The sequence below is a fragment of the Arthrobacter bambusae genome (assembly GCF_030812595.1).
GTDB classification, from domain to species: domain Bacteria; phylum Actinomycetota; class Actinomycetes; order Actinomycetales; family Micrococcaceae; genus Arthrobacter; species Arthrobacter bambusae_B.
The window spans coordinates 1-57671 of record NZ_JAUSSZ010000015.1; the positions used below are offsets into that span (position 1 = coordinate 1).

Below are 57671 nucleotides of genomic sequence, written 5' to 3' on the forward strand. Positions count from 1 at the left end.
TCAGGCCTCCTGGTCCTGCCAATCCGCCGCGCCCGCTAAACACCACCCACCGCTCCGGCCGTCACCCCCAACCCTGACGGCCGGAGCACAAGCACTTTTGCCCAATTACGCGTCCGCTACGTACCCCTCCCACCCGTAGAACGCCCACCCGGCTCTCCTTCGGACGGAGGCATGTCATCTCCCATCATCACCAGAAAGACCAGCATCATGCCGACCAGCCAGACCGATAGCTTCCACAAAACAACCAATAGCTTCTACGAAGCGGTCAACATCATTCGGCAAGGAGCTGACCTGGACGCGGCCACAGAGCAGCTTCTCGGCCAGCTCACACAGGATGAAAAGCTGTGGCTGCTCGATGGTGACTCGGATTTTTGGGTCGGGATCGCAGAGATGAGCGCCGGCTACAACCTGAAACCCATCGTGATGGGCGAGATCAAGCGACTTGGGATTCCCGGCCTCCGTTTCAGTGATGGTCCCCGTGGAGTAGTGATGGGCGCGTCCACAGCGTTTCCAGTGTCCATGGCGCGTGGCGCGACCTGGGATGTTGAGATGGAAGAGCGCATCGGCGTCGCCATTGGCCGTGAACTGAGAGTCCAGGGAGGGAACTTCTTCGGTGGCGTATGCATCAATCTTCCGAGGCACCCCGCATGGGGCCGGGCACAGGAAACCTACGGCGAAGACCCCATTCTCCTGGGCGAGTTCGGCGCAGCGCTCGTCCGTGGCGTCCAACGCAACGCCATGGCCGTCGCAAAGCACTACGCCCTTAACTCCATGGAAAATGCACGCTTCAAAGTCGACGTGCTGGCCGACGAACAGACGCTCCACGAAGCCTTCCTCCCGCACTTCCGCCGGGTCGTCGAGGAAGGTGTGGACGGCATCATGACGTCCTATAACTCCGTCAACGGCGAATGGGCCGGCCAGAACGAAACCCTCCTGGAAGGCACCCTCCGCAGTGAATGGGGTTTCGAGGGCGTCACCATCACCGATTTTGTGTCCGGCTTCCGGGACGCCGGCCTGTCGCTGCGCGCAGGTCTCGACGTTGAAGCGCCCATGCGTCAGCAGCGCGCCCAGCAACTACCCGAAGACCTTGAATCCGGCCGGGTCACTTGGGAGCACGTCGACCGGGCAGCAAAGCGGGTCCTGCGCACCCAGCTTCGACACTATGCCTCCGCACGTGAGGAAGAGCCCGCAAAGGAAGTCATTTTCTGCAGCGAACACCGGAATCTGGCGCGGGAAGCAGCGGCCACGTCCATGGTCCTGCTGAAAAACGATGCAGTTGACGGCACACCGGTACTGCCTCTCGGTCCGGAGAAGACGAATTCGGTCGCGCTGATCGGCAGGCTGGCCAATCTACCCAATACGGGCGACCACGGATCGTCATCAGTCCGCTCCCCGGAGGTAGTTACTGCACTCGAAGGACTCCGGAACAACGTTCCAGAAGCACAGCTCTTCACCTCATTCGAAGACGACCCCAAAGCAGCCGCCGCCACAGCGAAAAAGGCGGAGGTAGCCATCGTCGTCGTTGGCTACACCGCAGAAGATGAAGGCGAATACATCGGCGGGGACAGCATGCTGGAACCGGACATTCTTGCCCTGTTCCCTCCTTTCCCCGAAGGCATGGACCCAAGCAACCTCATGGGAGCCGCAGGCGCCATGGGCAGCACCGTTGGCGGCGACCGGGCCAGCCTGCGGCTAAGGCCTGTCGACGAGGAAATCATCCGGGCAACCGCGGCTGCCAACCCCAAAACCGTGGTCGTTGTGGTCACCGCAGGAGCCGTCATCACAGAATCCTGGCGCGACTCCGTCCCGGCGATGCTCGTGGGATGGTATTCAGGATCCGAGGGGGGAAATGCCCTTACAGACGTCCTTTACGGGAAAGCCGATGCCAGCGGGCGGCTTCCCTACTCCATCCCAACAACAGAGGAACACTTACCCTACTTCGACCGGGACGCCACCAGCATCACGTACGACCGCTGGTTCGGGCAGCGCCTCTTGGACCGCGACGGCCACAACCCTGCCTTCCCACTCGGATACGGCCTCTCCTACACCACCTTCGACATCAGCGACCTGACTGTCACGCAGATCGCCGCAGATAGCGTGACGGTGACAACACGAGTCACCAATACAGGAGAACGCGCAGGCCGTCACGTCGTACAGCTTTACGGTTCGATCGAGGCAGAGGACTTTCCCCGACGGGTTTTGTTGGGTTTCAAGCCCGTGAACCTGGCGCCAGGGGAGACCAAGACGATGGAGGTGGCCGGTTCTCTTCGCCCACTTCAGCGCCGCACCAACGGGCGGTTCGAGTGGGCTGCGGCGGACGTGGTCTTGGAAGCGGGCGCCTACTCCGGTGATCCAAAAGCGTCAGAAACAAGCCTTCGCTTGCTTTAGAACCGGAACGGACCACCGCATGCACTCATGATTCTCGAATGACAAGCATGTGCGAAGCTCCTCTCGCTCCGCTCGAACTCGTACACGCCGAGAACCAATAGAAGCACAGAGCCGGAACAACGACGTGCTCGCCCAAATATAGAAGCCAGCCTTGCCTTTTTCCCCAGACGGGAATAATCTTTGGCGAACGCTTCAGTTCAAGGGCCCAGGTCATTGGGCCCGGGATTAAGTAAGCGGCAAGGTGAGGAATAGTGACCATCCTTGAGACTGCGCGCTTCAATATTGTTAGCGCTAACCAAGATCTGAAGCCTAGGGCTCCTTTGGTTGTCCCCTCACATGTCGAAAAATTACCTGGCCTGAGCCAGCAAGAGAAGGATTGTTGTGAATCTTCCCGGCACGTCATCTGCAGCCGATGCCATACGTTCCGGACGCGCTCGTCTGGGGATTGAACTAGGCTCAACCCGCATCAAGGCGTGCCTTATCGGGGATGATCCCCGGCACGTGCTCGCATTGGGGAGCTTTAGCTGGGAAAGCAGCTTTCAAAACGCGGTGTGGACCTACTCGCTGACAGACGTCTGGACCGGTATTCAGGCAGCCTATGCAGATCTCGTTGCGAACTGCGAAGAGCGCTATGGGGTGCAACCACGCATTCTTCAAGCGATTGGTGTTTCCGCCATGATGCACGGCTATCTGGTCTTCGATTGCGATGACCAACAACTCGTGCCATTCAGGACCTGGCGGAACACCACTACGGGCGCGGCGTCTGCCGAGCTTACAAAGGCATTCGACCTGAACATCCCCCTCCGCTGGTCGATTGCCCACCTACACCAGGCGGTGAGCGACGGCGAAGACCACGTTCCACGCATTAATTTCATGACCACCCTTGCCGGTTATGTTCATTGGCGTCTGACTGGAAGGAAAGTAATTGGAATCGGTGATGCTTCCGGCATGTTCCCGATCGATTCTGCGAGCCACACCTACGACTCGGACCTTTTGGCACGTTACAAAGCACTTGTTGCTCATGCCGCTCCCGCGCTCGACCTCAGCCAGGTGCTCCCCGAAGTGCTGGTGGCGGGTGAGTACGCCGGCACACTCACGGATGCCGGCGCAGCGTTGCTTGACTCGTCAGGTGCCCTGCAGCCCGGGGCAGTTTTCTGCCCGCCGGAAGGTGACGCCGGTACTGGAATGGTCGCCACATGCTCCATAGCCCCCCGGACGGGCAACGTCAGTGTCGGCACGAGCATCTTCGCCATGGTCGTCCTTGAAAGGCCGCTGGCTCAGGTCCGCCACGAGCTCGATCTCGTAACGACTCCGGCGGGCGCTCCGGTAGCAATGGTCCACTGCAATAACGGCGCAAGTGAACTTGCAGCTTGGGTACAGGTCTTCACCCAATTCGCGCGTAAAGCAGACTGCCCTATCGACCAGGACACCGTATTCACTGCCCTCCTTCAGGAAGCGCTCGAAGGCGACCCAGATGCCGGCGGATTAATCGCGTACAACTACGTCGCCGGTGAACCTCTTGCTGGCGTGCGCGATGGCCGGCCACTCCTTGTACGAGCACCCGACAGCACGTTCACCCTTGCAAACTTCGTGCGCTCCCAGGTGTACGGCGTGTTCGCAACGCTGATACTTGGCATGCGCGTCCTTGCCGACGAAGGGGTTGCGGTCGACCGGATGTTCGCGCACGGCGGCATGTTTCGAACCGCAGGAATCGCTCAACGCTTTCTTGCCGGCGCTCTAAACGCGCCCGTTTCCGTCGCAGAATCCGCTTCCGAAGGTGGGGCTTGGGGTATCGCCGTGCTTGCGGCCTTCGCCACCCACCCCTCAGGAGACCTCAATGAATTTCTCCGCAACAGCGTCTTTGGTGGCGCGGCCTTTGAAACGACTAATCCTGACCCTGCCGACGTAACGGGGTTCTCGACGTACTTGGACCGATATGCCGCTGGGCTTGCGGTCCAGCGCGCAGCCGTTGACTCAATCTCTCCGAAAGGAAGCCAGCCATGAGATCTAGCACGACCAGCCAGCCATCAAGCCAAGTGCCAACCGAGATAGCCGAGGCTATTAGAACAGTCCGAAGCAACGTCGCCAAGCTGCATGCGGAACTTGTGCGGTACAACCTTGTTGTATGGACCGGCGGCAATGTCTCCGGGCGCGTTCCAGGGACTGATTACTTCGTGATCAAACCCAGCGGCGTCCTGTACGACGAACTGACCGCCGACAACATGATTCTCTGCACTCTCGATGGCCGGGTCGTCCCTGACGTGCCCGGTTCAGAAAGGACACCTTCAAGCGACACGGCTGCACACGCGTACGTTTACCGCCATATGCCCGAGGTCGGGGGAGTGGTTCACACCCATTCTCCGTATGCCGTAGCCTGGGCCGCGCACGGCGAACCCATACCCTGCGTGACAACAGCGATGGCAGACGAGTTCGGCGGCGAGATTCCTATCGGCCCCTTCGCAATCATCGGCGATGATTCCATTGGGCGTGGAATCGTCGATACCCTCAGTGGCCACCGCTCCCGTGCCGTACTGATGAAGAATCACGGCCCGTTCACCATCGGCAAAGATGCCCGTGACGCTGTCAAGGCAGCCGTCATGGTTGAAGATGTAGCCAGGTCAGTGCTGTTCTCGCGACAGTTAGGAGAACCGCACTCAATTGCACCAGCAGCGGTTGATGCCCTGTTCAACCGCTATCAAAACGTTTACGGGCAAGAACCCACAGGGGCCATAAATTGAGGGAGCCCGTCCGCCACGGGCGTGACGGCGAGTCAAACATGCGGCCGGTATCCATACACGACACAGTGGCTCGGTGAACCATGGGCAGGACCTCTGATGGCAAGGCACCAAGGCTGAAGGACGTCGCTGCCGTCGCCGGTGTTTCACATCAGACGGTGTCAAGGGTCGTCAACGGTCACCCGAACGTCCGCACCGGCACAAGAGAAAAGGTCAAGGCTGCGATCGCCGAGCTCGGGTACCGGCCCAACACTGCAGCCAGGAGCTTGGTCACCCGCCGTTCGCGGAGGATCGGGGTACTGGCGAGCGAGTTGTCCCAGTACGGTCCAGCCAACACGCTGATGGGCATAGAACAGGCAGCCAGGGACGCTGGCTATTCCGTCAGCATCGCTGCGCTGCGTGAAGTGAACAGGGCGAGCATATGCGAGGCCATCAACCATTTTATGGACCAGTCCGTTGACGGCATTGCCGTGGTAGTACCCCACGAGGAAGCTCTTGCAGCTTTGGATGACATGGAGCTGTCCGTTCCTGTTGTAACTGTCGGATCGCCAACCAACAGCAATGTCAGCGGGACAATAGTGGACCAGGGACAGGGCGCACGTGCCGCAGTGCAACATCTTCTCCAGCAGGGCCACCGCGCGATAGCTCACCTTTCGGGTCCGCCGGGGTGGCCCGACAGCTCCGAACGTAAAGCGGGCTGGCGGGAAGCTCTGCGCGGAGCCGGCCTCCCCGATGAACACCTGTTTATAGGTGACTGGGGCGCCGGCAGTGGATACACCATCGGCAGAAAAATTGCCCAGGACCCTCGGATAACTGCTGTGTTCGTCGCCAACGACCAAATGGCCTTGGGAGTCCTGAGAGCCTTTGCTGAAGCAGAGGTGCGGGTACCGGAAGACGTCAGCGTTGTCGGCTTCGACGATCAGCCGGAGAGCGCCTACTTCATCCCGCCACTGACAACAGTGAGACAGGACTTCGAAGAACTGGGCCGCCATGCCGTTGACTCGATGCTTCAGGAGCTCGACTCCGGAATGCCCGCGGGCACAACGGTGATCACCCCAGCACTTCACATCCGCGCAAGCACGGCACACTACCAACCGGCACCCCACTTATCGAGCTCACACTCCCCGAACCCCAGACCATCGACGGTCCGGACGCTCCCCGAATAGCACGCAGCGCAACCGAACGTCCGTTGGGTTAGTCATTGGTCCGCAGCCGACCCCACTATCCACTATCGAATCTCAATTGGAGAACCTAATGAGTACCGCAGCAAACACCTCCCTTGACGGCTACGAGGTCTGGTTCCTTACCGGCAGCCAGCACCTTTATGGTGAGGAGGTCCTGAAGCAGGTGGCCGCGCAGTCCCAGGAGATCGCGAACCAGCTGAACGCCTCCTCCGCCGTGCCCGTGCGGATTGTGTGGAAGCCGGTCCTGACCGACTCCGATGCCATCCGCCGGACCGCGCTGGAGGCGAACTCGGATGACTCGGTCATCGGAGTGACGGCCTGGATGCACACCTTCAGCCCGGCCAAGATGTGGATCCAGGGCCTGGACCTGCTGCGCAAGCCGCTGCTGCACCTGCACACGCAGGCCAACCGCGACCTGCCGTGGGCGGACATCGACTTCGACTTCATGAACCTGAACCAGGCCGCGCACGGAGACCGCGAGTTCGGGTACATCCAGTCCCGGTTGGGCATCGCCCGGAAGACCGTCGTCGGGCACGTCTCCAACCCCGGGGTGGCACGCCAGGTGGGGTCCTGGCAGCGCGCCGCCGCCGGCTGGGCCGCCGTCCGGAGCCTGAAGCTGACCCGTTTCGGGGACAACATGCGCAACGTCGCCGTCACCGAAGGCGACAAGACCGAGGCCGAGCTGCGCTTCGGCGTCGCGGTGAACACCTGGTCCGTCAACGAGCTCGCCGACGCCGTGCACGGCGCCGCGGAGTCCGACGTCGACGCCCTGGTGGCCGAGTACCAGGACCTTTATGACGTGGTGCCGGAGCTCCGCGCGGGCGCGGCGCGGCACGATTCGCTGCGGTACGGCGCCCGGATCGAACTGGGGCTGCGGAGCTTCCTGGAGGCCAACGGCTCCGCCGCGTTCACCACGTCCTTCGAGGACCTGGGCGCGCTCCGGCAGCTTCCGGGCCTGGCGGTGCAGCGGCTCATGGCCGCCGGGTACGGGTTCGGCGCCGAGGGCGACTGGAAGACCGCCATCCTGGTCCGCGCCGCGAAGGTGATGGGCGCGGGCCTGCCCGGCGGCGCGTCCCTGATGGAGGACTACACGTACCACCTGGAACCGGGCTCCGAAAAGATCCTTGGCGCGCATATGCTCGAGGTCTGCCCGTCCCTGACGGCGGCGAAGCCGCGGCTGGAGATCCACCCGCTGGGTATCGGCGGCAAGGAAGATCCGGTCCGGTTGGTGTTCGACGCCGATGCCTCCCCGGGCGTCGTCGTCGCCCTGTCCGACATGCGGGACCGTTTCCGCCTGGTGGCCAACGCCGTCGACGTCGTCCCCCTGGACCAGCCGCTGCCCAACCTGCCCGTGGCCCGCGCGCTGTGGGAGCCGAAGCCGGACTTCGCCACCTCCGCCGCCGCCTGGCTGACCGCCGGCGCCGCCCACCACACCGTGCTCTCCACCCAGGTGGGCATGGACGTCTTCGAGGACTTCGCCGAGATCGCCAAAACCGAACTGCTCACCATCGACGAAGACACCACCATCCGCCAGTTCAAGAAAGACCTGAACTGGAACGCCGCCTACTACAAACTCGCCGGCGGCATCTGACGGTTCCCTTCAGCCGGCCGGACGCAGGGCTGCGCCATGGGCCCGGCCGGCTTCCGCCTACCTTTACCCAGCACTTAGATCACATGCATAAGAACGGAAAATTCAATGTCCACGGACACGCAACTCTGCCCCCGGGTCCATATAGCCACTGACCACGCCGGGCTTGACCTTAGCGCTGATCTCGTAAGGCGCCTGGCAGCAAAAGGGTATGAAGTTGTTGACCACGGGCCAAAGACGTACGACCCGCAAGACGACTACCCCGCTTTTTGCATTCGTGCAGCCCAGGCTGTTATCACCGACCAACAGTCGGGGAGGCATGCGTTGGGCATTGTTCTTGGCGGTTCCGGCAACGGTGAACAAATCGCGGCAAACAAAGTGAGGGGCATCCGTGCGGCACTAGTGTGGAACCACTCAACGGCCGTTCTCGCCAGGGAACATAACAACGCCAACGTTGTTGCCTTGGGAGCAAGGCAACACTCAGCTCAGGAAACGTTCGACCTCGTGGAAGCCTTTCTTCAGACTCCTTTCAGCAATGACGAAAGGCACGCCCGACGTATCGGCCAAATTGCCCACTTCGAGAACGCCGGCAGCGCTATGGAGTAGCAGCGGTTGGCAATACCGCCCATGGCGGCGTTGGTTTTAGTCGGTGCCGCTGAAACCGCCACTTAGTTGCAAGACCATCAGCTCGCATCCAAACGGCGCTCACTCAGTTCCGGCTGCTTTCTGTCAGTTCAATCACCATAACGAGGGATTATGAAACGCACACCGTTCAATACAGACTGGCTTGTTTCCGGCATTGCCGGGTCTGCGAAGCCCACGGCTGTGACACTCCCGCACGATGCCATGCTCTACGAAGAACGCGACCCGGCAACGGCAAATGGCTACCACACAGGCTTCTACCCAGGTGGCGTGTACAGATACAGCAAGACCTTCGTTGCGCCCGAAGCGTGGCGCGGGCAACACGTTGTCATTGAGTTTGAAGGTATCTATATGCGCTCGGAGGTTTACCTCAACGGCGTACTCATCGGGGGACGCCCCTCGGGCTACGCAGAGTTCCGAGTGGTGCTTGATGACCACCTGAAGTACGGGGAAGATAACCTCCTTGAGGTAGTTGCCAATAACCCGTCAGGCCCAAATTCGCGGTGGTACTCAGGAAGCGGAATCTATCGCCCGGTCAGCCTCCTGATCGGTCCTCTTCTGCATATCGATCCGACCGGCCTGCAGTTGCGGACAGTTAGCCTGGAGGGCACCAACGCTACGCTTCATGCCCGTGCCACTGTCACTAACGACGACATCAAAGCCCGCACCTCCACATTGACAGTCACACTCACGGGGCCGGACGGCAAAGAGATTTCGGCAACCTCCCAAGAGGTAGTGACCCCGCCGGGAACAAACTCCGTCCATGCCCTCGAATTTACTATCGACGGCGCACATCTTTGGTCGCCGGAGCATCCGCACATGTATAGCGTCTACGCAGAGCTCGCCGACAAGAACGACGGCCTCGATACAGTCGAGGATACGTTTGGGATCCGGCTTGTTACTGTCAACGCGCACCAAGGCCTCCAAATCAACGGCGCCACAACTAAATTGCGCGGGGGCTGCATCCACCACGACAACGGAATCATTGGCGCCCACACACTGGAGGCTGCCGAAGAACGCCGGATCCGCATCCTCCGTGATGCCGGCTACAACGCGATCCGAAGCGCTCACAACGCCCTCTCACGGGCGACTCTTCGAGCATGCGACAAACTCGGGATGCTCGTCATGGATGAACTCGGCGATGAATGGTGGAGGCCCAAGTCCCGCGATGGGTTCTCTCGGCACTTCCTGGAGTGGTGGCAACGTGACCTCGACGCGCTGATCGCCAAGGACTACAACCACCCTTCAGTGATCATGTATTCGATCGGCAATGAGATTGGCGAGATCTCCACTGACCAAGGCAAGGCGCTCGGCTACGACATAGCCGCTCACGCCCGATCAGCGGACCCCGACCGCTTCATCACCAATGGGGTGAACGTCTTCCTGAGCTTCATTGCCCCTAAGGACGACCCCAAAGTGGAGTCCGAAAAGGTCGAGAACAAAGAGAAGGCGGACAATCCTGAAAAGACGATCGCGATGCTCAACTTTCTGATGGGCGCCTTCGAGAAGCTCACTCCGCTGCTGCTCAGGCTCCCCCAAGCCGAGAATAGGACGAGGGAAGCACAGTTCGCCCTCGATGTTGCGGGTTACAACTACGGGCACGACCGGTGGGTCAGGGACACCAAGCGGTACCCGGACCGCGTTATCGTTGGCACGGAAACGACCCCCAGCACAACCGCTACACTATGGCGGCTGATCAACGCCATGCCCAACGTCATCGGCGAATTCGTGTGGACAGCCTGGGACTACGTAGGGGAAGCCGGCATCGCCACTCAGCAGTATGACAGTCCCCGCAAACTGTTCCAGCCCTACCCGGCACTCCTGGCTGGGGCACCGATCATCGATATCACCGGTTACCGGCAACCCTGGTCGTACTACAACGAGATTGTGTGGGGCCGAACACGAGGCCCGTTCTTGTCCGTGCGTCCCTTGAACCATGCCGGTAAAAAACGCACCAAGAACAATTGGCGGCCGACCGACACGGTTCACAGTTGGAGCTGGAGCGGATACGAAGGCGTCAAAGCCGAAGTGGAAGTATACGCTGACGCTCACCGTGTTGACCTGCACCTGAACGATAAGCTCATCGCTTCCCGAAAAGTCAGGGAGAAGAAACAATTTCGCACTGTTTTCACCACGCCATATGCGCCGGGGAAACTCACTGCCACGGCATACGACAAATCCGGCAACGTCGTCGGTTCAGAGACCCTAGCCTCGGCCGGCCCCGAAACGGTACTTCGAGCCACTGCTGAAAGCAGCGAGGCAACGGCAGACGGCGCTGACCTGGTCTTCATCGATGTCGAGCTCACTGACAACACAGGCGTGCTCAAACCACTCGATGACAGGCCCGTGACAGTCAATGTAGAAGGCGAAGGAACGCTACTAGGCTTCGGAAGCGCCAACCCTGCGACCGCTGAACAACTGAGCTCTCCAACGCACAGCACCTACCAGGGACGGGCTCAAGCAATTATCCGCACTACAACACGTCCCGGAGAGATCACGTTCACGGCCAGCGCGGACGGCTTGACCCAAGCAATCGTCAAGATTACGACCAGCGACAACTCCGGCAAATCAGCAAGGTGACGCGGTGACATCTTGCAAGCGTGAGAGATGCCTTTTCGAGAACGCCGGTAGCAAGACCGGCATAGGCCGACGGGCCTCACCAGCCATCGATTGCCACCGCCGCTCCTTTCATACAGAGACCTACAACTGCCGGCGCCGACCCGCAATCCTCGAGGAGAAATAAGTGAACAGCAGTCCCGCAGAGGCTTCCGGCCAGACCAGGCACGAAATCACGCACCTAAGTGCTTTGGGAAGTTCGTTTGCCGCTGGTCCAGGCATCCGGCCTATAGAGAGTCGACGCGCTCAACGATCTACCCTCAACTACCCGCACCTTCTGGCTGAGAAGCTAGGTTGCCGGCTCACAGACCTATCCATATCGGGTGCAACCACGGAAACAATTCTTACCCGTTCACAGCGGGTCGGCCTCCTAAAATTCCAGCCTCAAATCCGGGGCCTGTCTCACGACAGCGATCTCGTCACCGTGACAGCGGGTGGCAATGACGTCGGATACATCGGTTCGATGTATGCAGCCGCATTGAAGGGCTGGTTGTTAACGCAGCCTGTCCTTTCGCGAATTAAACTCCCACAGATAAGCGAGAAGCCGGGAATACTAATTGACCGTGCCACTGCGGGACTAGTGAGCGTCGCGGAGGAAATTCACCGTCGGGCCCCAAAGGCACGCGTCGTCTTTGTCGACTACCTCACGATAATCGGGCATCGAACAACACCGGGGCCCTCAGCACCTTTCGACAGTGAAACCATGTCCACACTGCGGGTGCTTGGCGAGCAGGTTGCACAAATGTTCCAAGACGCTGCAGCTCGTTCCGGATCTGAGCTAGTTAAACTCTCGCAGTTCAGCGAGAACCATGCCCTTGGAAGTCCAGAACCTTGGGTCAACGGTTTCCGGCCCAAGCCCGGAAACGGAGTTTCGTTCCACCCTAACCGAGAAGGAATGCGGGCTGCCGCCGGGCTAATCAGCGATCATTTGGCATGCTAACTCGGATCACTTAGGGTGCCGCTTGGGTTTTCCCCCGCCCGGGAATAAACTATGAATCGTGCTTGCCCTTCGTAAAGAATCAATGAACCCCATCGCTCGTTTGATCCTTGGATTCGTTTCGCGGAGCATCACCATGCGCCGTTCCCAGTTTAAAGAGCTGCCCCTCCCACCTCAGAGAGTCCTGTTCCTAGGGGACAGCATTACCGAAGGGGGGCAGTGGGACGAATGGTTCCCCCAGCTGCAAACCCTTAACCGCGGCATCGGTGGCGACGACGTACAGGGAGTCCTCACCAGACTGGACACTGCGATCCATGACCCCGTGGCTATATCTCTGTTGATCGGGACGAATGACCTGGGCGGGGCAAAACGAAAAGCAGAAGACATCGCAGCGTCTATCCAAGAACTGGTCAAGGAGATCAGGAAACGCGCTCCCAAAGCTCCTTTCCTGATTAATAGTGTTATGCCGCGGCGCCGCAAGTACCGCGAAAATATCACGTTCTTGAATTCACTACTCCGCAATATTGCTGCTCGTGAAAACGCGGTTTTCGTAGACTTGTGGCCTGCGCTGGCCGATGACAACGGCGCACTGCGGGAGGAATTTACCGCTGACGCCCTACACCTTAACGGCCTGGGCTACGCCGCGTGGGCCAAGGTCCTCCGTAGCGAATTTTCAACACTAGGCCTCGTGCCAGCGACGAACCCACAACTGGAATCCGCAGGCCCGGCAAAGCAAGAGAAATCCTCTCCTGCAATCTGATAAGGATGGACTGCCAAACCATCCCGAATACCGACCCGCGTACTCTCCAGTGGACGGTTCTCCACTAACGACGGAATGAACGCCGATAATGAAGATTATGTTAAGTTGTTAGTATGATAGGACAAAGTTGCCTTTCCTCAACTTTAGCATTTACACCCCTTGCCCGAATCGCTCGAAGACGGATTGCAGGGGTAAAAAAGGGGTGGCCGCCCTCATGAACAGGAACTTCTGATGCCCTAACGCAGCGGCCCGGGCTAGACCGAGAGCTGACCAAAGAATCCGGAAGCATTTCAAGATTTGAAATTATCCGCGATTATTCGGATATGCTGGGTCCATGGAACCTGCACTGAATCCGTTCTCGCCCGGCTCGGGCGTCAAACCCCCGGCCCTTGTCGGTAGGCAGACTGAGATTGATGCCTTTGATCTCTTGGTGGCGCGGGCGAAAGCGAACGCTGCCGGTGACCGGGGAATCCTCCTGACGGGCCTCCGGGGCGTTGGTAAGACGGTTCTCCTGAACGAGTTTTCGGAGATGGCACGCCGTAATGGGTGGCTGGTGGTGCAGTTCGAGGCGCAGCCCGGTGACAGCGGCCCCGAAGCCGTACGTAAGAAGCTGGCCCGTGAACTGCAACTTGGCGCGCGGCGACTTCGCCAGACTCCCGCCTGGTCGCATCTTCGGAGCCAGGGCCTTGGGAGCATCTCCAACATCTCGGTGTCCCTTGGCCTGCAGGGCCTGACAGCAGACCTGAAATTTGATGCGGGCCGCGCCGACTCACGCAACCTGGAAATCGACCTGGAAGAGATGGTTGAGGACGTCGCGGTCTCGATGAGGAAAGCCAGGGCAGGTTTTGCGCTGGTCATCGACGAAATGCAGGATCTCGAGGCCGATCTGCTCGGTGCACTGCTGACTGTGCAGCATGCCGCTGGCCAGCGGGGCTGGCCCTTCTACATTGTCGGTGGAGGCCTGCCGTCGCTCCCCGGCCGGCTCAGCGAGAGCCGCTCCTACGCCGAACGGCTCTTCCACTACCGCATGGTCGGCAAGCTCAGCGCGGACGCCGCTGCGGAAGCTCTCACCGTCCCGATTGGCCGGCTCGGAGCCGTGCTTGAGGGACCTGCCCTGGACACCGTGCTGGAAGCAGCGGGCGGCTATGCCTATTTTCTTCAGGCCTATGGGCGCACGCTGTGGGAAACGGCGTCTGAGAAGGTGATTACCATCGGCGACGCGCGCCTTGCTGTCGAGCTCGGCACAGCAGATTTGGACCACGGATTCTTCGTGGCACGCTGGCAACGGGCAACACCTGCCGAACGGAACTATCTGCGCGCGATGAGCCAGGACGGCGAAGGGCCTTCCGCAACAGCAGACATGAGCGGGCGTCTGGGCAAAGACCACAGCTCCCTGACCAGCCAGCGCGGCCGTCTCATCGAGAAGGGAATCATCTTCGCGCCGGAGCACGGGCAGGTACAGTTCACGGTCCCCGGAATGGGTGCCTTCATTGCCCGGCAAAAAGACTAGCCCCACCCGGCGCTCCGCCCCGCACGAGCCGTGGGTGGAGATGTACCGGCGCGGTATAGCCCCGTCCAGGATCGCGGCGCTGCACGCGGCCCCGGTCACGACCGTGCGCTTCCACCTGCAAGCCGCGAAGAAGATCGCACCAGGACTGGAAGCTGAGCACAAGAAGGCGCTGCCGAAGCCTGCGCGATTCTCAGCAGCGTCTCTGCAGACGATGCAGAACGTTGTTGCCTTTTACGAGGCCGTGGGCCGGATTCCGTCGGCCCGTGCGAAGTCACCCGACGAGTCGGCGCTGGGCCGCTGGCTCTACCGTCGGCGTAGGGAAGCGCTGGCAGGAACCCTCTCCCCCGCCGTCCGTGACGGGCTGGACGTGATTCCCGGCTGGGACCTGACATCACGGCGGAAAGCCGACGACGAGGCCCGGTGGCAGAAGCGTCTCCAGCAGGTCAGGGCCCTCCGCGACGCCGGCGGAGACTGGCCACGCCATCAGAAGACCACGGACGCTGACGAACGAATCCTGGGTGTGTGGCTGCATGGCCAGCGGATCAACTACCGCCAGCGGAAGCTGGTACCTGAGAAAGAGGCTCTACTGAACAAGGTCCTCCCGGGCTGGCGCGAGGGCAGGCGCCGGACCGGTGGGCGCCCACGGACACCGGAAAGTCCCGGCACCATCTAAAGCTGCGCGCTTTTGCAGCCTCGGGCACGCCTTCGGCTTTACGCGAAACGGCTATCTGCCGGGCTGCCCGGGCCGCCATGACGTGTCCACTTCGTAGCCGCCGTCCTCGTGTACCCGGATGGGCGCGATCCGCCCAGGCATTTCGGCGCGGAGTTTCATGAACAGAGGGCCTGACATCTCGTTCAGTGAGCTGTTGTAGAAGTGGACGTGCGCGTAGTGGTCCAGCAGGGCCCGGACCATGTCGGCAGCCCAGCCCTGCCGGTGGTACTCGTCAGGGACACCGATGCCTTGGAATTTGCCGATTCGTCCCCTGATGATCGTGAAGTCGAGGTAGGCGCTGGTCTCTCCGACGCCAAACATCCCTGCACGTGTCCCATGCAGCTGCGGGCGCGGGTGCAGCTGGCCACTGAAAACGTTGCCGTTCTGCGCCCTGGGCACGGTGAGTACAAAGGACCTGCTGCCGTGATGCAGGATGATGCGGCGCTGGTGGCGCAGCCGCCACCACCCGTGGCTGAGGTTGCCGAGGGGCATCAGGGCTTTCACCGGCCAATCCCTGGGCCGCGGTCCTGGCGTGGCGTGGGGTCGTCATGTCCGCGCCGGGTTTCCTCACGTCGCGCCTGTTCCTGGGCGCGGCGGGCCTTGATCTGGTCCAGGGCCTCTTTGACTGCTTCCGGGTTCCTGGAGTCTTCGTCGGCACGTTGATTCTTCGCGCGGTTCTCCCGGACCTTGCGTGCAAGCGCAGCCATTCGTTCGGCGCGTTCCTGGGCCGGGCTCAGCTGCGTTTCCGTGCCGCGGGTTTCGCGCAGGTGGTCCACCACGTGTTCGGCCGGGGTCGGGGTCTCCTTCACGACAGCTTCAACCTGGGCGGCTTCTGCCATGAGTGCTGCGTCTGCAGGTGCCAGCGGTTCCTTGGCCGTTTGAGCGCTGTACTTGTGCATGGCGGTGATCCTTGCCGACAGGTCTGCTCCGACCCCTTGTCCCCGGTGGGTTTCGGGCAGGGGCTTAGTTTCGGTGGCGGGGATCCGGTAGGTATCGCGGTATGTGGCGATCTCGACGGCGAGTAGGCGCCACTGTTCCTGTCGTGACGGGGCGGAGGGGACAGGGCCAAGGGCAGCTGCCCAGGCGGGCGGCTCGGCCACGAGCTGGGCGCCCAGGCGTGTGACTTCTGTGGCCATGAGGTCGCGGCGGGTGTGCAGCTCCTGCTGCCACAGTGCCGGGGTATCCGGATGGGTTAGGACGTCGGCGGGTGCCATCCATGCCGGCAGCTGGTCATCGGCCGGTGTCGCGGCCGCCGGCTGCGGCAGCTGGCGGCGCAGTTCTATTTCAGCGCGGATTCGCCGATGGAGCTGGGCTGCGGTGCGGGTCCTGGAAGCGTTCGCCTCCCGGCGGTAGTTGGTGCCAGCTCCGCGTTCGTAAGCTTCATCCGCGCGCGCCTCGGGATGCATCTGCTCCCGCAGCTGCAGTTCCTTTTGCAGCGATGATTCGAGCCACCGGGCTTTTCGGCTGGCAGCGGGATCGTTGATGGTGGAGTCCGTGCGGGCGTCCTGCTTGACAGCGGCGAGCCGGGAGGCCAGGTCGTCGTCACTGAGGTGTCCGTGCAGGCGCCGCTGCCACGGGGTGTCCTTGTTCTCGGCCTTCCATCCCCGAAGCAGAGTTGCCCTGTCGATAGCGTCGGTAGAAGGGGTGCGGGCTGCTTCCTGGGCGCGCCGCAGCTCGACGGCCGAACGGTGTTCAAGCCGGGCAAGTGCCTCGTCGCTCAGTGACTGGAGCGGGCGGTGCCCGGGGTCAACGGACTGCGCGCGCCAGCGCTGCAACCGGTCTTCCACCCGCCAGGCCAGCACGGCCCCTGGGCTGTCGGAAGCCTCGAAGGCTCCTTCTCCTACGCTGTCTTTGAGTAGGTGCGCGATGTTGAAGCCATCGTTTTCCGCGGCGCGGAGATGGGTAGCGATCGCGCCCCACGCATCGGACTTAATGAACGGTGCCGCGGTTCCCTCCCCGAGTTCGCGGCGCGCCACGTTGGCCATACGGAGCTCGTTGGCCTGGTGGTCGATGTCCCGGTAGGCCTCGGACATCTCCGGAAGGCTGCGGGTCTGGGCGCGCGCGGCGTCCATCTGCTCGTGCGCTGTGAGGTTGCCGTCATGGTTAGCGGCAACAGATTCCAGAACGCCTTCCAGCGTTTCGCCTTCGCTTACAACGCCGTAGAGGTTGTTCGCCTGCCGGCCGCGCGAGGCCGCGACGTAGGCCAGGGAGCGGGAAAGCCCGGAGCTGATCAGGGCATGGGTGGTGTCACACGTGATGCCCTGGGTGCGGTGGATCGTGGCCGCGTATCCGAGCATGGTCTTGGCCCGCACGTAGTCGGCGGGAAGGGTGATGGTTCCGCCGTGCTTGTCGTGGCGGACCGTCATGGCACCGTCCTCGTGGACCTCGCGGACGGTCCAGACGTCGTTGTTCTTCACGAAGTCCTTACCGCGGTTGGTGGCCAGACGGCGGTTGTTCTCGCGGGTCACGATGATGTCCCCTGCCCGTGCGGTCAGGCCGTCGCGCAGGGTTGCCGCCGGACCGTCTTTGAGGCTGCCGTTGCCCAGCCGGTATGCCTGTGCCCGGGCGTTCAGTTCGGTGACGGTGGCGTTGTCGTAGGCCATCATGACCGAGTGTTTGCCGTCGTCGGTGTCGCGCTGCCAGGCGGTGAAGACCTGTGACGTCATGGTTTCGGCGTCGCCGCCAACGACGCGTCGGTTCTCCCGGTAGAACGTCCATGGGTCGTCCTGCCCGGCAGTGGGAGGCTCGCGCAGGGCGAGTGTGGCGGTGGATTCGGCGTCGTTGGCGGTGCCGTCAGCGTTGCGGAAACGGTGGAGGTCTTCGAGGTGCACGGCTCCGACAGTGTTCTTCAGTAGGCGCAGGGCACCGCCGGAGCCGACGGCGGACAGCTGTTGGTCATCGCCCAGGGCCCGTATCACTGCCCCGTACTGGTCGGCGATCGTGACGGCGGCGGCAAACATTTGTGTTCCCACCATGCCGGCTTCATCGATGATGATCATGTCGCCCGGTTTGGGAACCACCTTCTGGGGCGAGTCCGTCTGATGGCCCAGGACGAAGGAGTCAATGGTGGTGGCTTTCGCTCCCAGTTCAGTGCCCATCACGGCGGCGGCCACTGCCGTCGGGGCCAGTCCGATGACTCTCCCGCCGGCTTCCCTGACCGTGTCCGCGGCGAGCTTGAGCGCGGTGGTCTTGCCGGCTCCTGCAGGGCCGACGCCGACTATGAGCAGCCGGTCGCCGCAGGAGAATTCCTTGGCCATGCGCAGTTGGCCGGCGTCGAATGTTTTGTCCTGTTTGGCCAGGGCCTCGTTGAAAGAGTCGGTGGTTGCGGCGGGGATGACGACACGTTGGGCAGCGGTCAGCAGGCGGTCCTCGCTGTGGAGGATCCCTGACGAGGTGTAGAGGGTGGAGTGGGCCTTGCCGTATTTGCTGGCACCGTTTTTCAGGCGCAGAGCAGCGATTTCAGGTGTCGGTGTTTCCGGTGTGATCCGCAGTGAGAACTGGTCGATGGCGCGGGCTTTGACCTGCTCCAGGAGGGCCGGCGGGATTGGCAGTTCCCCGAGCCGTGAGCCGAGCCGGCGTCGGACCTCGGCATCAATGTGGTGTTCACCCCAGACGCCACGGCTGCGTTCCAGGGTGTGGATGACACCCTCTGCTTCCTGTGCCGGGTCGATCTCATCGGCGTGCGCGACCATCCATTGGGGGTTGTCCTGGTCGGCGTTTTCGCGGGCATCGTGGCGGTGGGCGCGGGCTTTCTCCACGGCTGCGGGCCCGACCTCTACGCCGGGGATGCTGCCCAGTTCCTCGGTCCATTCCGCGACCAATGTTGCAAGTTGGCGCGCTTCCTTCTTGGCCGCGCGGGTATCCAAGGTCGCCTGCTGCGCGAGGGCGATCAGCTGCTTGGAATTGGGGGCGTACCCATGGTCCTCTGTGAAGTCCGCGACCAGCTGGTCCAGTACCGGTTTGATTCCCTCACGGCGGGAGGAGGCTGCCTCGATGGCGGCGACATCCACACCTGCAATCTCCACCACCGGCCGGTCGCCACCGACTTTCCGTTCCACCAGTCCAACGCCAAGACGGGCGCAGATCTTCTCCATGACGGTGCGGTTGTAGTGCTCCGATGCGGCGACGTTGAACTGGTACAGGAGACGCCCGTCCAGGGATGACCATTTGCCGTCCGCGCCCAAGACTTTGTTCGAAACCACCACATGGTCGTGCAGCTGCGGGTCGCCATTACGTGAATCGTAGTGGCGGAATCTGGTGTAAATCAGGCCACCTTCAATGTCCTCCTGGCGCACGCCGTTTCGGCCGCGGCGGGTGAAGGTGGCTTCCCTCTCCAGATACTGCATGGTCTCTTCGATCGCCTCGTGATGGGCGGCCTCGATCTCTTTCCGGGCTTCTTCTCCACCGATTGCCCACAGAACCGAGGCCGATTTTGCCGGGGCAAAAACGAGGTCATAGCCGGCAACCGCCTGCGACCCGGGCTTCGTCTGAGCCGTCACGAAACGTCCAAGCTCCTCCTTGTCGGAAGGATTCCGGCCGTTGAGTTCGCGGAAGTATTGGGCCCCCTCTTTCATCCGGATCTGGCGCCGGGTGTCCGCGTCAGGCTCCCGGTGGTTCATCCTCTGGTAGTCACCCAGGGCACGGTCGACGCGGGCGCGCAGCTCGTTGTCTTTCTGTCTGTAGCGGGGGTAACGGGCGCCCAAACGGACGTCCGCCTTCGGGTCATCGGCAAGCATCTTCTCGGCGTCAGGGTGCAACCCCTCGCCAAACAGAGCGGCCATCTGACTCTCGGTAACCTCACCGGAAACACCCAAATGCGATAGGCCGGCCCCGCCCCACTGCCCGGGAGGGTTGCCGTCCACCGTGTAGTAATCGCCCAGTGAACGGTCGGCCGCGCGCAGCTCGTCCGCGCTGGCGACTTCACGTGTGTAGTACGTGTATCCATCGCCGGCACTGAGCTTGTGCACGGTCATCATGGACCCAGCTTACCCGGCTAGGCACCTCACTTGTCGATGATGCATGAGGTGTGACAGATATTGGCGTTTCTTGTTTTGCAGCGCGGTGGACACGACGGAGGAGGTAGCCGGGCAGCAGAACAAGAAACGGTAAGATCGGGCCATCAAGGTTTTGATGCGGTTCTGCACATGAGAATGGGCGGTGGGTAACACGCTTTTCCGTTATCCACGGTCCGTTCGATTGTGTAGAACCGTCGCCCCGTTTGTCCCCGGGTGGGCGGAGGAGAGACCGAGTCCATCTCGGAGCCGTCCACGTGGGGTCACGGCGGGGCAAGGCCAGCCCGAGCGTAAGCGAGGACCGTTGCGGCGAACGCCGCCGGTCGTGGACCCGAACCGGCGCTAGCCGTTAGGTCCACAACGAACCTGGAGGGGGATCCATCGATGGCAGCGCAACGAAAATCCGCACAGCAAATAGCAGCTCGTGAGAAGGCCAGGGCGAAGGCCCGGGAACTGACTGAACGTCATGAAAAGTTGATCGAACTGGCGGCAGAGTTCTTCGAGCAACAGGCTCAGGCTGAATCCATTCTAGAAGATGCCAGGAAGAAGGCCGCCGAACTTTTGGCGAAGGCGGAAGCAGATGCGCGGGACGCTATCCGAAGTGCCGCGGTGACGGTCCAGGCGATGCTGGATTCCGGAGAATCACGGTCCGCAGTCGCTGCGCGCTTGGGCGTGAGCTCCGCTGAGCTAAAGCGAATTACTTCGGAGGCCCCCACTGACGATAAGGGTGCGGACAACAAGTCTTTTAATCCGGTTCGTGACGACGACTCCGATCAGTCCGAACAGATGGAAGCTCCTGCGGCCTAGCCGCCAGCAGCGCACGAAAGCAGCGAAGCCCCCGGCCAGCAGGCCGGGGGTTTCTGCGTGTGTCTAGAAAAGGGTTGGGGCGTCCGGATCCGCGCCGGCCAGGATCGCGCGCACCCTCTCTTCCCGGCTCCATCCGTGCGCGCGCACCTCGTCACGCAGGGCCCGGGACTGCTGTGCGAAATGCCTGCGTGCTAAACCGCGCCAACGGAAGTTTGATCCGTTGGTATCCCGGTTTTTGGCAAGGCGATCGAGCATGTTCATACGGGCATCGCCGACCCGGAGATGTGTATCCCGGTCGGCGGTTGCGCGCACACAAATGGGTACGTCGCAGTCGTGCATCAATGCACCAAATCCGTCGAGGTCAACGCCATAGGCGAGATGGAAGGCAAAGCGGTGGGGGCGCACGGCTTGGGTTTTCCCGTCCTGGTTTAGCGTGAATCGACCGTAGCCGTCATCGGAGACCGCGCCTGTCCAAAGCCAGCAGTCTCCTGGGGCCGGACCCTTGGCGACTTTTGTCCAAAATCGCTCGGCCACGTCCACGACTTATTCGATTCTCTTTTGGAAAGAAACCATCAGTAGGGCTGAAGCGACATAGCGGGTTCCCTGGTCATCACGTCGACCGAACAGGGGGGTCCATCTATGCGGTGCCGAAGGTACAGGCGTCACCGTGTGGGATGCCGGCTCAACTGTCCAAAGCTGCTCGCCGGCCTGTTCAAAGATCGTCACCAGGTCATTCAGGCTCTTATCGAGCCGTTGGGCGAGCTGGCGGACAGAAGCATCTACCGAAGGCTGCGGGTCGCTGACCGCATACACGGTTTCGATTCGGCTCATTGCTTCCTTCTGCCTAGAAATTTCGGTCCCGGGATGCCGAAAAGGGTGCTCAAGAAAATGAGAACCAGCCAGCTGACTGCGCCGAGGCCCAGCATGGCAGCGGCATTGCCAGCAGACGAAGGATCAGCGTGCGAGACGGCATGGCCGATGGCCTGGGCAGCCAGGATCACGTAGATGCCGGCGCACACCCATCCTGCTGCTGCCAGGCTAAACCCGATAATCAGGCGTCTCACACACTCGCCCCGGCTCCCACTACTGCTCCTCCTCGACTTCAGCTGCGGGCAGTTGCCCGGCGGCGATATGTGCGGCAGTGTTCTCGTAGACGGCATCGATGTACGCGCTCAGGTCATCCTGGCGGATGCGCCAAATGCCCCTCGGGCCAAACTGTGCGCCCCTTAAATCACCACTTCTGAGCAGCGCGTAGACCATCGGTTTTCCAAGGTTCAGGATCCCCTGGACGTCGTCAATCGTCAGCATCTTCGGGAACGGCAGAGACGCACGGGCCCCCGCGTTGTCTACGTCTTCAGTCCACAGAGCCATAGCTACTTTCCTTCGTCCCGCTGCCGCATCTCAGCCATCGTCCGCTGCCCCCGCCGCAGCTCGCCTGCCGGCACCGGAGGCCAGGGCTTCCCGCCGTTGTACTTCCGCTGCCGACGCCGCACCTCGCGCATGGTCGCCTGGACAATGAGGTCCGAAACGCTCGCTTCCCCCTCGGCCGCACCGGTCTCCAGGAATGCGGCCCGCACCTGCCCGGCCTGTTCCTCGGTGTAGTACGGCGTGAACGCCGGCACCTTCTTCGGTTTCACCATCAGCTCACCTTGGCTTAGACGGCGCGCAGCGCCCGCGGCCAGGGGTGGAGACTGTCCAGTAAGCCCTTCCCCCTGGTTACCGTGCCGTCCTCGTGGACACGGATATCGGCGTGCTGGTGGCTGCCGCCGGCGTGTGCGATCGCCGCCAGGACAAGGTCCAGGTTCTCACGGTCCAGGCCCGGCACAACGTCACCCAGAACCACGGGCACATCTTCAGCCAAAGAAGCCGCCAGCATCAGGAAGCGGCGCTCCCCACCCGACAGCGGGCCAACCTCGTCAGGAATGGCCGCGAAGTCGATCCATGCGCTCACCTGGCTGGGGCCTTCGGGCTCGGTGCTCGTATGGATCCAAGGATTTCCCGGCGCAGCGAACTTCCCTCCGAAGGCCTTCAACAGCAGCTCCGTAGCTGCCTCTGTGGTGTACATGCCTCGCGCCCAGGCGCGGAGGTCATCTGCGTGCGTCATCGTCGTGTCCTTTGTTCGTGGTCTTGGGTTAGTAGCCGGCCCTGGCGGCCCGGTCGAGAGCGGCTTTCGCATCGCGGATGGCGCGGCGCGCGTCCCGCAGGGCGTCTGCCTGCTCGCCGTTCGGGCCAGCTCCGGGACGCCAGTCCGAACGGAGTTCATCTTCGACGTCGCCCAGAAGTGCGAACGCCCGGGAACGCATGTCTTCGAAGGTGGGCAGATTTTCGGCCATTGCGGATCCTGTCATCTAAGGGATGCGTCGGTGCCTGTCGGGGCCAGCGTATCGGCTGTCCCCGACAGTTGTACTGCTTTAAAACGGGGGTTCGGAGTCGGGTCCGCCTCCCCATCCGCCGGCGGCGTTACTGGTCGCCGGCACCGCCCAGGGATCATCCTGCGGCCCGGCCTGCTGCGGGGTGTTACCGTTGCCCTGGACGCCGTTCCCCTGGACGCTTTGGGTGCCGCGCTGGGTGCGGTTGACCTTCGCGTTGGCGTAGCGGAGTGAGGGTCCGATCTCGTCTACCTCAAGCTCTACTACGGTGCGCTTCTCGCCTTCCTTGGTTTCGTAGGAGCGGGACTTCAGCCGGCCAGTTACGATGACGCGCGTGCCCTTGGTCAGGGACTCGGCCACGTTCTCAGCAGCTTCCCGCCACACACTGGCGCGGAGGAAAAGAGTCTCCCCGTCCTTCCACTCGTTGGACTGGCGGTCGAACGTCCTGGGCGTGGAAGCGATGGTGAAGTTCGCGACCGCGGATCCCGACGGCGTAAAGCGGAGTTCGGGATCAGAAGTTAAGTTTCCGATGACGGTAATGGTGGTTTCGCCGGCCATGATGGTTCCTTTTCCTCGCGTGCTGGTGATGTTCTCGGTCTCTGCTGTGGGTTCGGCCTGACTCGGTTCGTCGCGGGTGAGGTCGTTGGGCTGGTACTGGTTCGCAGTGTGTTCATCCCATAGGCCTCCCTTCCCGAGTTGGCGGCGGCAGATGGTCTCAAAGAATCGGTCATCCCCTGCGTCGCCCGGGATGGCATAGCCCTCGTACAGGTATTCGCTGAGCGGTTCCACGATCGCGGGTTCCACACGGTAGGGGTCCACAACCTCAACGGGAATCCTGCCGCTGGGGTTGACCTGCTTGAACAGGTCCACCTCCAACGGGATCCGCGGGTGGAGGTTGAACCCCACGACCGGGCGCATTCTCTCCATGGTCCTCACGCTCGTTGGTTTCGTATTGGCGGGTACTGGGCACCCGGTCACCCCCTCGGGCTGGGGGTGACCGGGTGAGGGCTAAGAACCGGCTGGATCGGCCTCTGCCATAAGGTCCTCCATTTCAAGGACGTGGCTGCGGTGGCGGATGCGTGCGTCGTAGACCTCAGTGAGCATCGCCCGGTTGGGCATCTCGTAGGACGGCTCGTCGGGGGTGTCGCCAGGCAGGATGGTCCAGGCGTCGTAGAAGCGTTGTTCCGCGCCCCCGTTGGGTTCTTCCAGGAAAGCCATCGCGTAGGCGGCGCCGAGGAGTTCGGGATCCTGCCGGTGCTCGTCCTGGACGTCATGGCGGTCGAAGATCGCGGTGATGGTGTCGGTGCTGATGCTCATACGGTGGCCCCTTCCCGGGCGTGGTGTTTCATGGAGGCGGTGACAAGTTTGTCGCGGCGCAGGCCCGACCAGCGGTCCTGGTCATCGGCGTTGTTCACGACCACGGGCGCCTGGGAGTAGCCCAGCTCGGCGGTGATGTACTCCAGCGCTGCCGGCACTTCGGTGATGTCCACGACCGTGTAAGTGATGCCTCTGGAGTCGAAGTAGTCCTTCGTCTTCTCGCAGTTGTGGCAGTCGGGCTTGGTGTAGACCGTGTAGGCGGTTGGTGAAGCAGTCATTTTCAGCACCTGGTTTCGTATCAAAAAAGTTTCGTTCGTCTGGGTGACTTGCTACCTCAATTCTATCAATCATTCAACTGAAAGAATAGGGGTTTTACCGCTTATTTCAGGGGTTTTCCTTAACATATCTACCCGCATACTAGCTGTAATTCATTGCAAGGAAATTTCGGTCCATTTGTCGATTTCAGAAGCTGACTGCACCGATTGTCAGAAGTCCTCTGCACAGCTTCGGGAACCACGGGGCGGAAGGTTGGTGACGCCGCCGGCAACTGTGGTCATCCCCGCCGGTTCCTCCAGCGGCAGCCCCCTTGCGCCGTGGAAGACTCCGGTCAGGTTCGGTGACGTGCAGGTCGTGGGTGGAATGTGGGAGTGGATGGGTGTCGTCCCGGCTGAAAGAAGCTCGCCCCAGGCTGAGGGGTCCCGGATTCTCAAAGTCTTGGTCCATGGGGATGGTTCCCGGTTAACCCGGAAAGGAGCCGGCGTGTGCCGGCTCCTTTCGGGTTTCTCTGCAAGAAATCTATGGTCAGTCTAACTGATGTAGTGGCAGCGCGCGTGCTCAGCGTCGTTGCTGCAGCGCGGCTGTTGTCCTGGGATTCTGGGTGGTGCGCTGACGGCGGTCCGCCGCTGGTGAGTGGTTGCTGTGGTTAGCCCTGGGCGGCGGACCGCCCGACTTCTGGAAGGTTCTGTCCCCGCCTGTGGTGATTGGCTGGGGCCTTGCCGGGCGGTGGGTCCGCCCGGCAAGGGGTCTTTATACCGCTGGTTCGTCCTCGACCGGTTTGCCGCTGTCGATGATGATCTGCTCAGTTTCCGATGCGGTGTAGCCCCAGAGGACCAGTTGGTTCAGGTAGTCCCGGTGGGTCTGGGACGGTGAGCGCCACGAGTCTTTTTGGATGGTCTTTTCGTACCCTGCGCAGACCAGAGCGATCAGGCCGAATTCCGGGCGGGCGGTGGTTTTTGCGACGTGGTCCCGGAGGGGGTTCCATGCCCACTGGTTGGATTCCCCGACCTTGGCTCCGACCATTTCAGCGGCCACCTTTCCCTCGTAGCCGCTGGCGGTTTCGGGGTGGTGGGTGATCGCGTGGAGGATGAAGTACTGCCAGCCTTTGGGGGCCTGCTTCTTGGCCAGCAGGTTCTTGACCCATTCGCGGCGGACGGTGGTAGCTGACTGCATCAGCTTGTTGTTCTCGATCAGGGTTTTCCGTTCGGCCTTCTGCTCGTCGGTCATGGGCCCTTTCGGGGCCGAGGACGTGCCGTAGCCGCTGTAGTAGCGGAGCGTGAAGCCCAGGTCTTTCCAGCCGGTCACGACGGCGACGGCGGAGCGCTGGCCGCGATAGTCCGTCTCGATGTAGACGGCGTTGCCATCCTCGTCGGTGGCCGGTTCCCCGTCTGCCCTTTTCAGGGACGTAACGCGGAGCGTTTCGCTGTCCTCTCCGTACCCGCATTCGGGAACGACGATGGTTCCGGCTGCTTCCAGCTCTGCGGTGAGTGCTGCCAGTGCGGCGGCGCGGTCGCGCTTGTCGCGCAGCTGCTGGGTGACGTGCAGGAGCATGTCGGGTTCGTCCATGATGACCGACTCGAGTTCGGAGGTGGCTTCCTCGTCGTCCTCAAACTCAGCCAGAATCAGGGCTTCTTCGATGGTGTATCCCTTGCCCAGGGCGGCGGCTCCGGTCTCGGTGGACTTGGCTTTGAGGGCGGATTCGACGGTGGTCTTGGTCCGCCCGGTCTTCTTGGCGATCGCGGCCGCTGAAACGCCGATCAGGGACAGCTGGTGGTAGGCGTCGGCCTCGTCAGCTTCGGTCAGTTCGGCGCGCTGGATGTTCTCCACCACCTGCGTGACGATGCGTTCGGCTTCCTCGGGGGACTCGATGATCATCACGGGGATCAGGGGCCGTCCCGCTTCGACGGCGGCGCGGGTGCGGCGCTGGCCCATCAGGACGTGCACGGTTCCGTCGTCCTTGCGGTGGGCGATCACGGGTTCCATCACGCCGTGTTCCTTGATGCTGGCAATGAAATCGCCAGTCAAGGCAGCGTCCTTCCGGACGTTGACGTCAACGGTCAGGGTGGCCGGGTCAAGCATTTCAAGCGTGGGTGTTGCGTTCATGGTTTTTGTCCTTGCAGAGACGTGGAGGGTGGGGGCGGCCATGGTGACCGGCCAGCTTCCCTCTCCCCCGTTGTTTTTTGGTTGCTGGCAAGCTTGCTTGCTCGGCGGCCGACGGAGCCCTGTCTACCCGCAGGGCAAGGGGCGGGAAATTCCCGGAGGAAATAAGCGAGGAACGAGCGCCGGAGGGATATTTCCTGCACCGCAGGCCCCGACGAAGGAGGGGCTAGACGGGGTGGAGCGGACGCCTAAAATCCGAAGGACAGCAACCAGAAAACGTCGTAGACAAGACAGGGCCAGGGGGTCCGGAGCTCTGCGACGGCGCACCCTGGACCCAACAGCCGGCCGCGCCAGCGGACGCCCAACAACTGGTTGAAGCGCAGCGGAAACCAGGGCTTTCGGACGAAACTTTGTACTGCCCCCGTCACCGGCTGCTCCCCCCGGGCCGGTGACGGTAGGGCCTAAATCTCCGGCGTAAGCCTCTATGTGACATGCTTGAAAGCGTAAGCAGCAGGATGTTTACCCGGCTGAGGGTCCGTATTCCAATGGAATTCGGACCCTCAGCTTTCCCGCCGACCGCAGGCTGCCTCCGCTGCGACGGTGCTGCCAGTTGCAGCGGACGTCGGGAGGGGCGGCAACCGGCGGGACTTCTTTCATAGAGGGCGATATGGGACTACGAGGGTTTTTCCGAATCCGGAGGACGACAGCAGCAGATACAGCTGTTGCTGTCGCCGCTGGGGGAGATTCAACGGAGACGGAACCCTTGACGGCTGATCAGCTGGCGGATCTGCAGGCGGCATGGTCAGAACTGACCGAAGCAGCTAAGGCTTCCGGAGTGAAGAATATTCACGCTTGCACCCGTAATGGTGAGCCGTGGCAAGGGGACGCAGCGGCCGTCCGCGGCATAGCCTCCACGCTCCGCAACCTGCGTGACGAGGGAACGACTCCCAATCCCTAACGAAGACGCGTCAGACGGCATAGCCAATAGCCCCTAACGGGCGGTCCTCTCCTCTGCCCTGCCTTTGTTTCCTGGCCCCGTGGATCTTCAGACGAGCCGTCGGGGCTTCCGGCACCCATTGTCAGCCGTGGCGCGTACACTGATTAACTCGAACATATATTCGAATGAAGGTGTGTTGTGGGCGTCATTATCGGTCCCCGCGTGATAGACGCGGGCGTTTCGTTGTTGTCGGTCCTGGTCTCCCCCGTGCCGGTCGCGGCGGGGTTCCCGTCGCCGGCCCAGGACTACTTCGACGGCCGGATCGACCTGAACGCGCACTTGATTAAGGACGTCACCAGCACCTACGTGGTGCGGGTGTCTGGCGAGTCCATGACAGGCGCCGGGATCAGCGACGGGGACGAGCTGATCGTGAACCGCGCGCTGGAGCCGCACGACGGGGCCGTGGTCGTCGCTGTCCTGGACGGGGAGCTGACGATCAAGCGGCTGCGGATCACCCCCAGAGGCGTGATCCTCCGAGCGGAGAACCCGGCCTACCCCGACATCAATGTCCCGGCCCTGTCGGACCTGACCATCTGGGGTGTAGCCACCAGGTGTTTGCACCATGTCTAAACCGGCCCTGATGCGGCACATGCCGCAGATAGCTCACGTGGATGTGAACTGTTTCTACGCCTCCTCGGAACGCGCGTTCGACCCCTCCTTGGAGGGGCGACCGGTGATCGTGCTGTCCAACAACGACGGTTGCGCTGTCACCCGCTCCCCCGAAGCCAAGGCCTTGGGCATCGGCATGGGCGATCCCTGGTTCAAGCTCGCCCCGCGGGCGAAGGAATGGGGCCTGGTCGCACTGTCCAGCAACTACGAACTGTACGGGGACATCAGCGCCCGGGTCATGGAGCTGCTGGGCCGGTACTCTGCCTGGCTGGAGGTCTACAGCATCGACGAAGCCTTCCTCGGCGTCAAAGGCTCCCCTGCAGAGCTGCTGGCGATGGGCCGGTCGATGAAAGCGGCCGTCCGGCGGAACGTCGGAGTGCCGGTCTGCGTCGGGATCGCGCCCACGAAGACGTTGGCGAAGCTGGCCAACAAATGGGCGAAGAACAACAAGGCCTTCGACGGGGTGTGCCACTGGGACTCCGTCCCCGCACCGGAGCGGGAGGCACTGCTGGGCCGGCTGTCCGTCGAGGAAGTCTGGGGCATCGCCGGGCGCCTGACCCGGCGGTTGAACGGGATGGGTATCTTCACCATCGCCGACCTGGTTCGGGCCGATCCGGTGGCCATCCGGGACAAGTTCAACGTCGTGGTGATGCGTACCGTCCTGGAACTGCAGGGCACACCCTGCATCCCCATGGAAGAGGAACGGATCGGGCGGGACCAGCTGATCTTCTCCCGCTCCTTCGCCAAACCCATCACCACCGCGGCGGGCATCCGGCAGGTCATGAGCGTGTACGGGCAGCAGGCCTCAGCGCGGCTGGCCAAACACGGTCTGCAGGCCAAGGTCCTGACCGCATTCGCCGGCACCTCACACTTCAACCCCAAAGACACCTCATACCCGTCCGTGTGTGTGCCGTTACCGATGCCGACCGCCGACCCGGTGATCCTGACCAAAGCCGGGCACGCCCTCCTGCCCAGGATCGTTGAGGGCGTCAGGTACGCCAGGGCAGGGATCATGGTCACCGACCTGCGCCCCTCCGGCAACCAGGCACCCCTGTCCCCGTTCGAAAACCCCCACGAGGAACGGCACATCGGGACCCTGCTGGAGGACGTCACCCGCCGCTACGGACGCGGGTCCATCGGCCTGGGCCACGGCGGGATCCGGGGCGGACCGGACTGGACCATGAAACGGGACATGCTCTCCCCCAGATACACCACCCACTGGGATGAACTCCCCCTCGTCAAAGCCGCCTAACCACCCCACCCCAGCACCACCCAGGAAGACAACAAGCACATGACCATCACCCCAGAAGCTCCTACCCTCAACGCCCCGGTGGACGTTCGCTTCACCAAGGCCGGCACTCCCCTGGCCGTCCGCTATGACGGACGCATTTGGGCTGTCGCTGAAGAACCCGTGCGCTGGTTCACCAGGGACTCATGGTGGGAAACCCGCCGAAGCGTTCCCGTAGGCGTCGGGAACGTCGTCGATATCGAACACTGGCGTGTTCAGGTTCGCCTCGGCGGCTCGGACTCGCCGCTACGGACCTTCGAACTGCGCCGCGAACCCCTGACTGAACAGTGGCTGCTTGAGTACATCACTGACATCTGAGGCCCGAAGCACGCACGTGCGGGGAAACTGTGAGCCGGACAACATTGCGCGGCCAACGTGCCGCTCAATACCTAGAGTTTGTCGATCCAAGTCTCTTCTTCGCGGTCGTCCCAGGAAGACCCAGTTGTACTGGGCTTTCCTTGTGCTCGTTGCTCGATTGTGTTGAGCACGCGCCGAACTTCCACCGCGTGGAGCTCACGTAATGATGCAATGTCCCGAATGACAACGGAATTGATCAGTGCTTTCCGCTCCCCTTGCTCCGAGATACCTGCCCTGTCGAACGCTTCACGTATCTGCTGTACCTGTTCACTCCGAATTGGCAGATCCTGATGTAAAGCAGGTGCTGTATCAGTCGGGATATCAAAGAGTCCTGGGGCTTCGCTCACGAAGAGACATCTTATCTTCGGGGCTTGTGTCTACACGTCCATGTCGTTCGGCTGAACCGGCAGGATGTCGGCCAATTGCGGGGTGCCGTAAGTCAGGAGCATCAGGTTGGGGTCGTCGCTAACGTCCCAAGCCTCGCGGTTAAAGGTAACCCGGACAGTCTGCACCGCATTCCGGGGGCTCAAGTACGCTTGGGCGTCCGGCTGACCGGAGTGACAGTCAAATGATGTTGCAGAGTGCCTTCCAGGGATGGTCAAGCGGTAGATTCTGGACGTTGGCTCCTCCAGTGTCAGGAGCCGGCTGGTGAGTGCATTCCGCGTCAGCAGCAGTTCGATGTCCGACAGGCCCGTTTCACCGACCAGTTTGGGTGGAGCGTGAACACGCCCGGTGACATCGGGGGCGCTTCCGAAGTCGTCCTTTTTCAGGGGCTGGTCTCGAAGCTCGCCCGCTTGTTGGCGGATGTAGTCCACTTGCTGGGCCACGTCATCCAAAGTGAGTTGGACAGACATCGCGAGTTGCTCGATAGCTTTTTCTACGTTTGCTAGCACGGGCGCTGCTTCGCCAACGATGTTTGTGAAGTCGCCGTAGTCTTGTGCGATGCCCTTGTAAACCTGTTCCTCAACGGTATCGGCGTAGAAATAGTTAGTTATCTTGATGTCGCGGTAGGTGGCACCAATACGGTCGATCCGGCCGATGCGTTGCTCAACGCGCATGAGGTTCCAAGGCATGTCGTAATTGATGAGGCGTCCTGAAGTTTGGAGGTTCAGGCCCTCGCTCATGGAGTCCGTACCGATGAGCACAGTAAGTTCGCCATTGCGAAAGCGGTTCTTGATGTCGGACTTTGTGACGAGCGTCCAGCCCTTGGAGGAATGATCATAAATTTCTCCTCCACGACCGGAGTAGCACCCGATCCTATGGTTTCCGGCCAGAATCATTCGCTCTCGTACGTAGTCCATAGTGTCGGTGTACTGAGTGAATACAACGATGCTGTCGTAGGTCATAAGGGCCTGATTGACGTCTTGCACAAGCTGGCTCGCTTTAGTGTCCTCGCCTGTGATGGTGTCTAGCTCGTTCAGGAACTTCCTAAGTTCATTGATCTCATCCCGGAGCCTGTCAGCCGACACGTCAAACTCTTCTGGGTCGAAGAGTTCGATGTCTTGGCGGTCGTCCTCCGTAAACAGCTCCCCCAGATCTTTGCCGTTTTCGAGTACGTCAAGGCGACGCTGGAGCGACTTCCTTATGGCCTCGAACGAGGATGTTAGTCGGCGGCGGTAGACCGTCATGATGAATCCGAGCGCCTGCTTAGTTTCTTTCTTGTAGGCGTTGTAGTGACGGCGAATGTATTCCTCGATGCGCTCATAGAGCTTGCGCTCGTTAGGTGCCAGTGCGATGAATTCATCGTTTACCTGCCGGTAAGGAATGATGACTGACTCCGGGATGATTCCAGCTGCCTGATACTCCCGCAGGGTTTGACGAGTGTTGCGAAACACTCGGTCACGCATCGGGTTGTGCCTGCGCAGCCATTTGTCCATCCATTCGGATGTCTCATTGGGCATTTGGGACAACATGTCCGCGGAGGGTTCATTGTCCGAAAGATTCAGAACAGCAAGCGAGCCTACCCAACCAAGCACCGACTCCACCTCCGCCCTAAGCTCGTTATCGTAGTCAGCGAGCGGATCCGAGAAGTAGTCGCGCAGCATTTCACACATCAGGGCCCAGCCTCGCACTCTTGGGTTTATCCCTAGCCTGGTGAAGTACTCCAAGAAGAAAAACGCCTGTTGTCCCCATTTCCCTTTCAACCCCAGTAGAGAAATGAGGTCCCAGGCCTCGTGGGCATTCATCTGCATCGGGGTCGCCGTCGCTAAGTAGAGCGCGCGCCACATGTCCTGATCACGCATTTCTAGTAAGAGTGCGAGCAACGAGTTAGGCGTATCCGTTGGTTTGGATCCGCGACGTCTAGCGTGGTGCGCCTCGTCCACTAGAACTATGTCCCAGGGGCCGGCGTCCAGAATCTGCCTTCGGCGGTCGCGGCGACGTGCCAAGTGGCTGGAGGCGAGGACGATTGGGAACGCTGACCATGGATTTGCGGCAGCGTCCACCTCAACCGGCTGATCGAATCTGTCAAGAAATCCACCCCTATCAAACCTGGGCACGTCAAGGTTCATCTTTTCGTGCAGTTCCTCCTGCCATTGCTTCATGACAGACGCGGGAACCAGCAGAAGGGCCTTCTTTGCTCTACCTGAGGTGAACAGTTCGCGGATGACAAGACCGGCCTCTACGGTCTTGCCGAGGCCAACCTCATCAGCAAAAAGGTATCCGCGCGGGAAGGTTGAAACCACACGATTGATGAGTTCGGCCTGATGCGGCAGCGGTTGGACCCAGGCTGTACCTACACCTGTATAGGCCGACTTCCTGGGAGCCTGCGCGAAATCAACAAGCTCCTGCCATGCTGCTGTCGCATCAAAATCCACTTCTCGGGCCGGTCCGTCCCGCTCCTCCTGCTCGGCCCGTTCATCCTCTGGCGCCGGCGGCAGGGGGAGCGTCCGCGGCGCGTGCTCGATGAGATGCTGGCGTACAGCGGACGGAAGGTCAATGACCCGCCACCCAGGATCGGCTTCTCCCTCCCAGTGTTTTTCGAAGTCATGGACTTTCTTTTCCCCGATGAACTGCCATATCTCGCTCCGCCAGGAGGGATAGACGTCGAATGTCTCGTGGTTCTTTGTCCAGGCGGTAACGGATGCATTATTTGAACCATTGAAGGCCACCCGATTGCCATGGCGATCAACGAAGATGCCGTACTTCGTGTGGAAGTATCGACCCGACTCCTGGTGCGTCAGTAGCCGCCCGCGGGCGTCGTGAGGAATACCAACCCGGATCTCCAGTCGATCGTTGGCTACCATCCAAGCGAGTACTCCAAGATGCTCGTGCTCAACGATCTTTGCGCCCTCGATCTCCGGGTCAGCGAGTAACCTGGCAGCCACCACCTCATCAAGCGGTTGCCCCGCGAGTACCGCATCGACGTCTTGCTGCATGAGCTGCGCCCCCACAATGAGCCGCATTCGACCGCCATTTGCAAGGAACCGTGCCGTACCCTGGGCCGCCAGCTGAAGCTCAGCTGCGGACCAGTAACCCACGGCACGATCGTATGAAGTTGCCCGCGCCAGCATCGGAAGGTAGAAGTCATCGAAGGGGTGATCGTCTGGTGAGTACGACCCTTTGACTTCGACGTCAGTAAAGGAGTCTGCCGTTTGGTTGGAACGTGACGCGACATTGCTGGGCGTTTTTGTTTCCCCCGTCACTGCATCTTGCAGCATTCCTTCCGCCATGTCGTCTCCCACCTCACTACATCTCGAAGAGTGTGGCGGTTGGTTCAGTTGCAACTACCGCCAGTTCCTCGGCTTCCGGCAGCGAAACGTCAGGGAAATACAGGGTGCAAAGCGTGTCAAGAAGTTCTGCTTCGGGTACTACATAAGTGCCCTTGATTTTTGTGCGCGGGACGGCGTTAACGAGCCCCTGCAAGGTCGAAACAAAGGCACCATCGCCTGTATACCCGTGGCGGTCCAGGAAGCGCTTCACTGCCTGGGTCCCGTCGACAGCGGCAATATAGAGTGCAGTGTCTACGGCATCAATTACATATTCGAATGCTTCGGCGTCCGGCCGTACGCCTGGCAATGCACTGTCGGCGGTTCGTCGAAGTCGCTCATGGGGAGCTAGAAGCGTCACCATTCCCGCACTCTTCGAGATGATTTTCGCGCGTTCAAGACTGTCCACATCCAACCCACCGACCGCGAGTGCCAGGAGGCGCGCGGTATCGAACGGGAACTGGCGTGCGCCGAAGATATCCCATGCCATGAGGACAAAGTCCGTCAGATCATCGACCTTCGGAGCATTCCCAACAAGTCGTGAGCGACGCAGATCGACGACTTCCTCACGTGCGATATTGAGCGCGTCTTCCGGTCGCAGGAGTTGGTCACGTCCGTCGGCGTCGGGTGTTGAAGAGTAGACGGGCCAATGACGAGAAATGACTGACAATGTTGGCCCATATGTAGACAGCAATAGGTCAACCCCGTCAATACCGTCGTGCTGGAAACGCTGGGCAGCATCACGAGCGGCTTGGCGAATATCCTGCTCGATGTCATCAAGATAGGACTGGACGCCGTCGTCCCGATCGTCCCGTTTGCGGCACACGAGCATGATTGTCGATGCGGCAGAGTTCATGTTCGCTTGGTGCAAGGAGGTTTCAGCTTCAGTGTTCACCGGCCACGACGTTTCGATAGTGAACCCAGCCTGCAGGAGGCCCATACCAAGGGTGTCCCATGCCTCGGCACGCTTGTGCGTGAACATCACCGACAGGACGCCATCATCGCGGAGTACACGACGAGCTTCACTAAAGATGGCCGTCATCTTTGTTTCATAGTCCAGATCGGCAAGCTCTTTCTTCCGCCGACCAAGGGCTGCGAAACGAGCAAGGTTTGCGACAGCTTCGTTATCCTTGTCGCTGAGCTCATCACCGAAAAACTCCGGGACAAGTCGGCCGAGCGTCCGTTTCTCCCATACGTAAAAGAAGTCTGCCAGCTCGGCGTACATCACGTTGTCATAGTAGGGAGGATCCATGCAGATGTGTGCAATTGACTTCGCATCGAGAGCGAGGTCTGTGGCGCTTCCCTGCGTTACCGTTACCTTGCGCTCCAGTGGTTCTTGACCTTGGTAATCGACTGCTCCGGTCTCATCCAGGAGTCGGGCAATTCCGCCGTAGGCATCGAGCAATTGATCCAAACACCAGGAATAAAGCGCGGTGGCACCTTCAAACTCAGCAAAGGTCCATTTGAAGGCAAAGTCGTGACGCTCGAATACGCTGCGCATAACCTGTTTGCTTACATGCCACGATCCAAGGCGTGAATTGTAATTCAGCGCCTTGCCCTGCATAAGAGCCAACTCGAAGAGCACATCGTCGGCACGGTCACCTAGGGCCGCCCGAACTTCCGGGATTAGGTTTGCGAACTCTTCGCCGAATGTCCCGTGCACGAGAGCTTGCCTGGGCGAGAAAAAATCAACCCATCGATCCAATCCATAGTGCTTGGGGCGAAGGTCGTTGCCCTCCGGGAATTCTTCGGTCGGAAGGATGCCCTCCATAAACCATCGGTCCCTGAGACTCTCGAATTCGCGGTCCGCCTTCTCGACGGCATCAAGATCGTCCTGAGTCGGGGCACGGAATGTCCGTTCTCCGCCAGCGGTCTTGACGGACAACGCGTAGAGCATCTGCGTCATGCGGCCGCCTTGGGCTTCCGCTTTGATGTATTCTCCGTCGATGACAAGATTGTCGTACGGCGAGATTGCCTTCCCGCGGCCCGTAGTACCGACGGCGGCATCTTGCTTGTCAACGCTCGTTCCCAAAACCACTTCGAACTCAGGCTGAGAAAGCTGCACACCGTCGATCTCTGTAATTAGTCGAACGGCTGCTTCCTTGCCAGGGACCTTGCGTAGCCACTTGTCCGGCAGCAGTGGCACCGCACGCCCGGTCCGCGGGCAGGTGATTGCGTTCACCCAGATGTAGGCAATGACTCTTTCGCCGGCATTCAACGGGAAAAAGGACTTGAGCCTCTTTTCTGTGCGGGAAATGAGAATGTTGCCCCAGTGTTTGAGGTCATTCCCAAGCGCAGAACCGTGCCTCGCGGGCACTTGAACTCCGGCCTTTAGCACGCTCGCTGCCACACCATTCAGGTCATTGGCGAAGGCCGGCAGTCCCAACCTGCTTGCCGCCCAGGGGATAGAGCCACCCCCGGCGGTAGGGTCTGCAACCGTGGGGAGTTCTCCCCACGTTCGCCGTAGTACTGCGTGGAGCAAATCGATGTCCTGCCGGGGAATGGCATTACGAAAAGCCTGCTTATACCCGTAACCATTGCCCTGGAGCTTCACTCCTGCGGCGTTGGCCGCGTCGATAACCTTACGGCCGTGCACCGGGTCACCCCAGATTCCCACCAAGTGAAGGAGCCAGCGCCGATACGCGGCTTCATTTGACAGTTCGGGAGCGTCTGGAAATGCAGCGGCTAGATCGTCATCCCAAGTTGGCAGGAGGCCGGCGATCGCGACAGCAGCGGAGGCCACTAGTGGACGCCGGGCCCACCATATGTGGAGAAAGGAGAGCGGTGGGAGAGCTGATGCGGCTCCCCGCTCTCGGCGGGATTCTACGCCTAGTTCAGCAACGGGCAGCCAGTCTTCAATAAGCAGGCGAGCTTTTTGTACAGTCACGATGTTCTCTCAGTCGTCCGCTAGAAGGGTCCGCAGCGCACGGCGCGCCCGGTTGGCTTCGACGCCAATGCACTTCGAGTACCAGTAGTAGGTCTCCTCTGTGCTCATGGAGTTGATGCCCGCGACCAAGGCGCGGACGCGTGGATGCTTTGTGACGGGCTGGGTGGCCAGCAGGACAAGTGCTAGCCGCACACCGTCAGCTTCAGTGAGTTGGATGGGCTCTCTCCGAGTGAAAGCTAGCAAGCTTGGTGCGTGGCCGGAGTTCCGGACTGCGGCAAACAGCGCGTCGACGATCCTGCCGGTCTGTCCCGGGGTTGCCCTCGTGACGGTCGCGGCTAGCGTGTCACCGTAGGTCTCCTCAAGGCTGATTCCATAGGTGTCACCGCGCCCATGAATCACTTTGAGCCGGAACGCCCGAGCCCCAGTCACGGGGAGTAGAGAGCGCTGCACTGATCGTGATCGCTGGAGTAGTGTCATTTGCTTACCTCCGCCGCCATCGTTGTGTGCTGGATCAAGAGGTTTTTGATGACGGTGTGGATCTGGCGCATTTCGGCATGATCGCCCTCAACGGCGGGGCTGAAGTTAATTTCCAAGGTGAGATCTCCCGCTACCTTGGTCGAGCTTCCCAGAGCCTTCTTGATTTGGTTGTATGCCGCTTGGAAGTCCTGTCTCTGGGCAGCCCCAGAAAACGCAAGCCCTCCCCCCGACAGTCCCTTATATTCAGCTCGAATCATTGCCCTGACTGTGATGTTGTGCTTTTGGAGCATCCCAAGCGCAGCCACGGCCAGGTCTATGTCCTTAGTCCCAGTAGCTTCGTCAGCGGAAACCTTGATGGTGAGACGGCTGATTGTCTGAATCGTAAAATCGGAAACTTGGTCGACGATGCTCTGAAGGGCCGCCCCGCCTGGGCCGGAAGCGCTGAACGTCTTGCTAGTCAGGACCCGGGTGGGCACCTCAACGCCGAGACGATCTGCCTCCTCGCGGGCCAGGAGGATCAATCCGTCCAGCCCTCTGTCCTTGATGGCACTAGGTGAGAGAGCACGGACGCCTGCAGCAGGCTCGGTGTCGAGGACGGCGAACCACTTGTAGTCACTCGCTTGAACAGCGGTGGCGAGCAGTTCGAGGACTTCCGTTTTTGATGGCTCGCCGCCGCACTCAGCTTCGAGACGGCCTCGCACTTCTGCTCCAGTCAACCGTTCTGAGGTAAGGATCGCGCGGAGATCAGTCTGCGTAGGCTTTCGGACCAGTAGCCCCCGGCTCTGAGCCTCAGCCGTCGTCATGATCTCGGTGTCATTGGCGAAACCGATGGTCATGCCGGCCATGGTGTGAGCCGTGTAGGACTTGCCATTTCCACCGTCGTAGTAGACCCATCCTTCGTTCTTCACCCCGTTGATGATGGCTTCACGAATAAGCGCTGGGTTCCGGACGATTTGGATGCTGTGATCGGTCCAGAAAAAATCAACGATGGCGGAGGTCGTCGATGATGGAGTATTTGGCCAGGTCTTGGACTTGAGGTAGGCAGCAGTGAAGGGCTCGGACCGGATTTTGCCCTCATCTTCGAGGAGGGTTATCACGGCTGAAGTGGCGTTCTTTGGGTTTCCCTGCGCTTGGGTGGGCAACTCGCGGTGTCGGAGGTAGCTAGTGCTCCTATCTCCGTAGGGATAGTAGATGTGTTTGTAGCAACGGTTGACCGCAATTCGGGCATCAAGAGCCGCCTGCTTTTGGAAGACCTCTACCTTATTGCGGACCTCCGGGCTGAACTGGCTGAGCCGGGCAGTATCGGACCACAGGCTGTCCGCGGCGATGCGAGCACGGGCGCGATCTTTCAGTGCTTCTATCTGATCACTGTCAGCAAGCGCGAAAACGATTGAATTGCGGAATTTGCGAGGGGCGCGGACCGAGCCAGCCTTATCGATCATGTCGATGACGAGGCTGGGTGGAGCGTCAGCGTTTTTGGTCTCTACGGTGACCACCCGATAGTCGAGGACGGCAACCCGAAGACTGGGCTGGTCCACGATGTCTACGGGGCCGTTTGGGAAGTGCACGGCAACAGCACCAGCGTCGTTGGCGAAGGCATTCACGATGAGACTGTCGACCATCGCAGCTACGGCTGTATTGGCGACGTTGCGTTTTTCAGTCTCGATAATGGCGTTTACGTTCGGCTCGATGTTGAATCGCCACCGGGCTCCATCGAAGGATAGGTGCCAAAACTTCTTTTCGGACTCCGTCAGGGCTTTCTCGAAAATTGTGGCATCTTCGCCAGGACGGAGGGTGCCCACGATCCAGTCGTTGCGGCTGGCACCTGCTGTGGAGACCATCTCAAGTGAGTGCGTGAAAACGGTTCGTGCCACCCGGGTGGCATAGCTGGGCCTGCCTGGGAACACTTCTTCATCGACCGCTGCGGCGTGCGAGTTGGGGCCTGCGAAGTCACCCACGGCGACTGAAGCAAATTCGCCTCTTCCAAGGCCATCGGTCAGGTGGTTGAGGACCGGTTCGTTTGCGTAATCGAGATCGCCAATGTTGATTACGGCGGCATCCAGGTCAGTCGCATAGATGTTCGCGACAACTTCTGCAAGTAGTTTCAATGCGCCACGTGCGCGCTGGAACTGAGTGATATTACCCAGACGCTTGTCGAGTACCCGCACCAGCTCGGGATGGAACGGGTACGTCTTGGTCAGCAGTTCACCGTACGTCGCGGGCCGTTCCGGGCCACCAGCCAGCGGCTCTGTCTTTCCCAGTGCTTCATAAAAGCTCTGGTATGCCTGGCCTGCTTCACGAGCGGCGGTCTCATCCACGGAGACAAAGAGTCGCTTTTTTAGTATCTCGCCGATTTCGTTGTCATCCGCGGGCTTAATAACGGCGGAGGGTTGAACCGACCTGGTAAGCACGTCGCCCGTTTCCGAAACGGCTGCCGTGGCAGCGGCGTCGGCTGCGGATCTATCTTCGTCGAGCAGTTCGGCGATTTCGGTGGTCTCCGCACCGAACGCATTGGTCGTGGCCGCAAGGGTAATGATGACTGAAACCCTATTGCTAGGGTCGGCTGCGACCTCGAACAGGTTGCCCAAAAACACCGGGATGGCGCGTGCCATGCGCCGTACATCTTCGCTGCCAGATGACGTGATGGCGCGGATGTACTTCGCAATTTCATCGATGATAACGATCGCAGGCTTACCGCCGAACGCGGCCTTTATCGTCCCGGTTCCGGGAGCTGTCCGGGCTGCATCGTTCGCTGCTAGCGCGGCATAGGCGTCCTCGCCAATTTGCGCTGCCAGTTCCCCCCAGAGAGTGTAAGTGCGGTGTCCGTTGGTCTCCACGCCGGCAGTTGGGTCTAGTGCGTCCCCGACGAGGGCGGCGACTTGAACCGGCTCATCAGGAAGAAGATTTGGGTCTAAGAAGTCAGAGATGTTAGCTGGGCGGGCACCCTTTGCAAGGTGATAGACAGCTGTGAGGCCATGGGTCTTTCCGCCACCGAAAGATGTTGTAGGGCGCAGGACACCGTTCTCGCCTGCCACTCCGCGTGTTCCGCTTACCCGGCCGAAAGTCTTGGTCAAGAGCGTCTTTAATCCGCTCGTTGGATAGGTATGAGCGAAGAACGACTCAGCGTCACCGTAGACCGGATAGTGCTCCGCATCACGAACCACCTTGTCCAACTGCGCCGCGAAGTGATTGTCGGCGAGCCCACCTTGAAGCACGTCGTCGCGCGGCACGCAGGCCTTCCGCAATGGAATTAGGCTTGATCCGTTGCTACTCATCGTGTCCCCTACTTGTCACTTACGTTCTCGCCAGCCGAGCCGGACGGCGCAGCGCCACCGCTGCGCACCCAGTCATCGACCTCGTGGGCCTGGAACTTCCAGAGCTTGCCCACTCTGTGAGCCGGCATGCTTTTTTCCGCAATCCAGGCGTAAACGGTGTCCTTCGAGACACCCAAATGCGCTGCAATGTCATCAGCCGACATCCAAGGTTCTGCCATCCCGGAACCTCCATTCGACTTGCCTCAGTGCGCGCCTCGCGCAGTCCAACCATACTGGTAGCGCGCGCTGAAGGCTGATTTGGCCCGGTTTCACCGGAAGTAGAGGGGAGGAGACGGAACACTCCGGCGCCGGTGACTCCTGATGACAGCAGCTGGAGTCATCTTTGAAACTTCTTCATAAACCGCTTGGCGCCCCGGTCCGCGATCACTCGTCGATCCCGGTCAACCCAAAAGACAGGAATTTCAAGCAGATCTAGCGAAGACTGGATTGCTTTTACGTATTCTCGATGGAGAGCAGTAGACGGTAGGGCAATCCCTCCTTCTGCGTTCTTTCGTTCAATCACGCTCATGGCCGTATACACCGCCCTTGCTACATGCATACGGACCTGTCCACCGTCGAAGGGAAGGCCATAGCGCGGTGTTCCTTCCTGCGAACTGCCCTCGCCCTTGGCTTCGACAATCAGGCGCTGACCAGCACAAGTAGCCACGATGTCCGGCCCGTGCCTTTTGCCAACTATGTAGCTTTCGATGTGCCAACCGTGATCGCGAAGATACCTTACTGTTGCGGCAACAACTTCGTTTTCCCAAAGTATCGGGCCCGTCTCATCGGCGTCCATCCACTCATCACCAAGTTCCGACTATGTATGGGTGGTGTCCGGTCTTAGCAAGAAGCTAAGCCGGACATTATCCGTTGGTTGAGTCTCTTGCTCTACTGTCGAAATCCTCCACTCGATGTGGAAAATTTCCGTGGTTATCCTTCAATTGGAAAGCCCATCGCCCCCCAACGGTGGGCTTTCTTAGTGCCATAGGCGCCCATGCGTGATTGAAGGCTTCAGTGAGACTCAGCCCCATCGATCGAATTGCTTGAGTACTTCAGAAAGCTGCCTGAGTTGTGCGTCAAACGCGTCTTCCTCCCCTTCATGAACTTTTACCCAGCCCCATGCCTCGCGGTCACCGAATTTGCGGAAGTCTTCCTCCCAAACGTTCGCTCCTGTCGAGTGGTTCCAAGCCCTCTCCCCCGCGTACGCGCCGCCGCAGGGTCTGGGTCTGGTCGGCCCTGGGAAGAGGAACTGCAGCGCCAGGGCCATCCTGTATTCCGCTCGGCGAGTGGCGGTTTCGAGTCCAGAGGGTTCGCCTATACAGTCTGCCAGCAGGTTCTCCAAGTCTGCTGAGACGAGTTGGCTTGCCGGGTACAGCCACCGCGTCCCCTCCCATCGAGGCATGGCCTTGGCCAATTCGTAGTCGATGACATAGTCGTCTTGCAATGCCAAAAGCGCCTGCAGGTCCCTGTCTACGGTTGGGTGCCTCCACGTTGGTTCTGTAGCTGCTCGGATGAAGACGTCCTCTCTGCCATGGCTTACGGCGATCATGGCTATCGCCCTCAAGAGGAGGAGAGCTGGATAGTGAGAGAGTTTCACCCATTTGTCGTTGTACGTGCCCGAGTTGAGGGTTCTGGCTTTGAGTAGTCGTTGAACGGCCCATACCCAGAGATCCGTATGGATGCGGTCCCTATCCAGCATCACAGCGGTGGCCACGAGTCGGACCAAAATGCGGCTAGCCTCGCGGAGTTGTAAGCAAGATTCTTGGTAAACCTGCGGAGCATCTTCACGTCTGCCCTCGGGGAAAAGACTGCCCCTGCTCTGAATCGTTTGCTGGACTCGATTGATCTCGTCATTCAAGAGGTCTCGGATCTCAATGAAAGACTCTCGATACGGAAGCAGCTTCTTCAACCGCACTATCGCCATTTCCTCCGTCAGCGGCGGCGAGGACAAGGCGTCCAGTGATTCGAGGCGGTGCACGAGGTCCGGGAAGAACTCGTCAGCTGTCATGCCAGGGACGACGCCCGCTCCGTGCTGGTGAGCTACGGATGCTGCAGTGGGCCCGAGGGCGGTCAAAGTCGACCAATAGAGGGGATACCTTCGTGATCGCCGGCCGCGTAGAGCATCGACAAGTGCATGATCCCAGTCGGCTACGTCGGAGCATACCTTCACTTGGTCCCCGTTCAGCCTTCCAACGAGTGTCCCACTTCCTTTGAAGCGGGATGCCCTTCGTGGGACGCTCTCCCCGGTCATCCGGTTCCTGACGGCCATTTCCGGCCGGCTGCGTAACTTTGGCGTCCCATAAGCTGTCCCAAAACCAGGGACGCGTTAGGCGGCTGCGGATGCGACTTCTGGGACGTCGTTCCTGCTAAGAGCCCGAGTCAATGACGAAACACTGACGCTAAGCCGGTCTGCCGTTTCCTTCAGAGTCTTTCCTTCGTTGCGCAGCTGCCGGGCCGTTTCCAATTTCCCTGGCGTCATCGACCGCGGGCGGCCGCCGAGCCGGCCTCGCGCTTTAGCTGCGGCCAGCCCAGCTTTCGTTCTTTCCGACAGCCGTGACCGTTCGTATTCCGCGAGGGAAGCGAACATGTCAAAGATGAGCTTGCCGTGGGCACTGGTCGTATCAAGCCAGGGTTCAGCCAGGGAGCGGAAGCCTATCCCCAGCTGACCCAGCACGGTGACGATGTCCGCAAGGTCAGAGGTACTACGTCCCAGCCTGGTCAGGTCCGCGACCAACAGCACATTGCCCGGCTGCAGATAATCCAAGCAGTCCTTCCACCGGGCCCTTGCCTGGGTAGCACCGGACGCGTACTCCTGAAAGACGCGCACCGCTCCGGCAGCTACCAAGGCGTCCACCTGCGAATCGAGTGATTGACCACGAGTGCTCACCCTCGCGTAGCCAACTATGTTCCTGGACACGTCAAAAACCCTCCCATTACCCTTTTGACCGATTTTCTTTTCGGCAACCAGTTTTGACTAAGAGTAGGAGTGTTTTTTCGACCTTTTTGGAGGCTTGCCGACGGTACGTCAGAAACGGTCGTTATTGACCCACCCCTCCGGGTCGTCGTTGGAGTCTAATAATTACGTCTTGACGTAATTATTTTTTGAGCCGATCCCTGACTGCTTCGTCTAAGAAGTCGATGATCGACAGTCCGTGCTCAGCCACATAGTCATCCATCTCGTCTCGAAGTTCGATTTCTATCTTTGAGGAGAACGGCTCCATCCGCCGCTTGCTCCGAGGGCGCCCCGGTCCCGGCCGCCTGTTTGAGGTTGACCGAGTAGCATCGCCTAGCGGTTCCCTAGGCTGAGCACGTAGAGGTTCCGTAGAAGGCGCTTGTTTGCTGTCGCTTCGCGAAGTTAAAACATCGACTACGTCCGCAGCGGGGGCCTTGCGGATTGCTGATTTTCTCTCTACTGGCATCAGTTGACTCCATCGATGTAGCGAGCATGCTCGACAAACTTTTCGGTCATGATTACAGCTCCCCTGCTGTTGAGCTTTGTAAGAGGCGCCCTGGAGCTAACAGAATCCTGCATTGCGGTCCTGAGCGGAAGGTGCGGACTCCTTACGTTTGGGCCATAGGCAGCCTCCAGTTCGCCAATTTGGAAGGCATGCTCGCCCGTGAGAGGCGAACTGGTCTTGTTGATGATAATTCCCAAGAACTCGAGTGCCGGGTTCAGGTGCGGTAGCGACTGCACCTTCTTTACTGTCTCCAGAAATTCGGTGACACCTTTAACGGAGAAGGCCGCAGGCTCCGTTATGGCTAGCACTCGATCAGCCCAGATAAGACCATTGAGCGTAAGACGACCCAGCGCCGGAGGCAGATCTATAAGAATGTGGTCGTATGCCGCCAATTCCTCCGCACCCCATGCGGCAGTTTTCAACCGCAACTCGGGAGTCATGATGCTTTCCGACTCCAGCCGCGCGAGCGATTCTGAACTAGGGATCAAATCAATACCAGGCCAAGAGGTCTCGGTGATGGCCTCACCCAGAGTGCCGGCCTCTCCCCCGTACAACACGTCGAAAATGTCGAACTCGCCAGTGCCTTCAAGTGCTTCGGTGACGTTGGCTTGAGGATCCAAGTCAATTATCAGCACCCTCTTTCCAATCAACTTCAGACCAGTGGCAAGACCGAGTGTCACAGAGGTTTTACCTACTCCGCCCTTTCGGTTCCCTATCGCAGTTACTTTCACAAGTCCCCTCAATCGCAATTAATAAATCTAGCCGTCTGTCAATCCGTCAATCCATCTATCTTTACGTCATGACGTATTTATTTAGATAGGCTCCGCTTCCGCGGCGCGTGGTGCACTGAGCCCGCGCAGCTTCCGTCTATCAATCTATCCGTCTATCTTTACGTCATGACGTATTTATCTCGGCGAGTCGCTCAATGGAGTGCTGAAGCGGCCCGCGCACGATGGGGGAGGGGGCATCCCTCCCCTCCCCTTTAGAGCGACCGGAAATCTATCTCCCCTCCACTTTGGAGCACTCCCGCCTTGAAGCAATACATCTATCCATCTATCTGTCCGTCATGACATATTTATTTCAGCGTTTACGACCCATGGAAAGCTGAAGTGCCCTGTAATACGCCTGGATCTGTGCGTATCGCTAGCGACAAGAAAACTGGGAGTAGACCACCCCAGTCTGACTGGCGCATAGACCAAAAGGCGTTAGCTGCATGCAATCATCTCCATCCCGGTCGGAGCGGCTATCGCTTGGGCGACCGATCGTCTCTACACTTGTCCGCCAGCGCGCCCAAAATAAATACGTCAAGATTGATTCTCTTGCTCCACCTGACGTTTAGCGGCCGGCTACGAGCGGGGGAAGTCTTAGCCGACTGTCCATAAAGGCCGAGTGCGCGGCCGATGGCCGCCAATATTGTGCCTGTTCGAGATCGTAGAGATACGTCTCAAGCCGCATGCCAAATTGCGGCATCATCCGGCGGTAGCCAATACTCGTCTCGTTCTGCGTCAAACACAACATTCTCTTCGACTTGAGGGGCCAGGAACCGGTCTAGGTAGGCGTGCCAAACAGCACGATCATGTCGGTTACGGCTGATCTGTTCGAGGTAGTCGTCCATGACGCCGAGTCGTGAGGCAATCATTCGGAGGTTGACTGTGGTGGTCCTCCACGTATGGCCCTGGCGCTGGATCATACCCAGAGTTTCCATCTCTGACAGCGCGGCCGAGCATGCATTCCTGCTGACACCAGTAGCCCGCACGAGGTCTGCGGTAGTGGGGGAGTGGCGGCTACGTTCGATTGCCTCATACACCAGTGCTGTGGCATCGCTTAGTGCCCGGAATACCGGCCGGACGGCGTGAATTCTACCCTTCCGCCATGTCAGTTCTCGGGCCAGTTGCTTGTACTGTTCCGGTAGTTGGATGAGGTACACGTCCGCGGCTTTGTAGCGGGCGTCCGCGATTTTTGTCAGGATCCCATCGGAGGCACTGACAAGGATCGGCAGGAGCCGCGCGATAGTGACGTGATGTTTTCCCATTGCGGCTGCCAGGGTACGACAACCGACGTCAAGGACGTCCGTTTCCTTGGCCCTCATGTAGCCCAATAGACCGCGAATCAGCAAGCGCAGGCTAATGCCTTGGCGGCCCTTAGCCTGCAGCCGGTGGTCAAGCACGGCGTAGAGGATATTTTCCAGATCGTTCACGAGCTGGTGAAGGCCGGCACTACTGAGTTTCCCCGCCCCCCCTGTGGTTAAAGTTTGGCTTGTGTTGTTAATATGGGCACTCTTTTCCCCGTGTTTCCTGGGGCGTGGTCTCTGCGGTGCTTGTGTGAAAGTAAACGCTTGGACTTTGGTCCACTCGTAGGGCAGGAGCCGCGCCCGGCGTTCCGGGGTTCCATAGAGGGCTGCCAGACCCGGGAACTGGCCGTGGAGCTCGTTCGCAACCTGGTTTAGGGACCAGCCGCAGGCGCTGAAGTGACCCAGCACGGCCATTCGAGCCTCGGACGGGCTCTTATACCGGGCCGTGTCATATAGCCCGGTACGGGCAACCCTGCGCAGAGGGGCCTCACTCCCCGAGGTCAAGGAGAGGTGCGGCAGTGTGCCAGTGCGCTGCGCGGCGACTGCCTTGACTGCCCGGGCATTGAGGGCTCGTTTCCGGGCCAGTTCCGGCGCCAAAGCAGCACGAAGCTTGAGCAGAGCGGCGACCGGGTTGCGGCGGCGCATGATGTCGTACGCCTTGGATAGAGGAGTGATCAGGGTTTGGTGACCACCAGACTTGTGCACCGACCCGGGAACACGGATACACCCATCCGTAGTGTTCTGGTGCGGACTAGGGTCAAGACTCATCGCCATCAACGCCAGTGCTTCCACCAGCTCCCTGGCTTCGGCCGCGTCCATCCGCTCCGCAAGGGGGATGTAGAGGTGTCGGCCGCCGCTTGGGGAGGAGTCTTCAACGAACGCCAGGCCGCAGGCCTGCAGGAGGTGCCGCAGCTTGGCCGCATCGGCGTCGACAACTTCTTTGAGCGCTTTAGAGGTGTCAAGGTCCAGACAGAGCGTTGCAACGTTGCCGTCCGAGCCATGAATCATGACTGCAGCGGGGGCTTTCGGCAGTGACCGGGTAATCTCTGGCGGGTTCGTTGGGCGTGGGTACTGGAACCTGGAACCGATCCAGCGACCGGTCCTGTAGGTAGATTGGCCGGCGATCAATGGAGCAAGCGCCCAAGCTTCAACCGGCGCCGGTTGTGGTGTATCTTTCGGTCGCGTCGTTGTTGACGCAGGTGGGTAGGGCTGTACCATAGACAGCAGTTACTCCTCTCCGGAGGGTACGAAAAATCCACCCACCAGGGTGGGTGTTGAAAAGTTCAGATCGTGTCCCGCCAAGAACGAGATCTGAACGGCTTACTTAACGAAGGCCCGCCATGTGCGGGCCTTCAGTTCTTAACTGGCCTTTGCGATAGGCAAGGCCTCCTGTAGAAGTTCGTCAAGATCCACGGTGTCCAGCCACTCAAGAAACACGTTGGTCACGTACGGACCAGGCTTCTGCCCGAACAGCGCAGCGAGCTGCCGGAGCTTGTTAGCCTTCTCTGGATCTTCAATCTGGAGGGCAACAGTCCATGGCTTCGAACTCACCTGAGACTGTGGCACCACTGGGCGCGTCGGCTTGGGCAGGTTAGGGACCATAGTGTGATTCTTGCGGTTAAAAAATAAATTAAGTGGGAGGCGCCGTCTCGGCGTGTCGCCGGGCTGCGTAATTAGCTCCGCTGTTGTGGTGGACAACCGGGTTCACATCCCCATGACGTGATAGCCGCCATCAACGTGCAGTATCTCGCCCGTGGTGGCCGGAAACCAGTCGGACAAGAGTGCTACGACTGCCTTTGCCACAGGTTCGAGGTTGGTCCTGTCCCACCCTAAGGGGGCGCGTCCCTCCCAGACTCCATCCGTGCTCTCGATGCCATCTATGGCTGCCACTGTGAAGTTGTCCAGGGGGCCGCACGCCACCAGGTTTGTTCGGATTTTTCGTTTGCCTAGGTGGTAGGCGAGGTAGCGGTTGGTTGCTTCGTATGTAGCTTTCGCAACTCCTGCCCAGCCGTAGATTGGCCACACCGGCGTTCCGTCGAGGGTGACGCCTACGATGCTGGCTTTGTCGTTGAGGACGGGGAGGCAGGCTTTGGCTACCGCCTGGAGCGACGCTCCAGAGATCTGAAGGCTTGTGGAGAGGTCGTCCCAGTCGGCCGTCATGAATCCTGGGCCGACTGCTTCCGGTTTGCTGGCGGAGATGCAGTGGATGACGCCGTCCAGGCTGTTTGTATGTTCAAGGATTCGGCTGCTTAGCGAGTCCAAATCGTCTTGTCTTGTGGCGTCTAGTTCGAGGACTGGACCGGGGGAGGGGAGGCGTTGAACTATCTTCTGTGTGATCTTGGATCGGCGGCCGAAGCCCGTGAAAATGAGGGAGGCTCCTTCTTGTTGGGCAAGTTCGGCCGCGGCGTACGCGATGCTCCGCTCGGTGAAAATTCCGGTGACGAGGATGGTTTTCCCATCGAGAATTCCCATTTACGCTCCTGTTCCTACCGGCACGAGGCTCAGCATGAGGTATCGGCTTAGATCTTCGTCAGCGCTTATTGGTGCGACAGCAACAGCGAACTCCTGCCATGCTTCAGCGGTGGTTCTGAGCCGAACATTAGTGGATGCCTCCGGCCCTATGTGTCCGGCAGCTGCCGCTGCCAGATGGCGCTCGAACATGAACTTGTCCTCGGGGTGGGCTAAAGCCGCCACATTGCCTTCAAAATCTGGTTGAAGTCCAAAGTGGGACCACTTGCTTGAAGTCCTGAAAGTAACTTCCTGTTGCAAGTCAATTGCGGCAAAGGCCCTGTCAGCAGCAAGCGCGAAAAGGGCTTCGGCTACAAGGCCGGCCGAGACGGGGGAAAGCCCAGGCGTGACAACTTTGGTAGGGGAATCCACCTCGCGGCTAAATCCCCGAAGCATGATCGCTTCGGGGTAATCGGGATCGTCATAGGCTCTGGCGGACATTGCGATCTGCTTTTTCCCGGGGTTTGCACTTCCGTAGCCGTAGACGATCTCGTAGGAGAGCAGGTGTCGGCTGCGGTTGTTGACTGAGATGCCGCTGTCGATGACCAGTTTGATGGTGTCTCTGTCTTTTGTGGAGATGAGCTTTGCCAGCCATTCGCCGGCTGGCCCACGCTTGCTCTCGACGGTGGCTGGATCGATTCCGTAGATCTCGAAGAGGTTGGAGTCCCATAGTGAGGAGTCATCGCCAACATTCTTGCCGGTCTGCTTGTGGACGCGCCATTGCCAAGTGCCCAGGAGGGGGGCTTCCGGGACAGGACGGCCCGGGTGTTCGAAGATCCCGTAGGCACCGACGATGCGATTGCCGTCGGGGGAGACGATCGGGTGAGCGATAACGGCATATTCAGAAGCACCGTACCGGACGATGCCATCAAAGGCCTCCCCGGATGTGAGTGCCGTCCTGAGCTTTTCGAGCAGTACGGTTCTGGTACGTTCGTCCAGCCAGTTCCTCGGGCTGATTCCAGGGTGATTCTCACCGCCCACGGCCAGCAGAGAAACTCCGTCTGGCGTTGTGTCCAGGACGATCCAGCGTCCCTTTGCATCGATGCCTTGTTTAGACACGGGCAGCCTTTCGTTCTTGACGGCATGGGACCGGGGTAGCTGGAGGGCTCAGTGGAACGCCGAAGAATGAACTCAGTTGGACACCAAGGTGTACCTGTCCGTCAACGGTCTTTACGATCCCGGCTGCCTCCAGCTTGGAAAGTTCGTGAGCAACGACGGAGGGGCAGAGTTCAAGCCCCTCGGCGATTTCCTCTGGTCGCTGCGGAACTTGAAGGAGGTTCAACGCGCGGAGAATCCGGAGGGAGGGGGTGGAAGCGGCGGCGCATACGGCAGTGAGTGCATTGGGGTGCATGACTTTAAGCCCTAACGAATTGAGGGTTGGAAGCCAGCACACCACTGTCCAGCAGCACACTTGAGGTATGTGAGATATAGGCCTAGAAGCTCTCCGGGCCACTTTGGACCCTACCTGTAGAGTGCAAAGGTGGGCAAGTTTATGGTTGAGTCTCCAGTCGCATTTGTTATCGGAGCAACTCGGGGGATTGGTAAGGCAACTGCCAGCCGTTTTTTGGAAGAGGGCTACGTTGTGGCTGGCACTCATCGGGGAAGCGGCGTTGGAGACGGTGTCCGCGGAATCGAGTGCGACGTCACGGAAGCTGCGGCAATAAAGGCAGCATTCAAAGAGGTAGTGGCCACCTTCGGGAGGCTCGACACTGTCGTCTATAACGCGGGCGTGGCTCGTCAAGATCTTCTCATCCGAATGAGGGACGAAGATCTGAGGCTAGTTATGGAGACGAACCTTTTCGGTGCCTTTACCACCGTCCAGGAATCCCTGAAGTACATGGGCCGTGCTCGAAGTGGATCCATTCTGCTTATTTCCTCTGAGTCGTCTCGGACAGGCATCCCTGGCTCTGCTCACTACACATCATCGAAGGCTGCTCTCGACGGCCTGGTGCGCTCCGCGATGTGGGAGGCCGGTCCGCGTGGAATCCGAATAAATGTTGTCGCCCCGGGACCTACGAAGACGGACATGTTGGCTCGAGTCGAAGAGGCTGACTTGGAACGGCTCATTGACAGTTCACCCTTGAAGCGGATAGCAGAACCTGAAGAAATTGCCGATGCCATTTTCAAGATCAGCACCCTGTCCTACCTGACTGGAGCGCTCATTCCCGTCACTGGAGGCGAAGGCCTCGGCTACTAGCCTTCCGAAGGTTCTTGTCCGGGCTGTAGCAGGTCGATACCAAGGAAGTCGTAGAGGGCTTTGGCCATTCGGTTGTACCGCTCCTTATTGACTTCCCATCTCGTTGAGCGTCCGACACGCTCGCCCCTCGGCGGGTCGCCAATGAGAATGCCTAGATCTTCAAGCTGATCAAGATTTCGTCCCACCAGGCTCGTGTCCAGCGACAGTTCCTTGATGAGCGTCGCCCGTAGTGTCGGCCCGTTCGCGTAGAGATAACCTACAATCGCCAAGCGGCTGGGCGTGCTGATGACCCTCTGGGCCAGCAGGAGATCCTCTGACCAGTTCTCCTCTGGAAGGGCGTATTTAGGCACGGTCCCCATTTTGCCCCCAAGCAGAGCGATTTTCATATTTGATTCGCTCTCATCAGCTCCCACAACCCACTTATAGAAGTTTTTAACAGCTTCTTCAGTGCATTTAATGCGTTCATCATGTTACCTTTCTATCAGCAATGAGGGCATTAAACGAGTTCTTTGGCCGCGCCACTTCAGCCGCAGGGCCGCAGGCATCCCTCCGGTAGAAGGCGCTTCGGTCTGCTTCCGATGGGGTTGCGGGCCGTTTCAGAGGACGCATGAACCGCAACGGATTCATGTCTAGGTGAACGAGGAAGGTGGGACCTCTGCGATGACAGAACTGAATTTTCCGGGCGCCCGGCGCTCGGACTTGTATGTAGAAACGGAAGAACGGCCCGAAGCAGCGGCTGCGGCCACGGCATTCGAAGAGCTGGCGGATCCGTTCATGGAGCCGGCTGAACCTGGGACCGCCGCCCCGGTCCGGGGGACGGAGAAAAGCGGAAAGACCGCGTCGGCGACAACAGCAACGACACCACCCGCCGTCGTAGACGCACACGCTGATGACGACCCCGAACCCATCGCACCTGCGAAGGAGGGTTTCGCGGGTTTCCTGAACCAATTCTTCGGCGGGGCGTTCAAACTCGCGCCATCAGCGAAGGAATTGGAGGCCCGTACTGTGGCTGCGGCTCAGGGCCGTTTTGAAGACCTGATCCGGCAGTCCACGTGGACCCGCGCTGTCGGTGTCCTCGTGGCAAATAAGAAGGGCACGGCCGGAAAGACACCGCTCTCGATCCTTCTCGGCGGAGTCCTGGCCGCGATCCGTGGCGGATCGGTGGCGATCCTTGAAACCTCCGATGACAAAGGCCAGTTGGCATACCGGGCTGAGGGGGATCCGCAGCTCGGGATGGGGGAACTGGTCGCCAATATCACCAATGTCCGCACCCAGTCCCAGCTTCGGGGATACACGGTGACGCAAACGAGTTTTGCCTCGGTCATCGGCTCCACCCCCAAGTGGCGTCCGCCACTGACCCGGGAGAACGTGCTCGACGTGGCCTCGATCGTGGATGAGCACTTCACCATCCGCGTCATGGACACCGGCAACCAGTACAGCTCAGGGCCGTTCGGGGCGGCAGTGGACGTAGCTGACGTCCTCATCATCCCCACGATGCTTGCGCAGGACGCGGTATCTGAGGCCCTGGAGCTGCTGGAGTTCCTGGAACACCAGGGCGCCGAAGCTGCGCGGCTGGCACGGACGGCAATTGTGGTGATGATGTCCGACGGGCGGCCCGAGTTCAAGCCGTCCAAGCTGAAGAAGCAGTTCATGGACAAGGGCATCGCGGAGGACCACATCTACTCGGTCCCGTATGACGCCCACGTGGCCGAGCGCGGGGCGCTGACCCTGGAAAAGCTCGCCCCGGCGACACGACAGGCCCTGACCGCGATTGCTGCTGGCGTGGTCGCCCAAACGAACCAGAACGTCTTTGAAAAGGATCAGAACCGATGAGCGTCATCCTCTCTACCGTTGCCGAACTGTCCACAAGCGTTGACCCTGCCACCATCCTTCAGGCCGGCCCTGTGCCGATGATCGACAATCCCTTTCCCGGCATCCCGGACTTCACGTCCTTGGGCGGAAAGTTCACCGAATGGTGGCAGCGGCTCTTCGCCGTGGGGTGGGGCATTGCCCTCATCATCGCCGGCGCTTATCTGATCGTTGGCTTGGTCGCCATGGCCAAAGCGGATTCGAACAACCCCCACGCACACGCCGAGGGTAAGAAGAAGGCCATGGGGGCCGGTATTGGCCTGTCGTGCTTGGCGGGATTCGCTGTCATCGTAGGGGCCATCCTCGCGGTGGCGGGCTGATGGTTCGCCGAAGCTCAACTGCCGATGCCCGGCGCGGATTCCCGCGCTGGGCATGGTTCGTTATCGGAAGCGCGGTGGTCATTGCCTTGGTGGCCGGGGTAAGCGCCTGGTACCAGGCCGGCCCTCGGGCGGCCGGTCCGACTGCCGCCGCGCCTGTCACCACGCACGCGGCCGCGCTGCCTAACGGTTGCCTCGCGGGCGCGTCCAACGAGGCGGCTGGGCTTTTGAAGGCCCAGAAGGAAGCCCCGCACAGCGAAGCCGGGGCGGTTGGTCTTGCCGCTGCCGTCCTGCGTTGGATCGCGCAGTACCCCCGGCCCACTGCCGGGGACGGAGCCACCGTTTCCACGGCCATCCTGGCTGAGGGAGCGACGGGGACCGTCGCCAGCTTGGCATCAAACCTGGCTGCAGCCAAGCCGCTGCCCGGGGTAACGTCCGGGTCCCTGAACTTTGCTGACGGCCGCTATGTGGTCGAGGAGGCAACCCCCGACATGGTGCGGGTTACCGTTGGCGGGGCCGAGGTCCGCAACGGCAAACCCACGGATCAGAAAATCGCTTCCACCATCACGCTTGTATGGGAAGACGGGGCCTGGAAAGTCCGCAGCGACGGCAACGACCGGGCCCTCGACGACCTCTTCGCCACTGGTTCCGCATTCGCCGGGGGGTGCTGATTCATGTTCATGCTGATCCCAATGGAAGACAAGCCGGGCCCCGGCGGGCTTGTAGGCGGCCTGATCGACGCCGCCGTTGGAGCTGTCAAAGCTACAAAGCCTACTGCGGATGCCATTAGCGGTGCGGTGAACTTCGCTGCTGATCCGCTGGGGGCGATCTTCACCGCAACTCGTGCGGGCGCCCAGGGGCTGGCGAAAGACCTGCTACCGGCCCTCGCTCACGCAACGGAACCGGATCTGACTGCCGACTGGTTTATCAAGGCATACGCGATCAGCTTCGCCTTATCGATTGTGGTCTGGGGCTTCCTGTTGCTCTTCCAATTCGTGGCCGTCGCCCGGGGCACCCTGGCCGGCCAGGAGTTTGCGGAGGTCCTGACGACGAAGACCGCGCTGTTCTTCGGGGGCGCCCTCTTCGGACCCCTCATCGGCGTCATGACGGTCAAGACACTAGGTTCGCTGTCGGACAGTCTCATCTCCTGGGGGATCATCTCGTCTTCCGACCGGATGCTCCAAACCATGGATTCGATGCTCAAAACCGACGCGGCCGCTGTGCCGGGTGGCGTCATCGTGGGAATCCTGCTGATGGTGTGCATGATCATCGGCTTGTTCGTCGTAGTGATCATGCTCGCCGTGATGCTGGTGACCTTGTACTTCTCCGGCGTCATGGCACCGCTGGGGATGGTCTGGTTCACCTCGTCCAAACATGGCTCCTTCGGCCGGAAGATCCCGCTTCTGTGGTTCGGCATCCTCGCTTGCCACCCGCTGCTGTTCTTCATGCTCGGGATCGCCTACAACATGATCGCCGCGTCCGCGTCCTGGATGAAGTGGAGCGATGGCCTGGGCACCCTGATGAACATCATCGCGTCCTTTATCGCGCTGATGATTGCAGGGCTGGCCCCGATGATCCTGATGAAGTTCGCGCCGGTCATCCCGTCGGGGGCCGGAGGTCAGAATGGCCCCTCCCTGACCCCTCCCCAGAAGGAGTACGGGCCCCAGAGCATGCGGGACGTGAAGGACTTGAACCGCGGCGGCTCCAGCGGCTCAACCGGGGTTGATTCGACACCGGGCGACCAGGGCTCATCGCAGGACCAAGCGGCTGCTCCGGAGGAGGGATCCCTTGTCCGCAAGCTCCGTGAGCTGAACAGCGGTTCGCACGCCGATGCAGGCTCCACGCCGGGCGGTGCAGCCGGAACTCCTGCAGGGGCCAGCACTGCTGCACCCAAGCCCGGCGCTGGGGTTAGCGCACCCGCGTCCGCCGGCACGGCCACGGGTGGATCTGGTGGCATGGCTGCCGCTGGTGCCGCTGAATCCGCAACCGGAGCCGGCGCGGCAATTGGCGTTCCCACACTGCTGGCCGCTGGTGCAGTGGCGGCAGCCGAGAAGGCCAAAGACCTGGGCGAAAGCGCAGCACGGCTCGGCGCTGCTGGTGGAGAGTACGCCGCCGGCGGCATGGACGACGAAACCGAACGGTACGGGGGATAACCGATGGCGACACGATTCATTGGAGGGGAATCCGGGCACCGGAGCTTCTTTGGCGGGATCAAGTCAAAGAGCCAGCTGGTCGGCCTGGCCGGGTGTGTATTCATCGGCTTCTTCGGCATGATGTTCACCGGCTGGCCGGGCCTCCTGGTCGGTGTGCTGTCCGGCTTGATCGTCTACCTCATGACGGCCGCAACGCACCGCGGCTCCTACTGGGACCGGCGCAAAAGACGACTGCGCTGGAAAGAACGCCAGAAGACCGGCACAGACCGGTTCATCCCATACAGCGCAGCGGCCTGGGAAGAAGCCAGCGCTCTGGCCAATATGGTCAAGAGTAAGGAAGAGAAGGCCAGGATCATGGGCGCCGTCCGGTCCCGCCCGGATGGAGCCGACGGTATGGGCTGGCTTGACTCCCGGACCGGGAAGCCCGGTATCGCCTGGCACGCCCCGGCGGGGGAGGAGCCTTACCTTTCGGTCGCCTTCGAAGTCTCCGGGCAGCTGCGCGGAGCAGAGTCACCGCGCAAGCAGGAGCAGGCCCAAGCAGGGTTCGGTTCCCTGCTGGCGGGCTTTGCCCCGTCCTCGAAACTCATCAGCGGAATCCAGTCCATCACCCGGGTACTTCCGCCCGATCTGGCTCTGAATGAAGCCTGGGTTGAGGATCATCTGGCCGCAGATGCCCACCCTAAAGCTGTCCGCTCCTACCAGGAGGTACTGGAGCGGACCGGCCGGGACACTTTCGTCCAGCGCCACCTGATCGTCGGCCGCTGGCCATTGACACCGGACTTCTACGCCACCGCTGCCCGGTACGGCGCGGGACGCGACGGGTGGCGCCTGTTGATGGCCGCCGAAATCTCCTCGCTGGCCCGTTCCCTGCGTGCCGCGAAGCTGGGACGGGTACGGCCCCTGACCGCACGCGCGGTAGTGGCCATGATGCTGCACCAGCAGAATCCGTCGCGGCCGCCGTTGATGGTTTCCGGCGTCAAGGCCGACCAAATGGGCCTCCCCTCACAGGATCAGTGGAACTCCACCTGGGTAAAGGGAACCGATCCGATCAGCGGCGAAGAGGTCCTGTGGGGGCACCGGACGGCAATGATCAGCGCCGAGAACATGGAAACCGGTGAGCGCACCCCGTACTGGCTGTTGTCTTTGCTCCACAACGCCGGCTCCGGAGCCCGGACGCTGAGCTTCCAACTGGAGACCGTCCCGGCAGACCAGGCACGCCTGTTGGCCTCCCGGGACGTCGTGCGCGACATGGCCGCAGTAATCGCAAAGCAGAAAAAGGGCCAGCTGGTCGATCCCACAACGGACGTGAACCTGACATCGGCCAGGGCGCGCGGAAACGACCTGCTGCCCGGCACCGGGCACCACGGCGTGAACTGGGTGGGCTTCATTACGATTTCCGCCCGGACGCAGGCAGACCTGACCGAGGCCGCACGCCGGCTGGAGGAAACAGCCGGAACCTCAGCGGGCATCCAAAAACTCGAATGGCTGGACACCTACCAATCAGCGGCCGCCGGCACGACGTGGCCCATCTACCGGGGCACCCGCCCAGCAGCCCCGACGCTTGGAGCCAGGATGATGAACCAGCTTGCAGGACGTGGCGAGAAGGAAGAGAAGGTGGCCTGATGGGCGCTGTCGAAGAACTCAGCAAGGAAGCCATTACGGAACCGCGCGAACAGGGATTTCCGCTCATTCCCGAAGCGGAGCAGGCAGTGAGCATCGACGAACCTTCGGCCAAGGGTTCATGGATCCGGCGCGTCCCTGTGCTTCGGATGTTCGCGGCACCGGAAATCGAACAGGCTCAGGTTGAGGAGTCGGGGGAGTGGCCTCCGTACGCGGAGCAGGGAACCCGGTTGAGGGTCAACGAGCGGAGGGCAAAGAACGGCTTTTACGCCCCGTCCTTTCAGGGCGCACCGACGACCACGCGGCAGGCCGAAATTCTGAACACAGCCTTGATCGCAGCACCTACCGGCGTCGAAGGCGTCGCTGCAGGCCGGGACGTCTTGTCGCAGACAGCCATCAGCAAAGACCCGTTCACGGACTACAACTCAACCCCACGCCGAATCACCTCTACCAACGTGCTCGTCGTCGGTGATGTGGGGGCCGGCAAGTCCGCCTACACCAAAACCGTGTACGTGATCCGGCCCCTGATCCTCCGGCACCGCCGGGCGGTCGTCTTCGACAAGAAGAACGAGAAGGGCGAGGGCGAATACTCACCGATCGTCCGGGAGTTCAACGGCGATCACATCAAGTTCGCCATGGATGGATCCGGCGTCATCTTCAACATCATGGACCCCGCTATTTCCGGGGTGAACGACGACGGCCTGAACAACCAGCTCGTCTACCTGAACACGATTCCGGCGCTGATTCGGGAAGGAAACGGCCCGGACGAATGGGAACGCAAAGCGCTGCGCCTGGCCTACCGCTCCATGATGAGGAACTTCGAAGGCGGCCGAACCCCAACAACGGCGGACCTGCACGACCTGCTGGGCGTCATCGACCGCAACGACTC

51 protein-coding genes (1 of these 51 running past the window's edge) are annotated in these 57671 nt (G+C 60.6%); 22 read left to right on the top strand and 29 right to left on the bottom strand.

The genetic code is table 11. From position 1 onward, the window contains the following. Window positions 1-171: 171 nt before the first annotated feature. The 11 genes from J2S96_RS16840 to J2S96_RS16885 all read left to right on the top strand — a co-directional run bounded on the left by J2S96_RS16840 (window position 172) and on the right by J2S96_RS16885 (window position 15033). Complete coding sequence (locus J2S96_RS16840) at window positions 172-2388, top strand: beta-glucosidase family protein (RefSeq protein WP_306865951.1); 2217 nt, start codon at window positions 172-174, stop codon at window positions 2386-2388. A 381-nt stretch (window positions 2389-2769) separates the two neighbouring features. Next, window positions 2770-4392: a xylulokinase gene (locus tag J2S96_RS16845; RefSeq protein ID WP_306865955.1), complete on the top strand. Its 1623-nt coding sequence runs from the start codon at window positions 2770-2772 to the stop codon at window positions 4390-4392. Beyond that, window positions 4389-5126: an L-ribulose-5-phosphate 4-epimerase gene (locus J2S96_RS16850; RefSeq protein WP_285244152.1), complete on the top strand. Its 738-nt coding sequence runs from the start codon at window positions 4389-4391 to the stop codon at window positions 5124-5126. Before J2S96_RS16845 ends, J2S96_RS16850 begins: the two co-directional genes overlap by 4 nt. 80 nt (window positions 5127-5206) lie before the next feature. Further along, window positions 5207-6289 (top strand): LacI family DNA-binding transcriptional regulator, encoded by a 1083-nt coding sequence (locus J2S96_RS16855; protein WP_306865958.1) that lies wholly within the window; start codon window positions 5207-5209, stop codon window positions 6287-6289. An 88-nt stretch (window positions 6290-6377) separates the two neighbouring features. Next, on the top strand, window positions 6378-7898 hold the full coding sequence (araA, locus tag J2S96_RS16860) for an L-arabinose isomerase (RefSeq protein WP_306865961.1): 1521 nt from the start codon (window positions 6378-6380) through the stop codon (window positions 7896-7898). A gap of 105 nt (window positions 7899-8003) precedes the next feature. Continuing rightward, complete coding sequence (locus J2S96_RS16865) at window positions 8004-8501, top strand: ribose-5-phosphate isomerase (RefSeq protein ID WP_285244155.1); 498 nt, start codon at window positions 8004-8006, stop codon at window positions 8499-8501. A gap of 150 nt (window positions 8502-8651) precedes the next feature. After that, window positions 8652-11117, top strand: coding sequence for a DUF4982 domain-containing protein (locus J2S96_RS16870; protein ID WP_306865965.1), 2466 nt, complete (start codon window positions 8652-8654; stop codon window positions 11115-11117). A 163-nt stretch (window positions 11118-11280) separates the two neighbouring features. After that, on the top strand, window positions 11281-12093 hold the full coding sequence (locus J2S96_RS20260; protein ID WP_350224169.1) for an SGNH/GDSL hydrolase family protein: 813 nt from the start codon (window positions 11281-11283) through the stop codon (window positions 12091-12093). Window positions 12094-12175: 82 nt separating this feature from the next. Next, window positions 12176-12850 carry a GDSL-type esterase/lipase family protein gene (locus J2S96_RS16875; protein ID WP_306865968.1) on the top strand — a complete coding sequence of 225 codons (675 nt, stop codon included), beginning with the start codon at window positions 12176-12178 and terminating at the stop codon, window positions 12848-12850. Between the two features lie 334 nt (window positions 12851-13184). After that, entirely contained in the window at window positions 13185-14360 is a 1176-nt protein-coding gene (locus J2S96_RS16880) for an ATP-binding protein (protein ID WP_306865972.1), read from the top strand. Next, window positions 14341-15033, top strand: a complete 693-nt coding sequence (locus tag J2S96_RS16885; protein ID WP_306865975.1) for a helicase associated domain-containing protein — start codon at window positions 14341-14343, stop codon at window positions 15031-15033. The genes J2S96_RS16880 and J2S96_RS16885 overlap by 20 nt, the downstream gene beginning before the upstream one ends. A gap of 51 nt (window positions 15034-15084) precedes the next feature. Here the strand turns inward: J2S96_RS16885 and J2S96_RS16890 are convergent, their stop codons facing one another. Continuing rightward, window positions 15085-15576, bottom strand: a complete 492-nt coding sequence (locus J2S96_RS16890) for a hypothetical protein (RefSeq protein WP_306865978.1) — start codon at window positions 15574-15576, stop codon at window positions 15085-15087. Then, complete coding sequence (gene mobF, locus J2S96_RS16895; protein ID WP_306865980.1) at window positions 15573-20048, bottom strand: MobF family relaxase; 4476 nt, start codon at window positions 20046-20048, stop codon at window positions 15573-15575. Before mobF ends, J2S96_RS16890 begins: the two co-directional genes overlap by 4 nt. Window positions 20049-20468: 420 nt before the next feature. Between mobF and J2S96_RS16900 the strand changes: the two genes are divergently transcribed. Then, on the top strand, window positions 20469-20891 hold the full coding sequence (locus tag J2S96_RS16900) for a hypothetical protein (protein WP_306865983.1): 423 nt from the start codon (window positions 20469-20471) through the stop codon (window positions 20889-20891). A gap of 63 nt (window positions 20892-20954) precedes the next feature. Here J2S96_RS16900 and J2S96_RS16905 read toward each other — a convergent pair whose 3' ends face one another. The 11 genes from J2S96_RS16905 to J2S96_RS16955 form a co-directional block, all read right to left on the bottom strand. Continuing rightward, window positions 20955-21431 (bottom strand): hypothetical protein, encoded by a 477-nt coding sequence (locus J2S96_RS16905; protein ID WP_306865985.1) that lies wholly within the window; start codon window positions 21429-21431, stop codon window positions 20955-20957. A 3-nt stretch (window positions 21432-21434) separates the two neighbouring features. Continuing rightward, on the bottom strand, window positions 21435-21722 hold the full coding sequence (locus J2S96_RS16910) for a hypothetical protein (RefSeq protein WP_306865987.1): 288 nt from the start codon (window positions 21720-21722) through the stop codon (window positions 21435-21437). Further along, entirely contained in the window at window positions 21719-21955 is a 237-nt protein-coding gene (locus tag J2S96_RS16915) for a hypothetical protein (protein ID WP_306865989.1), read from the bottom strand. Before J2S96_RS16915 ends, J2S96_RS16910 begins: the two co-directional genes overlap by 4 nt. A 19-nt stretch (window positions 21956-21974) precedes the next feature. Further along, window positions 21975-22262 (bottom strand): helix-turn-helix domain-containing protein, encoded by a 288-nt coding sequence (locus tag J2S96_RS16920; protein ID WP_306865992.1) that lies wholly within the window; start codon window positions 22260-22262, stop codon window positions 21975-21977. Between the two features lie 2 nt (window positions 22263-22264). After that, window positions 22265-22531 (bottom strand): ParB family protein, encoded by a 267-nt coding sequence (locus tag J2S96_RS16925; protein ID WP_306865994.1) that lies wholly within the window; start codon window positions 22529-22531, stop codon window positions 22265-22267. Between the two features lie 14 nt (window positions 22532-22545). After that, complete coding sequence (locus tag J2S96_RS16930; protein ID WP_306865997.1) at window positions 22546-22995, bottom strand: hypothetical protein; 450 nt, start codon at window positions 22993-22995, stop codon at window positions 22546-22548. Window positions 22996-23023: 28 nt separating this feature from the next. Beyond that, on the bottom strand, window positions 23024-23224 hold the full coding sequence (locus J2S96_RS16935; RefSeq protein ID WP_306866000.1) for a hypothetical protein: 201 nt from the start codon (window positions 23222-23224) through the stop codon (window positions 23024-23026). Between the two features lie 78 nt (window positions 23225-23302). Beyond that, a complete protein-coding gene (locus J2S96_RS16940; RefSeq protein ID WP_306866003.1) occupies window positions 23303-24187 on the bottom strand; it encodes a single-stranded DNA-binding protein in 885 nt (294 codons plus the stop codon). Between the two features lie 81 nt (window positions 24188-24268). Continuing rightward, on the bottom strand, window positions 24269-24577 hold the full coding sequence (locus J2S96_RS16945; RefSeq protein ID WP_306866006.1) for a hypothetical protein: 309 nt from the start codon (window positions 24575-24577) through the stop codon (window positions 24269-24271). Beyond that, window positions 24574-24855 carry a glutaredoxin family protein gene (locus J2S96_RS16950; RefSeq protein WP_306866010.1) on the bottom strand — a complete coding sequence of 94 codons (282 nt, stop codon included), beginning with the start codon at window positions 24853-24855 and terminating at the stop codon, window positions 24574-24576. The genes J2S96_RS16945 and J2S96_RS16950 overlap by 4 nt, the downstream gene beginning before the upstream one ends. 748 nt (window positions 24856-25603) lie before the next feature. After that, window positions 25604-26956, bottom strand: a complete 1353-nt coding sequence (locus J2S96_RS16955; protein ID WP_306866012.1) for a ParB/RepB/Spo0J family partition protein — start codon at window positions 26954-26956, stop codon at window positions 25604-25606. A 1132-nt stretch (window positions 26957-28088) separates the two neighbouring features. Here J2S96_RS16955 and J2S96_RS16960 point away from each other — a divergent pair. The 3 genes from J2S96_RS16960 to J2S96_RS16970 are packed head-to-tail and all read left to right on the top strand — an operon-like array spanning window position 28089 to window position 30165. Beyond that, window positions 28089-28520: a LexA family protein gene (locus J2S96_RS16960; protein ID WP_306866014.1), complete on the top strand. Its 432-nt coding sequence runs from the start codon at window positions 28089-28091 to the stop codon at window positions 28518-28520. Then, window positions 28513-29811 carry a Y-family DNA polymerase gene (locus J2S96_RS16965; protein WP_442319939.1) on the top strand — a complete coding sequence of 433 codons (1299 nt, stop codon included), beginning with the start codon at window positions 28513-28515 and terminating at the stop codon, window positions 29809-29811. Before J2S96_RS16960 ends, J2S96_RS16965 begins: the two co-directional genes overlap by 8 nt. 39 nt (window positions 29812-29850) lie before the next feature. Then, on the top strand, window positions 29851-30165 hold the full coding sequence (locus J2S96_RS16970; protein ID WP_306866017.1) for a hypothetical protein: 315 nt from the start codon (window positions 29851-29853) through the stop codon (window positions 30163-30165). Between the two features lie 71 nt (window positions 30166-30236). Here the strand turns inward: J2S96_RS16970 and J2S96_RS16975 are convergent, their stop codons facing one another. From J2S96_RS16975 to J2S96_RS20265, 15 genes are all read right to left on the bottom strand, one after another. Further along, entirely contained in the window at window positions 30237-30551 is a 315-nt protein-coding gene (locus tag J2S96_RS16975; RefSeq protein WP_306866020.1) for a hypothetical protein, read from the bottom strand. A 30-nt stretch (window positions 30552-30581) separates the two neighbouring features. Beyond that, window positions 30582-33875, bottom strand: a complete 3294-nt coding sequence (locus J2S96_RS16980) for an SNF2-related protein (RefSeq protein WP_306866023.1) — start codon at window positions 33873-33875, stop codon at window positions 30582-30584. A 16-nt stretch (window positions 33876-33891) separates the two neighbouring features. After that, window positions 33892-36798, bottom strand: a complete 2907-nt coding sequence (locus J2S96_RS16985; RefSeq protein WP_306866025.1) for a DUF1156 domain-containing protein — start codon at window positions 36796-36798, stop codon at window positions 33892-33894. A gap of 9 nt (window positions 36799-36807) precedes the next feature. Beyond that, on the bottom strand, window positions 36808-37275 hold the full coding sequence (locus tag J2S96_RS16990) for a DUF7680 family protein (RefSeq protein WP_306866027.1): 468 nt from the start codon (window positions 37273-37275) through the stop codon (window positions 36808-36810). Beyond that, window positions 37272-40550: an ATP-binding protein gene (locus J2S96_RS16995; protein WP_306866030.1), complete on the bottom strand. Its 3279-nt coding sequence runs from the start codon at window positions 40548-40550 to the stop codon at window positions 37272-37274. The genes J2S96_RS16990 and J2S96_RS16995 overlap by 4 nt, the downstream gene beginning before the upstream one ends. An 8-nt stretch (window positions 40551-40558) precedes the next feature. After that, the gene (locus J2S96_RS17000; protein ID WP_306866034.1) at window positions 40559-40768 is read right to left on the bottom strand and encodes a helix-turn-helix domain-containing protein; all 210 of its coding nucleotides are present in this window, start codon (window positions 40766-40768) and stop codon (window positions 40559-40561) included. A gap of 158 nt (window positions 40769-40926) precedes the next feature. Continuing rightward, window positions 40927-41385, bottom strand: coding sequence for a hypothetical protein (locus tag J2S96_RS17005; RefSeq protein ID WP_306866037.1), 459 nt, complete (start codon window positions 41383-41385; stop codon window positions 40927-40929). A gap of 225 nt (window positions 41386-41610) precedes the next feature. Beyond that, a complete protein-coding gene (locus J2S96_RS17010; RefSeq protein WP_306866040.1) occupies window positions 41611-42597 on the bottom strand; it encodes a hypothetical protein in 987 nt (328 codons plus the stop codon). Between the two features lie 318 nt (window positions 42598-42915). Next, window positions 42916-43506, bottom strand: a complete 591-nt coding sequence (locus J2S96_RS17015; protein ID WP_306866043.1) for a recombinase family protein — start codon at window positions 43504-43506, stop codon at window positions 42916-42918. Window positions 43507-44007: 501 nt separating this feature from the next. Next, entirely contained in the window at window positions 44008-44778 is a 771-nt protein-coding gene (locus J2S96_RS17020; RefSeq protein ID WP_277799117.1) for a ParA family protein, read from the bottom strand. Between the two features lie 713 nt (window positions 44779-45491). Then, entirely contained in the window at window positions 45492-47126 is a 1635-nt protein-coding gene (locus J2S96_RS17025; protein WP_306866048.1) for a hypothetical protein, read from the bottom strand. Window positions 47127-47477: 351 nt separating this feature from the next. Beyond that, window positions 47478-47669, bottom strand: coding sequence for a hypothetical protein (locus J2S96_RS17030; protein WP_306866051.1), 192 nt, complete (start codon window positions 47667-47669; stop codon window positions 47478-47480). 153 nt (window positions 47670-47822) lie between these two features. After that, a complete protein-coding gene (fabI, locus tag J2S96_RS17035) occupies window positions 47823-48590 on the bottom strand; it encodes an enoyl-ACP reductase FabI (protein WP_306866054.1) in 768 nt (255 codons plus the stop codon). Beyond that, window positions 48591-49685, bottom strand: coding sequence for a hypothetical protein (locus J2S96_RS17040; RefSeq protein ID WP_306866057.1), 1095 nt, complete (start codon window positions 49683-49685; stop codon window positions 48591-48593). Further along, window positions 49678-50223 (bottom strand): ArsR family transcriptional regulator, encoded by a 546-nt coding sequence (locus tag J2S96_RS20265; protein WP_370873152.1) that lies wholly within the window; start codon window positions 50221-50223, stop codon window positions 49678-49680. The genes J2S96_RS17040 and J2S96_RS20265 overlap by 8 nt, the downstream gene beginning before the upstream one ends. On the opposite strand from J2S96_RS20265, the gene J2S96_RS17050 reads away from it, so the two are divergent. Then, entirely contained in the window at window positions 50107-50823 is a 717-nt protein-coding gene (locus J2S96_RS17050; protein ID WP_306866063.1) for an SDR family NAD(P)-dependent oxidoreductase, read from the top strand. The two genes, J2S96_RS20265 and J2S96_RS17050, sit on opposite strands and share 117 nt — an antisense overlap. Here the strand turns inward: J2S96_RS17050 and J2S96_RS17055 are convergent. After that, window positions 50820-51236, bottom strand: a complete 417-nt coding sequence (locus tag J2S96_RS17055) for an ArsR family transcriptional regulator (RefSeq protein WP_306866065.1) — start codon at window positions 51234-51236, stop codon at window positions 50820-50822. The genes J2S96_RS17050 and J2S96_RS17055 overlap by 4 nt on opposite strands. A gap of 247 nt (window positions 51237-51483) precedes the next feature. On the opposite strand from J2S96_RS17055, the gene J2S96_RS17060 reads away from it, so the two are divergent. The 6 genes in view from J2S96_RS17060 to J2S96_RS17085 are tightly spaced (at most 9 nt apart) and all read left to right on the top strand, a layout consistent with a single transcriptional unit that may run on beyond the window. Further along, on the top strand, window positions 51484-52656 hold the full coding sequence (locus J2S96_RS17060) for a MinD/ParA family ATP-binding protein (protein WP_306866068.1): 1173 nt from the start codon (window positions 51484-51486) through the stop codon (window positions 52654-52656). Further along, window positions 52653-53012 (top strand): hypothetical protein, encoded by a 360-nt coding sequence (locus J2S96_RS17065; protein ID WP_306866071.1) that lies wholly within the window; start codon window positions 52653-52655, stop codon window positions 53010-53012. Before J2S96_RS17060 ends, J2S96_RS17065 begins: the two co-directional genes overlap by 4 nt. Next, entirely contained in the window at window positions 53012-53680 is a 669-nt protein-coding gene (locus tag J2S96_RS17070; protein WP_306866074.1) for a hypothetical protein, read from the top strand. The genes J2S96_RS17065 and J2S96_RS17070 overlap by 1 nt, the downstream gene beginning before the upstream one ends. Before the next feature lie 9 nt (window positions 53681-53689). Continuing rightward, window positions 53690-55162, top strand: a complete 1473-nt coding sequence (locus J2S96_RS17075; protein WP_306866077.1) for a hypothetical protein — start codon at window positions 53690-53692, stop codon at window positions 55160-55162. A gap of 3 nt (window positions 55163-55165) precedes the next feature. Continuing rightward, the gene (locus J2S96_RS17080) at window positions 55166-56785 is read left to right on the top strand and encodes a hypothetical protein (protein WP_306866080.1); all 1620 of its coding nucleotides are present in this window, start codon (window positions 55166-55168) and stop codon (window positions 56783-56785) included. After that, window positions 56785-57671, top strand: partial view of an ATP/GTP-binding protein gene (locus tag J2S96_RS17085; protein WP_306866083.1) — the 5' portion only. Its footprint extends 685 nt past the window's final position; 887 of the gene's 1572 nt are visible here — the first part of the coding sequence; the start codon lies at window positions 56785-56787; its stop codon lies off the right edge, out of view. The genes J2S96_RS17080 and J2S96_RS17085 overlap by 1 nt, the downstream gene beginning before the upstream one ends.

Excerpts from the sequence above, each read along its gene's own strand:
- J2S96_RS16840 (WP_306865951.1), top strand. The coding sequence starts at position 172 with ATGTCATCTCCCATCATCACCAGAAAGACCAGCATCATGCCGACCAGC.
- J2S96_RS16850 (WP_285244152.1), top strand. The coding sequence starts at position 4,389 with ATGAGATCTAGCACGACCAGCCAGCCATCAAGCCAAGTGCCAACCGAG.
- J2S96_RS16855 (WP_306865958.1), top strand. The coding sequence starts at position 5,207 with ATGGGCAGGACCTCTGATGGCAAGGCACCAAGGCTGAAGGACGTCGCT.
- araA (WP_306865961.1), top strand. The coding sequence starts at position 6,378 with ATGAGTACCGCAGCAAACACCTCCCTTGACGGCTACGAGGTCTGGTTC.
- J2S96_RS16865 (WP_285244155.1), top strand. The coding sequence starts at position 8,004 with ATGTCCACGGACACGCAACTCTGCCCCCGGGTCCATATAGCCACTGAC.
- J2S96_RS16870 (WP_306865965.1), top strand. The coding sequence starts at position 8,652 with ATGAAACGCACACCGTTCAATACAGACTGGCTTGTTTCCGGCATTGCC.
- J2S96_RS16875 (WP_306865968.1), top strand. The coding sequence starts at position 12,176 with ATGAACCCCATCGCTCGTTTGATCCTTGGATTCGTTTCGCGGAGCATC.
- J2S96_RS16880 (WP_306865972.1), top strand. The coding sequence starts at position 13,185 with ATGGAACCTGCACTGAATCCGTTCTCGCCCGGCTCGGGCGTCAAACCC.
- mobF (WP_306865980.1), bottom strand. The coding sequence starts at position 20,048 with ATGATGACCGTGCACAAGCTCAGTGCCGGCGATGGATACACGTACTAC.
- J2S96_RS16900 (WP_306865983.1), top strand. The coding sequence starts at position 20,469 with ATGGCAGCGCAACGAAAATCCGCACAGCAAATAGCAGCTCGTGAGAAG.
- J2S96_RS16910 (WP_306865987.1), bottom strand. The coding sequence starts at position 21,722 with ATGAGCCGAATCGAAACCGTGTATGCGGTCAGCGACCCGCAGCCTTCG.
- J2S96_RS16920 (WP_306865992.1), bottom strand. The coding sequence starts at position 22,262 with ATGGCTCTGTGGACTGAAGACGTAGACAACGCGGGGGCCCGTGCGTCT.
- J2S96_RS16925 (WP_306865994.1), bottom strand. The coding sequence starts at position 22,531 with ATGGTGAAACCGAAGAAGGTGCCGGCGTTCACGCCGTACTACACCGAG.
- J2S96_RS16930 (WP_306865997.1), bottom strand. The coding sequence starts at position 22,995 with ATGACGCACGCAGATGACCTCCGCGCCTGGGCGCGAGGCATGTACACC.
- J2S96_RS16935 (WP_306866000.1), bottom strand. The coding sequence starts at position 23,224 with ATGGCCGAAAATCTGCCCACCTTCGAAGACATGCGTTCCCGGGCGTTC.
- J2S96_RS16940 (WP_306866003.1), bottom strand. The coding sequence starts at position 24,187 with ATGGAGAGAATGCGCCCGGTCGTGGGGTTCAACCTCCACCCGCGGATC.
- J2S96_RS16945 (WP_306866006.1), bottom strand. The coding sequence starts at position 24,577 with ATGAGCATCAGCACCGACACCATCACCGCGATCTTCGACCGCCATGAC.
- J2S96_RS16950 (WP_306866010.1), bottom strand. The coding sequence starts at position 24,855 with ATGACTGCTTCACCAACCGCCTACACGGTCTACACCAAGCCCGACTGC.
- J2S96_RS16955 (WP_306866012.1), bottom strand. The coding sequence starts at position 26,956 with ATGAACGCAACACCCACGCTTGAAATGCTTGACCCGGCCACCCTGACC.
- J2S96_RS16965 (WP_442319939.1), top strand. The coding sequence starts at position 28,513 with ATGTCTAAACCGGCCCTGATGCGGCACATGCCGCAGATAGCTCACGTG.
- J2S96_RS16970 (WP_306866017.1), top strand. The coding sequence starts at position 29,851 with ATGACCATCACCCCAGAAGCTCCTACCCTCAACGCCCCGGTGGACGTT.
- J2S96_RS16980 (WP_306866023.1), bottom strand. The coding sequence starts at position 33,875 with ATGGCGGAAGGAATGCTGCAAGATGCAGTGACGGGGGAAACAAAAACG.
- J2S96_RS16990 (WP_306866027.1), bottom strand. The coding sequence starts at position 37,275 with ATGACACTACTCCAGCGATCACGATCAGTGCAGCGCTCTCTACTCCCC.
- J2S96_RS16995 (WP_306866030.1), bottom strand. The coding sequence starts at position 40,550 with ATGAGTAGCAACGGATCAAGCCTAATTCCATTGCGGAAGGCCTGCGTG.
- J2S96_RS17000 (WP_306866034.1), bottom strand. The coding sequence starts at position 40,768 with ATGGCAGAACCTTGGATGTCGGCTGATGACATTGCAGCGCATTTGGGT.
- J2S96_RS17005 (WP_306866037.1), bottom strand. The coding sequence starts at position 41,385 with ATGGACGCCGATGAGACGGGCCCGATACTTTGGGAAAACGAAGTTGTT.
- J2S96_RS17010 (WP_306866040.1), bottom strand. The coding sequence starts at position 42,597 with ATGACAGCTGACGAGTTCTTCCCGGACCTCGTGCACCGCCTCGAATCA.
- J2S96_RS17025 (WP_306866048.1), bottom strand. The coding sequence starts at position 47,126 with ATGATTCATGGCTCGGACGGCAACGTTGCAACGCTCTGTCTGGACCTT.
- fabI (WP_306866054.1), bottom strand. The coding sequence starts at position 48,590 with ATGGGAATTCTCGATGGGAAAACCATCCTCGTCACCGGAATTTTCACC.
- J2S96_RS20265 (WP_370873152.1), bottom strand. The coding sequence starts at position 50,223 with ATGAGTGCCAGCCACAACGTAGCCCTCTTCCAAAAAACGGCTGGCAGT.
- J2S96_RS17060 (WP_306866068.1), top strand. The coding sequence starts at position 51,484 with ATGACAGAACTGAATTTTCCGGGCGCCCGGCGCTCGGACTTGTATGTA.
- J2S96_RS17065 (WP_306866071.1), top strand. The coding sequence starts at position 52,653 with ATGAGCGTCATCCTCTCTACCGTTGCCGAACTGTCCACAAGCGTTGAC.
- J2S96_RS17070 (WP_306866074.1), top strand. The coding sequence starts at position 53,012 with ATGGTTCGCCGAAGCTCAACTGCCGATGCCCGGCGCGGATTCCCGCGC.
- J2S96_RS17075 (WP_306866077.1), top strand. The coding sequence starts at position 53,690 with ATGCTGATCCCAATGGAAGACAAGCCGGGCCCCGGCGGGCTTGTAGGC.
- J2S96_RS17080 (WP_306866080.1), top strand. The coding sequence starts at position 55,166 with ATGGCGACACGATTCATTGGAGGGGAATCCGGGCACCGGAGCTTCTTT.